Consider the following 55,740-nt stretch of genomic DNA (forward strand, 5'->3'; position numbering starts at 1 on the left):
GGGGGGGGGGGGTGGGGGGGTGCGGGTTGGCCCCCCCCCCCCCTCCTTTTTTTCTCTCCCCCCCCCCCCCCCCCCCCCCCCCCCCCCCCACGACAGCGTCAGCCTCGGGTCCACTTCTGGGCCGCGCTCTGGTTGCAGTCGTAGATCTGCAGCTGGGTCCCGTCCGTCGTGGTGCTGCCCGGGTCGTCCAGGCACCGCCCGGACTGCGGGTTCACCAGCGCGCCGGCCGTGCCCGGCTGCCACGTCTGGGCGCCCGAGCCGTTGCACTGCCACAGCTGGACCTTCGTGCCGTTCGCCGTCCCGCTGTTGCTGACGTCCAGGCAGCCGCCCTGGGCCTGCAGGGTTGCGTCGGGGCCGGAGAACCACTTCTGCGCTCCGGTGCTGTTGCACGTGTAGAGCTGCACGTGCGTCCCGTTCGCCGTGCCGCTGGTGGCCACGTCCGCGCACTTGCCCGCGACCCCCGAGGTCAACGGACCCAGGTGCGGCAACGTCCCGTCGTACGACGGCGGCGGGTTCGACGCCGCCCAGCCCGTGTTCGCCGCAGTGCCGAGGACGAACGACAACGTCCCGCCCGAGGTGAGGGCCGACGTCGGCGCGTACGCGTTGTTCCACACCGAGCCGTTCCACGACGCGCTCTGGACGTACGGGGCGTTGTCGGCCGCCGCCGGGGCGTTCAGCGTCAGCGTGTTGCCGCTCGGGAGCGTCACCACCGCCTGCGTGAACAACGGGCTGCCCAGCGCCAGATCCGCCGTTCCCGGCGTCATCGGGTAGAAACCCAGCGCCGAGAACACGTACCACGCGCTCATCGCGCCGAGGTCGTCGTTGCCCGCCAGCCCACCGGGCGCGTCGGTCCAGATCTGGTCCTGCACCTGCCGCACGACCTTCTGCGTCTTGTACGGCTGCCCGACGTAGTCGTACTCCCACGGCAGCTCCAAGCTCGGCTCGTTGCCGAGGTCGGCCTGCGACCCGCCGGCGCCGTGGAACCCGGCCAGCACACTGTCGAGGTAGCTGACCAGCGACGCGTTGCCGCCGCGGGCCGCGGCCAGGCCGGCCACGTTGAACGGCACCATGCCGGTGTACTGCCACGACGTGCCCTCGACGAAGTTCGAGCCGCTCGCCGGGTTGAAGCCGCCGGTCCAGCCGCCGCCCGCGTCGCGCGGCTGCATGAAACCGCTCGCCGGGTTGAACGTGTTCTTCCAGTTCTGCGCGCGGCCGGCGTAGAACTGCTGGTTCGCCGTGTCCCCCAGCGCCCCAGCGAACGCCGAGAGCGCGAAGTCCGCCGTGTTGTACTCCAGCTGCGTCGAGACCGGGCCGTAGAAGTTGCAGCACTGGTAAGTGCCGTTCGCCGGCAGGTACCCCGGCGCGTTCAGCGCGTTCAGCCCCGGCCGGACGTTGTTCAGCACGCTCGCTTCCTTCAGCATCGCCTGCAAGGCCGCCGACGTGTCGAAGTTCCGCGCCCCGAAGGCGTAGTAGCTCGCCAGGATCGCCGTACCCGGGTCGCCGACCATCACGTACGTCTCGCCGTTGTTCTGCGACCACTTGGGCAGCCCGCCGCCCTGCGCGTAGTCGGCGATCATCGACTGCGCGATGTCGCCCGTCTGCGCGGGGGCCACCAACGCCGACAGCTGCGCCTGCGTGCGGTAGATGTCCCAGCCGGAGAAGTTGGCGTAGTGCGCCGAGTGTCCACTCGCGACGGTGTGCACCTGGTTGTCGAACCCGATGTACTGGCCGTTGCGGTCGGAGAAGACGTTGGGGTGCAGCAGCGAGTGGTACAGCGCGGTGTAGAAGACCCGCTGCTGCGCCGCCGTGCCGCCCGCGACCTGGATCCGGCCGAGCAGGGAGTTCCAGCTGTCGTGCGCGGCCTGCTTGGTCGCGGCGAAGTCGAACGCCGGGATGTCCGCGGCCCGGTTCGCGACCGCGTTGGACACCGAGACGTAGGAGATGCCGACCTTCGCCTGCACGGTCCGGTTGGTGGTCGTGTCGAACCGGACGTACGCGCTGCCCGGTCCCGCGGCTGGTGCCGCCGCCGAAGCCGCCTCCCCGTGCAGTTTCCCGGGGGACGCCTTGGGGGTCACGGCCGCCGCGGCCGCGGTGCCGCTGGAGCTGAACGGCCGGTCGAACACGACGTCGAAGTAGAGCGTGTAGGTGAAGCCCGCGCCGCAGAAGTGCCCGGAGGTGACCGAACCGGACACCTCCGTCGGGCTGACCACCGTCCACGTCTGGTTCGACGTGCCGTTCTGGCTGCCGTTGAGCTTGAACTGCAGGTTCGCCTGGGACGTCGAGGGGAAGGTGAACCGGCCGATGCCGGACCGCAGCGCGGCGGTCAGCTCGGTGTTCACGCCGTTGCCGAGGTTCACCGAGTACGCGCCCGGGCTCGCGGATTCGTTGCCGTGGCTGAAGGGCACGGTCGCGCCGGTGTTCACCGCGCCGACCGTCGGCAGGATCGGGACGTCGCCGTCGGCGCCGCAGCCCGGACCGGACAGGTGGGTCAGGCTGAACCCGGTGATGGAGGAATCCTTGTACTCGTAGCCGCCGCCGTCGGGGCGGCTGGGCGTGTCGGGGCTCCACTGGAGCATGCCGAACGGGACGTCCGCGCCGGGGAAGTCGTCGGCGGCGTTTGAGGTGCCGATGAAGGGGTTGACCAGCGACGCCGGGTCGGTGACCAGCGGCGCGGCCGACGCGGGAACGGGGGTCAGCCCGGCCAGAGCCAGGACGGTCACGGCGGTCAGCCGCGTGAGGGAACGCAAGACCATGTCACTTGTCCTTCGCCGTTGAGCACAAGTTCAGCCGATGCGAATCGGAACGGTCCTCGTGGCCTGACACCGTTGTCAACGGTCAGTGGTGAACCTGTCGCGTTCCGGACACGACCGGGTGAAGCCGATGAGTTTTCCCGGCCCCCGCCGTCAGTACTGAAGTCCGCGAACCGCCCCAAAGGAGACATCATGGCAAAACTGCTCTACGGCTTCAGCTGCTCGGTCGACGGCTTCGTCGCCGGTCCCGGCGGCGACATGTCCTGGCTGACCCCGTACCTGGGCCCGGACCCGCTGGTCGACGAGCTGATCCCGGAGATCGGCTCGCTGCTCGTCGGCCGCCGGACCTACGGCGGGGACGACCCGCACCGCGGCACCGAAGGCGAGGGCAAGGCGTTCGGCGGTGGCTGGGAGGGGCCGCAGTTCGTGCTCACCCACCGCCCGGCCGCCCCGGCGCCCGGCGTCACGTTCGTCGACAACCTTGTCGACGCGGTCGCGGCGGCCAAAGAGGCAGCCGGCCCGAAGTACGTCAACGTCCTCGGCGCCGACATCGCCCGGCAGTGCCTCGAAGCCGGGGTCCTCGACGAGATCCTCGCGATGCCCGTCCCGGTGCTGCTCGGCGACGGCGTCCGGATGTTCGACCACCCCGGCGGCAAACCGGTCGGGCTGGAGCCGCTGCGGCCGAACTGGTACCGCGTGCTTTAAGGCCGCATCCCGAACGACGGGCGGCCGAGCAGCTTCGGCAGCACGGCGTAGGCGTCGCCGACCCAGTCGCACAGCCGCGCCCGGGTTTCGCGCGGGTCGATGACGTCCTCGACGGAAAACCGTTCCGCGGTGCGGAAAGGCGAGCGCACGGCGTCCAGGCGCGCGCGGATCTCCTCGATCCGCGCCGCCCGGTCGCCGGCCGCGTCGAGCTCCGCGCGGTACGCCGCTTCGATGCCGCCTTCGACCGGCAGCGAACCCCAGTCGCCCGAGGGCCACGCCCAGCGGCGGACCAGCCGGTGCCGGTTGACCTGGCCCGCGCCGCCGACGCCGAACACGCGCCGGACGATCACCTCGGCCATCGGCACCCGCGCCTGGTACACGGCGGTGACCGCGCGGGCGCCGTGGCGGATCGCGCCGGCGCGCTCGGCCGCGGCGCCGATCACCATGCCCGCCTGGTCGGTCAGCGACACCAGCGGCAGGTGGAACGTCTCGCACAGGTCGACCAGGCGGGTCATGACGTCGGCGCCTTCGGGTGTCAGCGTCGCGCCGCGGTACGGGTCGGTGGCGAGCACCCCGACCGGGTGGCCGTTCAGCCGTGCGAGTCCCGCGTAGGCCGAGCCGCCCGACACGGCGTAGTCGAACACCGAACCTTCGTCGAAGACGCCGTCGAGCAGCGGCCGCAGCCGGTAGGGGTGCCGCCGGTTGCGCGGCACCAGGGAGAGCAGTGTCTCTTCGCGCCGGTCGGCCGGGTCCGAAGTGGACCCGACCGGCGGCAGCGAGTCCACAGAGGATGGAAGATACGACAGGAACTGCTTCAGGACCGCGAAAGCCTCGGCCTCCGAAGCGACGATGCGGTCGACCGCGCCGCTGCGGCGGTGGACGTCCGCGCCGCCGAGCTCCTCCTTGGTGAGGTCCTCCCCCGTCGCGTGCTTCACCACCGGCGGCCCGGCGACGAACAGCTGCCCGACGTCTTCGACCAGGACGTTGAGGTGCGCCATCACCGCCCGCGCGGCGCCGAGCCCGGCGACCGGGCCGAGGCACAGCGCCACCACCGGCACCGTCGAGAGGTTGTCCACCACCAGGTCCCAGCCCGGGTTGACCGGGACGTAGGTGAACCCGTGCTGCTCCAGCATCTTGACACTGCCGCCGCCCCCGGTGCCTTCGATCAGGCGCACCATCGGCAGGCCGAGCTCGTTCGCGAGCCGTTCGGCGTAGACCTGCTTCTCCATGATCGCGGCGTCGGCGGCGCCGCCGCGCACGGTGAAGTCGTCCCCGCCGATCGCGACGCGGCGGCCGTCGAGCTTCGCGGTCCCGACGATGAAGTTGGCCGGGGTGAACGACTCCAGCGAGCCGTCCACATAGGACGCCGTGCCGGCGAGCGCGCCGATCTCGTCGAAGCTGCCGGGGTCGGCGAGCGCCTCGATCCGCTCGCGGACCGTCGAGCGCCCGGCGGCGTGCTGGCGGGCGACCTTGTCCGGGCCGCCCATGCGTTCGGCCAGCGCCCGCCGCCGGGCGATCTCGTCGACCTCCGGCTGCCAGGTCATTCCGCCTCGAACGCCGCTTCGACCTTGCGCTGCAGCTTGTTCATCCCGCCGAGCCAGCGGTCGGTGTCGGTCGCCCGCGCCGCGTAGTACCCCGCGACCTCGGGGTGCGGCAGCACCAGGAACCGCTTCTCCTCGATGGCCGTGAACAGCGCGTCCGCGACCTGCTCCGGCTCGATCGCCGACGCGCCCATCAGCAGCCGGCCCGCGGCGCCGGTGCTCTCCAGCATCGCGGTCCGCACGCCCTGCGGGCAGATGGCCTGGACGGTGATCCCGCAGTGCTTGTAGGTGGCGGCCAGGTATTCGGCGAAGGCCAGCGCGCCGTGCTTGGTCACCGAGTACGGCGCCGAGCCGAGGCTGGTCAGCAGGCCGGCGGCGGAGACCGTGGCGATGAAGTGGCCCTTCCCGCGCTCGAGCCACGCGGGCAGCAGCAGGTTGGCCGCGCGGACGTGGGCCATGACGTTGACGTCCCAGGTGCGCGCCCAGACCTCTTCGGGGCTTTCCGCGCCGCCGAAGGGCGCGATGCCCGCGTTGGCGCAGAAGACGTCGATCTCGCCGAGGGTCTCGCGGGCGCTCTCGACCAGCTTCGCGACGCCGTCGACGCTCGCGACGTCACCGACGAACGCCGTCCCGCCGACCTCCTTGGCGATCTCCGAGGCCTTGTCGCCGTCGAGATCGGCGACGAGCACCTTCGCGCCGTCGGCGGCGAAGCGGCGGGCCAGCGCGGCGCCGATGCCGCCGCCACCCCCGGTGACGACCACGCCGGTCACAGGCCACCACCCAGGGTCACGCCGCCGTCGAGCACCATGGTCTGGCCGGTGATCCAGCCCGCGTCGTCGGAGAGCAGGAAGGCGACCGCGCCCGCGATGTCGGAGGGCAGGCCGAGCCGCTTCATCGGGTAGGCGGAGGCGACCTCCTCCTCGCGGCCCTCGTAGAGCGCGGTGGCGAACTTCGTCTTGACGACGGCGGGCGCGACGGCGTTGACGCGGATCTTCGGCCCCAGCTCGGCGCCGAGCTCGACGGTCAGCCGGATCAGGGCGGCCTTGCTGACGCCGTAGAGCCCGATGCCGGGCGAAGCGCCGAGGCCGGCGACGGAAGCGACGTTGACGACGGCGCCGCCGTGCTCCCCCATCCACGCGTCCCGGGCGCGTTTGGTCCAGCCGAGCGGCGCGAGCACGTTCACCCCGAGGATCTTGGCCGCGGCGCCGGGGTCGATGTCCAGCGTCGGGCCGTAGACCGGGTTGATGCCGGTGTTGTTGACCAGGTAGTCGAGCCGGCCGAAGGTCTCGACCGTCTTCGCGACGGCCTCGTCCTGGTGGTCGGTGTCGTCGGCCTTGCCGGGCACGAACATGGCGACGTCCGGGCCGCCGAGGGTGTTGACGGCCTCTTCGAGGGCCTCGGGCTTGCGCGCGGTGATGCACACCTTCGCCCCGCGCTCGACCAGCGTCTTCGCGATCCCGAGCCCGATGCCCCGGCTCGCCCCGGTGACGATCGCGACGCGATCCTTGAACGAGTTCACGACAGTGTGTCTCCTTCGCTGTGGTGCGCGGCACATACCAAGCAGTCGCTTACCCGGCCCATTATGCGCGATGAGGCCATCCTCTCAAGGCCGACCTCCGTCACACCGGATCGCCACCCTGTGTGCTCAGTCGCTTGCGCCCGGTCGGCCCTGCCGAACAGGCCCTGGCGTCCGGAGAAGCGGATCACTCAGTGGTTCGCGCGGCTGCGCGGGTCAGGGCCACCGCAGCCACAATGGTCCACACCATACAAAGGACCCGGCCCACCGGCAGAAGCATGCTGGCGTAATAGAAAAACAGTGACAGCAGGGACAGGACCGCCAGCCCACCCGCCACACAGCCGAACGTCCGAGCCGGCTTCCGCAGCCACGCCGTGGCCAGCACGGCGAGGAGAACAAACGCTCCCAGCGTGACGACGTTGACCACGCCACCGGAGTAAAAACTCGCCATCCGGAGCGCCACGACCGTCCGCGGCGCCGCCGCGGGAGCCGCGATCACCACGGCGCAGGTGAGCGCGGACGACACGAGCATGGCCCCCACTGAAACCATTCCCACGACGTTCAGCCGCCGCGCGGCGGCAGGATCGCCGGCTGCCCTACCCACCGTGCGGGCGAACAAAGCGAACCCGAGGACGGAGATCACCTGCAAACCGGCGGCCACCAAAGCCGCAGCCGGATCGGCGGTGTAGTACGCGACGACGTCGGCCGTGGGCGCATCGGGCAACGGCAATGGGCGATCGCTGAGCAACCCGTCGACAAAACTGACGGAGAGAAACGCGACCAAGAAGCCGATCGACCCCACGACCGCCCGGCGTGGCACGACCCAGGCGGGAACGGCGGCTGGTCCGGTGGAAAGCGGTGTCATGGGAACTCCTTGTCGGCCGGAAACCCGGAATCGGGATTTCCCGAGCGTTCCGGACAGCCCCGCGATCCGCGTCGGCTCGGAAGCGACACCCGGCTACGCGATTCGACGTACGGCCGGCGGGCCGCCGTTGGCGTATCGTCCCGACGATGGCACGAGTGCTCGTTGTCGGTCTCGACCCCGCGAAGCTCGAAGGCTGGGACCCGGCACCGGTCCTGGCCGCGATAGCGCGCGGTCAGGACCGCTTCGCCGATCACCGCATCGAGGCCGACTACTGCCTCGTGTCGCTCGATGAGCGCCCCGAGCAGACCATCGCGGAGGCGTTGACCGGCACCAGTTACGACTGTGTCGTGATCGGCGGCGGCCTCCGCACCGACGAGCCGTTGCTCGAGCTGTTCGAGCGGGTGGTCAACCTGGTCCGGCAGCACGCCCCGGCCGCGGCCATCGCGTTCAACAGCAGCCCCGAGGACTGCGTCGACGCGGCCTTGCGCTGGTTGCGCTGACCGGAGATATTGCCTTGCCGTGCCACGAGGGCGGTGTCTACGTTCCGGTCATGCCTTCGCGACTCCTGGCAGTGACGTTCGAGGCGGACACCCCGGCTGAACCGGCACGCTTCTGGGCCGGACTCCTCGACCGAGAGATCATCGAAGACGCCGACGGCGTCCTGCTACCGGGCGACGACACCCAGCTCGGCCTCCGCTTCGTACCGGGCCGCGACGGCCGCCTCGGCGCGAACCGGATGCACCTGCACCTCACCAGCGCCGACCTCGACGACCAGCGGCACACCGTGGACACGGCGATAAGACTCGGCGGCCGTCACGTCGACGTCGGGCAGCGGCCCGAGGAGACACACGTTGTCCTGGCCGACCCGGCGGGCTACGAGTTCTGTGTGATCGAGCCCGGCAACGGCTACCTCGCCGGGTGCGGCCCGCTCGGCGAGCTCACCTGTGCCGGCTCCCGGCAGGTCGGCTCGTTCTGGAGCCGGGCGCTGGGCTGGCCCCTGGTGTGGGACCGCGGCGAGCAGACCGCGATCCAGTCCCCGCGCGGCGGCACGAAAATCGCCTGGGACAACTGGGATGGCACGCCCGAGGCGCCGCCCCGGCAGCGCTTCGAACTGCTCCCGGACGGCGACCAGAAGGACGCGGTCGATGCGCTGATCTCCCTCGGCGCCGCTCGGGTCGCCGCGCGCGACGACGGCATCGTCGTGCTGGCGGATCCGGATGGCACCGAGTTCTCCGTCTGGCCACCGAAGAAGGCGTTGCGGCGCACCAAAAACGCCACCTGAATCACGAGTGGCCGAGGTCGGCGTCACTCAGCGCCTGGACGACGCCGGCTCGTCGTTCGGGCGATTCCCGCACCGCTCGGCTCATCTCCACGTGCAAGAACACCGTGTCGTCCGCCGCCGCCAGTTTGCCCTGGACGTTCTTCGTCCCTTCGAGCGCTCCGCAGCGTTCCTCCCAGGCCCGGCACACCGCGAACCCGTTCGCCTCCAGGCGCGTCGCCGTGCGGCGAACCGCGTCGCCCGCTGCCGAGGCCCCCGAGGACAGCACGATGTCCTTCGACGGCAGGTTTTCGTCGTGGAAGCCGTGCAGCTGGACCTGCGTGAGCTTTCGCGCGGCCAGCACCGAAGCCACGACGTGGAACACCGAGTCCTCTTCGTGTGCGACGTCGGCCTTGCTGTCGTCGGCCTTCCGGTGCGCGCCGGCCACCATCAGCACCGCACCCGGGGTGCGGCGGAACAGGTCGACGCCGAACAGCTCCGTTCGCAGGTCGAACGCCGGGTGCGGCACCTCCACCGCCAGCGACGGCGGCGCCGACCGGTCGATGACGTACAGGCCCCACGCCCGCTCGGTGCCGGGCTCGTTGACCACGATCGTGTAAGGCCGCCCGGTCGCCGGGTCGACGCCGTCGTGCACCGAAAAACCGAGCTTTCCGAGATCCGCGGTCCCCCGGCGGTCCAGGACCGCCGCGAACCCCGCGGACGCGGTCCGACGTTCGTCGGATTTCGGTGAGCGGTACACCTGGTCGGCCGACAACTTGGCCGTGAAGCCGGTCACCAGGGAGTCCAGGGGCTCCGGACCGGCTTCCGGGGCGGACGTCGGAGGAGCGTCGTCACCGAGGGTCAGCACCAAGGTCAGCGCCAACGCCAGAGCGACGGCCACGCCGGCCACGCTGAGCAACATCCGCGGTCGGGTGATCACAACCCGGAGTGTACCGATATCACCCGATAGTTAGACTTAGCCGTCGTTTGTCCCCCGATGGGGCTAGCTGTAACGTCACCGACGACGTCATTGATACCGTCATGTAACCCGAACGGGTGGGTTCTTTGCTAGCGGCCGCGGCGGCCGGTGGTCCATCGGGACATGTGACTGGAAGGGCCTGGGGAGACCCTCTTGAAACAGCACGAAGAGCGAACGGCGCGGTTGCGCGCGCAGATTCCGGAGGCGGGCTTCCCCCGCGGCGCCGGTGTCGCCTCGGCGACCGCGTTGGTCCTGCTGTTGGTCATCGCCGCCTTCACCGCCCTGTACCTGTCCACCGCGGGCCCGCTGTCCCTGATCCGCGCGAACGACGCCGCCGGCCGTGTCCCCGACGAGGTGACCGCCGGCCAGCAGCGCACGACCGCCGGCCTTGCCCAAAGCGTCGCCACCTCGGCGACGGCCGCCGCGGGCGACCTCCAGGTCGCGGCCGGCTCCGGGGTGTTCGACGTCGCCGACGACACCGCCCTGCTCGCCCGGCTGGGCGAGACCTACGAAGACTGGCGCGGGGTCGCCGTCTACGACCCGGCCGCGCAGAAGGTCCTGGCCACCCGTGGTGAGCCGGTGCCGGTCGAGACGCTGCGCGGGGTCGCCGTCGCGAACCTCACGGTCCGCCCGGTCGCCCGTCCCGGTGACACCCCGCTCGTGCTGACCGCCCTCCCGCTCTCCGGCGCGCGCGCCGGCAAGCTCCTCGTCGTCTCGACGGCGCTGCGCACCACCGCCGGCGACCTCGACAAGGACACCCAGCAGCAGGTCCGCCTGGTCACCGCGGACGGCGCCGTGCTGCACACGCACGGCTCCGACGTCGCCGCGACCGACACGCCCGCGCAGCAGCTGCTCGCCCAGGCCGCCACCGCGGCCGCCGCCGGGCAGTCCGGTGTGCTCACCGGCTCGGCGGTCACGGAGAAGGGCAAGCAGCGCGCCCCGGTCGTCTCCTACGCCCCGGTGTCCCCCACCAGCATCGGCGGCAGCCTCGGCCTGTCGGTCGTGGCGTTCAGCCGCTTCCCGGTCGAGGCCGTGCCGGCCCGCTGGCCCGGCCTGATCCCCGCCGCCGCCCTGCTCGTGCTGGCCGCCGCGGGCTTCTTCCTGCTGCGGCGCACGGTCGTCGCGCCGATCCGCAGGCTGCGCGCCGACGCCCTCGCCGTCGCCGCCGGCGTGCTCGGCAAGCCGGTCCGGCAGTCACGGATCCGCGAGGTCAACCGGGTCACCGCCGCCCTCGAGCGGTCGCGTTCGAAGCTGCGGCGCCGCAAGCCCGCACCCGGTGTACGCGCCTTGCTCTCCGCGCAGCTCATCATCGCGGCGGTCGCGCTGACCCTGCTCGGCTGGTCGGGCGTGGTCGCCGCGACGCTCGGCCGGCAGCACGCCGAGGTCTCCCCGACCATGCTCAGCGAGCACGGGGTCCGCGTCACGCGCTCCGCCGACACCCTGCGCCGCAGCCTCACCGAAGGCCTCACCGACCTGAAGTCGGTCGCCCAGCTGGGCAAGGGCAAGGAACCCGAGCAGCTGCGGGGCATGCTGGACCGGCTCGCGGGAACCGAAAGCCGGTTCCGCAGCATCTACGTCGCCGACGCCCAGGGCGCGGTCCGGCTGCTGGCCGGGCGCGACTCCCTGCGTGAACCCGGCAAACTGCCCGACGGCGAAGGCCTGCGCCAGCACAACACCAGCGGCCGCGTCCCGGTCGTCTACGCCTTCACGCCGTTGCCGGACTCGAAGAACGTCCTGGTCGGCGAGTACGACGTGCCGCGCATGGCCGAGCTGCTCGGCGCGGCGGGCGGCCGCGTCCGCGTGGTCGACGAGGGCAAGCGCACGATCGCCGACACGCAGGGGTACCTCGCGTTCTCCTCGCTCACCGACGCGACGCTGATCAAGAACGTCGACGCGGCGCAGTCGGGCAAAGACGCCCGCGAGACGACGCCGGCGGCGCTCGTCGCGGCCCAGCGCCTGGCCGACAAGGGCACCGCGGCGTCGCTGAAGTGGGTCGTCGTCGCCGAGCAGCCGATCGGGTCGCTCGGGGTCGCGGACAACACCGTGCGGTCGGGCGCACGGGTCGCCGCGCTGCTCACCGCCGTCGTCGCGGTGATGCTGTTCGCCTGGCACTTCCTGGTGGTCGTCCGGCCGCTGCGGCGGGTCGGCGAGGAGGCGCGGCGGATCGCGGCCGGCCACACCGGCGCCGTCGTCTACCCGCAGCGCCAGGACGAGATCGGCACCATCGCCTCCTGCGTCGAGATCTGCCGCCAGGCCCTGCTCGACGGCCGCGACCGGCTCGGCGAGGTCCGGCGCCCGACCGGCGCGGCGACCGACGAGACCGAGCTGCTCCAGAAGATCGTCGACGAGCCCGAACCCCGGGTCGAACGCCAGCCCCCGGCCGCGCAACGGAAACCGGCGGGCCGGCCGCGGCCGCAGACCCCACCGCGGATCCCGGCCCGGACGCCCGAAGAGAAGGCCAAGAGCGACTACCTGAGCTGGCTGGACGGGGCCGGGGTCTGACGTGACGTTCCTCTACGTCGTGCTGGTCCTGGCGTCGGCGACGATGCTGGTCGCCGGCATCACCGAACAGCGCCGGCACTACCGGCACCTGCACAGCATCCCCACCCGGGTGCTGGTCAACGGCATCCGCGGCAAGTCTTCGATCACCCGCCTCTGCGCGGGCGCCCTGCGCGGCGGCGGGCTCGTCACCACCGCCAAGACCACCGGCACCGCGGCCCGCTTCATCCACCCCGACGGCAGCGAGGAACCCGTCTACCGCAAGTTCGGCATCGCCAACGTCGTCGAGCAGATCGGGATCGTCCGCCGGGCCGCCGCCTACCGGCCCGACGCGCTCGTCATCGAGTGCATGGCCGTGATGCCGGACCTGCAGGAGATCAACCAGAGCAAGCTGATCCGCTCGACCATCGGCGTCCTGTGCAACGTCCGTGAGGACCACCTCGCCGAGATGGGCCCGACGCTCGACGACGTCGCGCGGTCGCTGTCGCGGTCGATGCCGGTCGGCGGGATCTGCCTCACGGCTGAGCGAGACCGGCTGCACATCCTCCAGCAGGAGGCCGGCAAGCGGGACTGCGAGCTGATCGCGGTCGACCCCGAAACGGTCACCGACGAGGAGATGCGCGGCTTCGGCTGGATCACGTTCAAGGAGAACGTCGCGATCGCGCTGGCCGTCGCGGACCTGCTGAACGTCAACCGGCAGCTGGCGCTGGAAGGCATGTGGGCCGCGCCGCCGGACCCGGGGGTGCTGCAGGTCCACCAGTACCGCGCCGGCCGCCGTCACCTGCGCTTCGCCAACGTCTTCGCGGCGAACGACCCCGAATCGACGTTGATGAACATCGACCAGCTCCGCGCGCAAGGCGCGATCACCGACCCGCTGCACGTCATCATCAACTGCCGCCCGGACCGCGTCGAGCGCAACGGCCAGATGGGCGCGCTGATCCCCCGCATCGCGCCGGAACGCGTGGTGCTCATCGGCGACCCGACACGCAGCGCCCGGGCCGCCATCCCGAGCGAGTGGCACGACCGCGTCGTCGACCTCGGCGGCTCGCGGTCCCCGCGTGAGCTGCTGCGCGGGATCGTCGGCGGGGTCGAGCGGCACGCGTCGCTGATCGCCATCGGCAACATCCACGGCCAGGGGGAACTGCTCATCGAGGAACTCGCGAAACTGGAACCGGTCGCCTGATGCTCACCACGTCCCTGGCCCCCGAGGTCGCCACCGTCGGGCTCGCCATCGGCCTGCTGCTGTCGCTGGTCTGCTACCTGACCACGAACCTGTCCCCCGGCGGCATGATCACGCCCGGCTGGATCGCGCTGACCATGGTCGAGGACTACCGCCGCGCGGCGATCATCGCGGCGATGACCGCGCTGACCTTCGGCGGCACGAAGCTGTTGCAGCGCATGGTGATCCTGTACGGCAAGCGGCTGTTCGCCGCGGTCGTGCTGCTGGGTGTCGTGCTGCAGACGACGTTGCTGCTCGTCCTGCAGGCCGACTTCCCGCTGCTGTTCGTGCACCAGACGCTCGGGTTCGTCGTGCCCGGCCTGGTCGCCTACCAGCTCGTCCGGCAGAAGCCGGTGGCCACGATGCTCGCCACCGGCGGGGTCAGCCTGGCCAGCTACGCGGTCCTGATCAGCGGGGTGCTGATCGGGCTCGTCCCGACCGTATGAGGTGACTGAGGAGATGGCACTGCGCAGGGCGATCCGCATCGGCGTGCTGGCCGCGGTCATCGGCGTGTCCGGAGCGGCCGCGCTGTACTTCGCACAAGACCGGGAACAGGAGATCACGGCGATCTCGGCGTCGGCCGCCCCGTCCGGCGCGGCCGTCACCGGCGGGTACACCTACGAACGGCTGGAAAGCCCGGCCCGGACCGTGGTCCGCGACGCGGCGGGCGCGCAGCTGGCGTCCTTCACCGACGGCTCCCGCACGGTCATGATCACCGGGCGCTCGCGAACCTTCACCGAGCCGAAGTTCACCAAGGTCAGCATCACGTCGACGGCGTGGATCCGGCTCGCGCCCGAAGTGTGGCAGGCGGGTGGGGAAAAGCAGCAGTGGTTCACCGGCTGGCTGCCCAAGGCCGTCGGCGACACCGACCCGGACGTCCTCGCGATCGCCCTGCAGTACACCGACGGCGCGGCCGACCAGATCGCCAAGAAGCTGCGGATCGGCGGGGACGCCAACTTCGGCCCGGACAGCGCCGAGGGCCGGCTGGAGAAGTCGGACTTCTACGACTACCTGGGCATCGGCTGGGACTTCCCGGGCGGCGTCCACGAGGCCGCGGAGCCGGCGCGGGCGCGGTCGCTGGACTGTTCCGGTTTCGTGCGGATGGTGTACGGCTACCGGTCGGGCTACCCGCTGCTCGGGACGAACACGAAGGGCCCGGGCCTGCCGCGCCGGGCGTGGGCGCTCTCGGAGCTCGGGCCGGGCACCGAAGTCGTCCACGACGCGAAGAAGCAGGCAACGGACTTCAGCACGCTCCAGCCGGGCGACGTGCTGTTCTTCAACCTCGAGCCGCAGCTCGGCTCGCAGGTCTCCCACACCGGCATCTACCTGGGCATCGACAGCGACGGTCACCACCGCGTGCTGTCCAGCCGGAAGGTCGCCAACGGACCGACCTTCGGCGACGCGGGCGGCGTGTCGCTGATCGACGGGTCCGGCACCTACGCCAAGGCGTTCCGCGCGGCCAAACGCATCTGACGCGTCGCGCCGCAGCTGGTTCGCCGTCGAACGGGAGTTCCAGTACCGTCCGCTGGGCGGGAGGTACCGATGACGAACGAGGAACCGGCGCCGGCACGGCTGGGCCGGCGGGTCTGGGCGTTGTTCACCCCCTACCGGGCGGCGCTGGTCGCGACGGTGCTGGCGGTGCTGGTGTCCAGCGGGCTCGGGATCCTGACCCCGTTCCTGACCCAGGCCACGTTCGACCGCGCCCTGTTCCCCACCGACGGCAGCGGCGTCCACGTGCGGCTGCTGGTCCTCCTGGTCGCCGGGATGATCGCGATCCCCCTCGTGAGCGCGTTGATCGGCGTGTTCCAGACCTGGCAGACCACGCTGCTGGGCAACCGCGTCATGGCCGATCTCCGCACCCGGCTGTTCGCCCACCTCCAGCGCATGGACCTGGCGTTCTTCACCGCGACCCGCACCGGGGCGATCCAGTCGCGGCTGGCCAACGACGTCGGCGGGGTGCAGACCGTGCTGTCGGAGACGGCCACCTCGATCCTGGGCAACGTCGTCACCGTCGTCGCCGCGCTGGTGGCGATGGTGCTGCTGTCGTGGCAGCTGACGATCGTCGCGGTCGCGCTGGTGCCGCTGTTCGTGCTGCTGCAGGTGCGGGTCGGCCGGGTCCGCCGCCGGCTGGCCGGGCGCACCCAGGAGTCGCTGTCGGACATGACCGCGATCACCGAGGAGTCGCTGTCGGTGTCCGGGGTGCTGCTGGCCAAGGTGTTCAACCGGCAGGCCGACGAAGTCACCCGCTACACCGCCGAAAACGCCCGGCAGGTCGACCTGCAGGTGCGCCAGGCGATGACCGGCCAGTCGTTCTTCGCGGTGGTGCAGACGTTCCTGGGCATCACGCCGGCCCTGGTCTACCTCGTGGCCGGGCTGCTGATCGCCAACGCGAGCGGCGCCGCGGTCACCGCCGGCACGATCGTCGCGTTCACCACCCTGCAGACCCGGCTGCTGTTCCCGACCGTCAACCTGCTGCGGGTGGCGCTCGACGTCCAGACCTCGCTGGCGCTGTTCGGGCGGATCTTCGCCTACCTCGACCTGAACCCGCGCATCGTCGACGCGCCGGACGCCCGCACCCTGGGCGACCCGACGGGACGGGTCGAGTTCGACCAGGTCTGGTTCGCCTACCCGGCTTCCGACGAAACCGACGAAACCACCGACACCGAAACCCGCCGCTGGGCGTTGCAGGACGTCTCGGCCGTCGTCGAACCCGGGCAGCTCGTCGCCGTCGTGGGACCGAGCGGCTCGGGCAAGACCACACTGTCCTACCTGGTCCCCCGCCTGTACGACACCACCCGCGGCCGGGTCCTGCTCGACGGGCAGGACGTCCGTGAGCTCACCCAGACCTCGGTCGCCGACGCGATCGGAATGGTCACCCAGGACACCTACCTGCTGCACGCGACCGTCGCGGCCAACCTCCGTTACGCCAAACCCGAGGCCACGGACGCCGAACTCGAGGAGGCGGCCCGCGCCGCCAACATCCACGACCGGATCATGAGCTTCGCCGACGGGTACGAAACCCTCGTCGGCGAGCGCGGCTACCGCCTCTCCGGCGGGGAGAAACAGCGGCTGGCGATCGCCCGCGTCCTGCTCAAGGACCCGCGCATCCTCATCCTCGACGAGGCGACCAGCGCCCTCGACACCACCAGCGAGCGGCTCGTCCAGCAGGCGCTCGAGGCGGCCACCCACCGCCGCACGACCATCGCGATCGCCCACCGGCTCTCGACGATCCTGGGCGCCGACCTGATCCTCGCCGTCGCGGACGGCCGGATCGTCGAACGCGGCACCCACGCGGAGCTTCTCGCCCAGGACGGCCTGTACGCGCAGCTCTACACCGAGCAGTTCGCCGGCGGCAAGATCGAAGTCCGCTGTGCCGACGGTGTCCGCTTCCGCGACGGCAGCACCCTGCACCGCTCCCCCGCCGCCTGACCAAGCTCCCCCCGGCTGTGCCTCGAACGTTCCGTGAAGAGGCGGCCCGGACCTCGCTGCTGAAAGTCGTTCGCCTTTTTCCGGTAGGACAGCCGAAGCAGGGACAGGTCCATGGAAGAGTTGCTCGAACGGGTGGCCGGTGGCGACCGGTCCGCCTTCGAGCTGCTGTACCGCGAGTTCTTCGGGCTCGTCTTCCACACCGTCTTCGCGGTGGTGCAGGACCACGCACAGTCCGAAGAGGTCACTCAGGAGACGTTTCTCGAGCTCTGGGCGACGGCCGCCCGCTTCGACGGAACGCACGGCACGGGCGCCCGGTGGGTCACGATGATCGCGCGGCGCCGGGCGGTCGACCGGGTCCGGTCGGCCCAGGCCGCCCGCGAGCGTGACACCCTGATCGCGCGGCAAGCACTGATCCCGACCGAACCCGACCCCGGCGAGCACGTCCTGGACGGGGTCGAGGCCGGCCGGATCCGGGCGGCGCTGGCCCAGCTGCCGCCGGAGCAGCGGACTCTGCTGACCCAGGCCTACGTCGACGAGGTGACCTACCGCGAAATCGCCGCCACACTGGGAGTTTCGGTCAACACGGTGAAGTCGCGCGTCCGGCTCGCCGCGGCCAAGCTCCGCGGCCTGATCACGCGCTAGGCCAGGATCCCCGCGACGTTCGCGCGGTCCGCGCCGAGGCTGACGTACACACTCGCCCACGCCCGGTCGGCGTCCGACGGCGCGGCGCGGTCGCAGTAGGCCTTGCGGCCGTTGGCGGTGTAATACCGAAGCAGCGGCAGGGTTTCGTCCGTCCGGACCTGCGCCGGGTCGCGGTAGCGAGCGCCCGGGGCGGCCGGCTGGTGCTTCATGCAGCCGACCGCCTGGTTGCCCTCGTTGTCGAACACCGGCCCGGGATCCGGCGGGGCGGCCGAGCAGGAGACGACCAGGAGACAGCAGGCCAGGGCGAGGGTCGTGCGCATCGTCATCCGTTTCCCGTCGCGGCGCGGACGGCCAGGCCGAGCCCGACCACCAGCACCAGTGTCGCGGTGAGCACCGGCAGCCAGCCCGACAGCCGGGCCGCCCGGGCCCGCAGGCGGTCCATGCGGCGCATCGTTTCCAGGCGGTCGCGCAGCCGGACCAGGAGCAGGCCGACGGCGGTCAGCGTCGCCGCCATGCCGAAGCCGTAGCCCAGGACCAGCAGGACACCGAACCAGGTGCGGCCGAGCGCGACCGCGCCCAGCAAGACGACGAGGGCCGACGGGCTCGGGACCAGCCCACCGGCGACGCCCATCCCGATCAGCCCGCCACGCCCGAAGCCGTGTCCGTGTCCGTGCCCATGCCCATGCCCGTGTCCATGGCCGTGCCCGTGGTTGTGCCCATGCCCGTGTCCGTGCGCTTCCGCCACGGCTCCGGCAGTGACCAGCACCGGCTCCTCGACGACCCATTTCGCGCGGTTGCGCACCGCGGACACCAGCAGCCAGCCGCCGATGCCCGTCACCAGCAGTCCACTTGCGACACCGAGCCAGCTCAGCACGCTCTCCCCCGCGAGCGCGCTCGACCCGCTGATGAGCAACCCCAGCACCAGCACCCCGGCCGTGTGGGTCACCGTCACCGTGGCGCCGACCACGAGCGCGTCACGCGTCGAACCCCGCTTGCCCGCGAGGTACGCGGCGATCAGCGTCTTGCCGTGCCCGGGCAGCGCGGCGTGCGACGCGCCCAGCACCAGCGACAGCAGCACGGCCAGCAGGCCGACGGCCGGGGTCAGGTCGTCGGCGCCGACGAGGTCGGTGAACGTCCGGGTGACCGTGCCGACCACCGCGTCCAGCGGGCCGAGGTGCGGGGCGACGTCGGCCGCGGCACCACCACCAACCCCGGGTTCGACGCGCAGGGTGGCCTCGCGGACGTTCAGCGGGTTGGCCAGCAGGTCGTCGGGGTAGGCACGCAGCTCGTTGCTGACACTCGCGGTCGGCAGCCCGTCGGCCGGGAGCCGGACGCCGTCGCCGACTGCGGTCATCTCGCGCCAGCCGATCCGGTCGGTGCGGAAGTCGTCGCGGATCACCAGTGTCGCGGCGCGGTCCAGCCCTGCGGACGCCGACATCGCGCAGGTGAGCCGGCTTGTCGGGAGCCCCGCCTGCCCCGGCGGGAACTCGAGGGTGCTGGACCGCAATGTCAACGGCACGGGCTGACCGTCGACCGTGACGGGTGTGGCCGACAGCAGGGCCGCGCAGTCAGCGGCCGCGCGGGTACCGGCTTCGGCGGCACTGACGATTCCGTCGTGGTCGGTGTCGATGGACGGCTTGTCCTGCACGGTCGGGATCTCGGCACTGTCCACAACGGACAGCAGGTCGACCCCGCCGGGACGCAGGGTCAGGCCGTCGTAGTGGTTGACCGTGAAGTTCCCGAGCGGGTGGGCCTCCGCGGCCGGCGCGGCGAGCAACCCGAGCGCCAGCAGTCCGAACAGGACGGCCACGAGCCGTTTCATCGTGCCGCCTTGAGCTTTTCGAGCGCCTGCCGCGCGTCCGGCGCGCCGACTGGAGAGAAGTACGGATTGATGGCGAGAGCGTCCGACAGTGCCGCGACGGCGTCGTTCGTGCGTCCCAGGCCCGCGAGGGTCAAACCACGGTGGTAGGCGACGGCGGCGGTGCGTCCGCCGAGGGAGGCGGCGCGGTCGAGATAGGGCAACGCCTCGGCGTCGCGGCCGTTGAGGTGCAGGGCCCAGCCGAGCGCGTCGGCGACGAGCACGTTCTGCCGACGTCCCCATTCGGCCTGCGCGTGGGTCAGCGCCCCGGCGTTGTCCCCGCGGCTCGCGGCGACGGCGGACGCGGTCAGGTCGTCGGTCACGCCGGCCGCGGCGAACAGCTGCTGCTGGCTGTCGAGCACCGCGTACTGCTGCTCGGCCTCGGGTTTGCGCCCGGCCGCGACGAGCAGGTCGGTGTATTCCTGCAGGTACTGCGGCAGCGGCACCCGGGCGACGATGTCGCGGTAGCCCGCGAGCGCCTCGTCGACCCGGCCGCGCGCGGCGGCGACCTTGGCTTTGCCTTCCAGCAGCGAGACGTTCTGCGCGTCGACCGCCAGCCCCTGGTCGTACTCGCTCGCGGCGTCGTCGAGCTTGCCGGAGTTGAAGGCGAGCTCGCCGAGGTAGTAGCGGCAGAAGGCGACGTCGCTCGGGCTGGTGGCGTCGGCGACCGCGCGCTGCAGGGCCGCCCGAGCGTCGTCGATCCGGCCGTGCAGCTCCAGGTCGTAGGACGCGCGGGTGAAGGACGAGACACCGGGCTTGTGGTCGAGCATCCGCTGGATCGTGTCGGTGGCCGCGTCGGCCTCGCCGAGCTGGGTCAGGGCGTCGGCGAGCACGCCGTAGGACTCGGCGGTGTCGGGTAACGCGGCTTCCGCGCGTTGGCCCCAGGTCTTCGCGGCGGCGAAGTCGTGCCGGGCGTTGGCGAGCGCGCCCATCCCGATCAGCGCGGCGCCGTTCGCGTCGGGTTGCTGCTGCAAGGACTTCTCGAGCGCGCCCTGGGCCTTCGGGTAGTAGGCGGGGTCCGCGGTGATCCGGGCTTGTTCGACGTAGGCCGTGCCGAGCTGGGCCCAGGTGAGCGGGTCCTGCGGCGCCCGGCGGAGCTTGTCCTGGGCGACGCTGATGCTGTGGGTGAGCGTGTCCTGGGCGACCGGGGCCGGCGCGGGGCCGGTGGCGGGCGCGGACTGCCCGGCCGAGACGCTGGCGACGAGCGTCACCGCACCGGCGACCAGGACGACGACCGCCAGGATCCGGCGTGGGCGGGTGGAGCGTTCGGACATGCGGAGACCTCACAGCCGGACGCCGGTGGCGGGGAGCACCCGCCACCGGCGTCGGTGGACTTATTCGGCCGCGGTCCCGGGACGACGGCGCAGCAGCCACACACCCGACCCGAGCAGCACCGCGGCGGCCAGGCCGCCGAGGGCGGGCTTGACCGGGAAGGTCGTGCCGGCAGCGGGACCGGCGGCTCCTCCTGACGCGGCACTCCCCCCGACGGCCCCGCCTCCGCCGCCACCGCCCGCGTTCACCGCGGAGTTGTGCGGCAGCGCGACGTACGGGAAGGCGCTCCCGAACGGCACGTCGTTGGCGTTGACCTTGTCCCCGGTCGCGAGCGCCGGGACGATCACGCCGGTCTGGGCGGCGCCTTCGAGGGCCTGGACCTCGATGTCGACGACGTCGTCGGTGAGCCGGCGGCCGTTCGGGAAGCCCTGCAGGTCACCGGCGAGCACCCCGAGCCGGTTCGGGTTCGCCGCGACCGGCACCGCGGTGTTGAGCCGCAGCATCTCCGACGGCGTGAACCTCTTGGCGTTGACGTCGGCGTTGTTCAGCTGCGAGTTGAGATCGGCCTTGATCGGGCCACCGGCCTTGGTGGTGACGCCGGTCAGGAAGATCTCCGCGAGGTCGTTGCGTGGGGTCGCGGGGGCCGGGATCCCGTAGATGGCCTGGATCAGCTTCGGCACCTCGGGGTCGGTGACCCGGCTGACCAGGTCCGGGACGTTGTGGTCCTGGTCCGGGGTGAGCGCGTTGAACTTGTCCTTGAGCCCGGCGGGCACGACGACCTCGTTGACCAGCGGGTTGCCCAGGCGCGAGACCTGGACGTACGGGCCGGCCTGGGTGTCCTTGCCCGGCGTCTTGATACTCAGCGACTGCCGTTCGGTGTCGCTCCACACGCCGATCACCGGGTTGCGGGTGGCGTTGCCGTTCAGCGCCAGCGCGGACTTCGGGACCTGCAGCGCGATGGTGTTGACGTTGTAGCCGCGCAGCGTGTCCTGGCCGACCTCGGACAGGTTGCCGCCGTAGAGCAGGTCGAACACGCGCAGGTCGAGGAAGAAGGAGTCGTCGGCCTGGCCGGCGAAGCTCTTGCCGCCGCCGGGCAGGTTCGTCACGGCCTGGTCGCGCAGCGCGCCGTAGTTCGGCATCGACGCGGCACCGGTGTTCGACGGCGCGGTCTTGCCCGAGCGCACCAGGCTCTTCGAGCGGCCGTACTTGTCGATGACGTCGAGGTTGTAGCTCTGCCGGAACAGCAGGTTCTCGTCGTCGAGGGAGGTCACCTGGCCGTTGTTGTAGAGGAAGGTCGACTTGCCGCGGCGGTCGTCGGTCTTGAACGTCCAGCGGTAGGTCAGGTCGGGCTTGGCGTCGCCGTCGCTGTCGATGTTGATGTCGTAGTGGGCGTCGGTGGCCCAGGGGTAGAAGTTCGGGCCGCCGTTGGGCTCCTCGAACGGGTACCAGTTGGCGACCAGCGTGACGGTGTCCGGCTTGTCCGGGCTGACGAAGGCGTAGACGTCGGTGTTGTCGACCGGCGGGTCGCCGGCGATGAGCGGCGCTTCGCGGTGGCTCGAGGCGGCGGCGAGATCGGTTCCCAGGCCGACCAGCGCGCTCGTGAGCACCACACTCCCCACCGCGAGCAGGGAGAGGCCCACACGCCGGGTCCGGCGGGACGGGAGCTGTACTGGCATGCAGCAGACCTTTCGCAGACGGCGCCGTCGCCGACGCCGTTTCGGGTCGCTCCCGCCCGATGCGGAAACAGAGCCCTCGCTCTCCCGTTTTCCGGGCGAGCACGAACCATTCGGAGACGTCCGCGCTCCGGTTCACCACCGAACAGGTGAAGCCGGAAAGGCATTGCTTTCAGCCTGTTCATCTGTCTAGGGTCGCAGATATTCCGCTCACCAACTCCCCGGACGCGAGGCGGCCATGAACACCATCCCCAGCGCCTCCCCCACCGGCGGCCGCACGCTGTCCCGCCGCGACTGGCGGTCCATCGCCGGCATGGCCACGGTCATCCTGGCGCTCAACCTGGTCGGCTGGGGTGTGCTCGGACTCGTGGTCGCGCCACAGCACTACGCACTGGGCTCCACCGGCGTGTTCGGCGTGGGTCTGGGGGTCACCGCGTTCACGCTCGGCATGCGGCACGCCTTCGACGCCGACCACATCGCCGCGATCGACAACACCACCCGCAAGCTGCTCGCCGAGGGAAAACGGCCGCTTTCGGTCGGTTTCTGGTTCTCCCTCGGGCATTCGACCGTCGTCTTCCTGCTGTGCCTGTTGCTGTCACTGGGAATCCGGGCGCTCGCGGGTCAGGTGACCGACGACGGATCGGCGTTGCACCAGGCGACGACGCTGATCGGCACCTCGACGTCCGGCGTGTTCCTGTACCTGATCGCGATCCTCAACCTCGTTGTCCTGGTGCGGATCCTGCGGGTCTTCCGCGACATGCGCGGCGGTGATTTCGACGAGGCCACACTGGAGCGTCAGCTGAACAAGCGCGGCTTCATGAACCGAATCCTCGGTGGTGTCACCAAAGCCGTCCGCAAACCCTGGCACATCTATCCCGTCGGTGTCCTCTTCGGACTCGGGTTCGACACCGCCACCGAGATCGGCCTGCTCGTCCTCGCGGCAGGCGCCGCGGCGTTTTCCCTGCCCTGGTACGCGATCCTGGTGCTGCCGATCCTGTTCGCGGCCGGCATGACCCTCTTCGACGCGGCCGACGGGTGCTTCATGAACTTCGCTTACGAATGGGCGTTCGCTAAGCCGGTGCGCAAGATCTTCTACAACATCACCATCACCGCGCTGTCTGTGGCGATCGCCCTGATCATCGGCACGATCGAGCTGCTGTCCATCCTCGTGCCCAAGCTCGGCATCACGACCGGCCCGCTCGCGGCCGTCGCCGAGGTGGACCTGGACCACGTCGGTTTTGTGATCGTCGGGGTCTTCGTCGTCACCTGGCTGGCGGCGCTCGCGATCTGGCGTTTCTGGCACGTCGAGGAAAAGTGGTCACGCCCCGCGACGAGGCCGGAAAGCTGACCGGCGGCAGGTGAGGGCGGCCGGCTCGAGGCCCGCTTGTCCCCCGGTCAGACCGCCTCGCCCAGCAGGCCGTGCAGCATCGTCGCGATCGTGCGGCGATCGGTGACGCCGAGCTTGCCGCGGATGCGTGCCATGTGGTGCTCGACGGTCTTGCCCGAGATGTGGAGCCGTTCCCCGATCTCGCGGTAGGTGTGCCCCTCGACGACCAGGCGCCCGATGTCGCGTTCACGCGGGGTCAGCGCAGGCAAGGCGGACGGGCCCGGTGTGGCCGGCCGGCTGGTGACGCCGGAGGAGAACCGTTTGGCGGCCCGCAGCAACGTCACCATCGCGGTCCGGTCGGTCGCGCGGATCGCCGCCTGCCCGGCCAGCCTCGCGGCGTCCCACCGGAGCCCGGCGCGGTGCAAGCGCTCGGCGCCGGCCAGCACGGCGCCGGGGTCGACCGCGCCCTCGACGACGGCGAGCCACTCGGCACCGGCCGCGGCCAGGGCCGGCGCCGGACGTCCGGTCGCCGCGGCGAGAGGGCGCAGAGCGTCGCGGGCGGTCTGGTGGTCACCGGCCAGGACCGCGGCGTGGAACATCGACCAGTTGAGCCACGTCGACCACAGCGGCGGCGAGCCGAGCCGGTCCAGCAGCGCGACGGCACGAGCCCGGTGCGCCGTGACGCGGGCGCTCTCGTCCACCCGCGCCGCCGCGACGAGCAGCTCACCGAGGGGCAGCAGCGTGAACAGGTCGACCGGCTGGCGCATCATCGCGTCGTAGGCCGCGGGCCAGACCGTGCGGACGGCGTCCGGGGTTTCGCCACGCCGGGCCAGCCCGAGCTCGAGGGTGCGCAGGAAGAGCTCGTCGCGAGGAGCCAGCTCGACGTCCAGGCCGAGCACGGCCGCCCGGTGGGCTTCCGCGGCGGCGAGGTCGCCACGGAGCATCGCCGTCCAGCCGAGCAGGAGCGTGTGCCGTTCGCCGCCGGTGGCGCGGGTGAGGACGCCGTGCGCCAGGTCGAACTCGGCCGTCTGCAACGCCACCAGGGCGGCTAGCGCGGCGGGCGAGTCCGGCAGGAGGTGCCCGCCGCCGGCGGCCGCCGCGGAGTCGGCCGCGGCCAGCAGGGTGGCCAGCGCGGCCTCGGACCGGCCCGTCACGGACTCCCGGATCCCGTCCAGCAGCTGCCCGGCGAGATGGCCGTGGGCCGGGAGCGGCGTCCCGGTCTCCGGCGGGCCGGGTCGGTCCTCGCCGAGCGCGAGGCCGGCGAGGTCCGCCAGCCGGCTCGCCCCGGGCTCGCCCGACCAGCGCAGGAGCTCGGCGCCCCGGGCCAGGTCGCCGCGGCGCGCGATGACGGTCCCCGCGACGACCGCGCCGCGAGTCCGTTCTTCGGGAATCTCCGAGGTCAGGAGCTCGTCGGCGAGCCGCAGCGCCGTGCCGGGCCGCCCCGACCGCACCGCGGCCTCGGCCCAGCCCGCGGCCAGCCGCGTCCGGGAACTGCCGCCCCGCGCCGCGGCCGCGTAGAGGTCGGCGGCGAGCGCCGGCTCGCCGGTGAGCACTTCCGCGGCCGCCGCCTCGAGCCCGGCGCGGACGGTCTCGCCGGCGGCCCCCAGCCGCAGCAGCTCACGGGCGACCGGCAGCACCGGCCGGCCGGCGGCCAGCAGGACGTCGAGCATCCGGACCAGGACAGTGAGCGCGCGGTCCACGCCGACGTGGTCCCGGACCGCCCGCGCCGTCACCGGCGGCACGGTGTCGTCGGCGGCCAGGAACCCGGCGGCACGGACCTGGGCGACCACCGCGGAGACGTCGTCGCGGTCCTGGTCCAGGGCCGCCGCGAGGACCTCGAGATCCCGGCTGCCCCCGGCGCCGGCCGCCACCAGGTAGGTCAGTCCCGGCTCGCCGAGCAGGTCCAGCCGCGCGCGCAGCTCGTCGACCAGTTCGGCGGGACCCGACGCGCGCAGCCAGCGGGTCACCAGCCGCGGCACTCCCGCCGTCGCCCGGTGCAGGGAGGCGGCCTGCTCGGGCGGGACCGCACGACCGAGCACCCCCTGCGCGAACCGGGTGATGTCGGCGACGGTCCACGAGGTGAGCCGGATGTGCCGGACCCCGGGGCCGACCAGCCCCGCGGCCAGGGACCCGCTCGCCCCGGGCGTGTGCGTGAGCACCAGCCGTGGCGTGCGCCCGGCCAGGCCGGCGAGGGTTTCCCGGGCGGCGCCGGTGAGGGTGTCGGCGTCGTCGAGCAGGATCGCCGCACCGGCCGCGGAGGTGTCCCCGGCGAGCTCGTCACGGCCGATCACGGGCACGCCGGCTGCGCGGTAGTGCCGGGCGATCGCGCCCAGCAGCGTCGACTTCCCGTGTCCGGGCGGGCCGGCGAGGACCACCCGGACCGGGTCGCCGGGACGGGTGTCGACCCCGGTCACCAGGTCGTGCAGCTGCGCGGGCAGCAGCTCCTTCATGACGGCCGGCACCTCCGAACACGGTGATCCGCTCTGGTCACCCGTACGGGTTCGAGTCCACGCGGCGCCGCAGATGGGGGTTCGGGCCCCCGTTCTCGGGAAGAGACCCACGCCACACTCGGGATCAATCCCCTAACGGGTGATGCTTCCCCCTCAGGGATGACCAAGATCGTGGCTAGGCGTCAACCCCGATGTCGCCCGGCCGCGACCGCCCTAACGTCGGGGAGGTCGGTGATCGCCGACGTCCCCCACAGAAAGCCTGATCCATGAACCCGGCGCAGTCGCTGTACGAATTCACGCTCAACCTGCTCAACGACCCGTCCGCCCGCGGCGCCTTCGGTAGCGACCCGCAGCAGACGCTGAACGACGCGGGCCTCGGCGACATCTCCGGCGCCGACCTGCACGACATCCTCCCGCTCGTGCTCGACTTCGCCCACGTCGGCAACCTGGGCGGCGAGAACGGCCTGAACCTCGACTCGATCACCACCGGCCAGGCCGGCGCCATCGAGCAGCTCCAGGCCCTCACCCAGAACCTCGCGCTCGGCGACGCCACCTCCGAGAACAACGTGCTCGGCGCGGTCAGCGGGATGACCGCCCTCACCCAGAACATCACCGACCCGTTCAGCGCCGCGGGCGACCTCACCAGCGGCATCGACCACGTCGGTGGCGGCCAGCTCGACCCGGTCACCACGGTCACCGGCGCAGTCGGCGACGTCACCGGTGGCGACACCACCGGCGCCCTCGACCTCACGTCCGGCCTGGAGCACGTCTCCGGCGTCACCTCGGCCGTCGACGGCGCCCAGGGTGTCGGCTCGACGATCGGCGACCTCACCGGTTCGCTGGGCGTGGGCACCGGCCTCGAGCACACGATCGGCGACGTCACCGCGCACGGCGTCGGCGACATCGCGAGCCACGCGACCGGCGTGACCACGCACCTCGGCGACATCTCGCACAACGGCACCCTCGGCGACGTCACCAGCCACGTCGGCGACATCGCCTCGCACACCAGTGGTGTCTCCGACGTCCACGACGTCGTCGGCAACATCGGCGAAGGCGCCCTCAGCGGCAACATCGGCGCCGACCTGAGCCACCTGTCCATCGGCTCCGGCAACGACGTCCACCTCCCCCACTGATCCGGCGTGGGCCTCCCGGTTCGCCGGGAGGCCCACCGTCCGCTGAGGCATGCTGAAGACCATGGTTACCGAACGGTTCGAAGTGCAGCGCCGGATCGCGGCGACACCGGCGAAGATCTTCGGGGTGCTTTGTGATCCCCGGGGCCACGTCGCGATCGACAGCTCGGGCATGCTCCAGTCCGCCGACGGAGAGCCGGTCCGGGCGGCCGGCGACGAGTTCGTCGTCCACATGGACCGCGAAGCCCTCAACGACTTCCCGATGGGCAAGTACGACGTCACGGTGATCATCACCCGCTTCGAGCAGGACGCCCTGATCGAGTGGACGATCTCCGGAACCATCCAGCCCCCGATCAAGCACCTCTACGGCTACCGGCTCGAAGCCGACGGCGCGGGCACCCTGCTCACGTCGTACTACGACTGGAGCGAGATCGACCAGCGCTACCGCGAGAAGGACATCTTCCCGGTCATTCCCGAAGCCGCGCTCCGGGCCACGCTCGGCATCCTCGCCCGAACCGTCGAATCCGGCACGACGTGCTTCTAGGGGCAAGTCACGACCTGACCGGCCCAGGACAGCCCACCACCGAAAGCGAACAACAGCACCGGTTCCCCGGACGGCAGCTCCCCACGAGACACCATTTTGGACAGTGCAAGCGGCACGGACGCCGCCGAGGTGTTGCCCGAGTCGACGACGTCTCGCCCGATCACCACGTCGTCACGTAGCTCGAGGCGGCTGGTCAGGACCTCGATGATCCGCAGGTTGGCCTGATGGGTGACGACTCCCGCCAGATCCGTCGTCGCGATGCCCGCGCGGCGGCAAGCTTCCGCCGCGACGGCGGGCAGTTCCTGCGTCGCCCAGCGGAACACCGACTGGCCGTCCTGGGCGAAGGACGGCCGCCACTCGTCGACCAAGCGGACCAGGTGTCCGCGCGCCGGGTCGGAGCCCCAGACGACCGGGCCCACCGCCGCGGTCTCGGCCGCGCTGACGACCGCCGCGCCCGCTCCGTCGCCGAGCAGGACGCACGTGCCGCGGTCGGTCCAGTCGGTGACGTCCGACATCTTCTCCGCACCGATGACCAGCGCGTGCCGCGCGGCGCCGGCCTGGACGGCGTGGTCGGCGGTGGCCAGCGCGGTGCAGAAGCCGGCGCAGCCGTTGTTGAGGTCGAAGCAGACCGGGGCGGGGATGCCCAGCCGGCCCGCGACCTGGGCGGCGATCGACGGGCAGCGGTCGATCGCACTGCACGTGGCGACGACGACCATGCCGATCTCGCCCGGCTCCAGCCCGGCCGCGGCCAGCGCCTTCGCCGCGGCCTCGGCGGCCAGGTCGGTCACCGAGCCGTCCGCGATGTGCCGCGTGACGATGCCGGTGCGGCGGCGGATCCACTCGTCGGAGGTGTCGACCAGGTCTTCCAGGTCGGCGTTGGTCAGCACACGGCCGGGCTGGTGGTGGCCGAGCGCGGTCAAACGGGAGCCGGGCATCTGTCCCTCCTCGGGGTCGGCGGCCAATATAGCAACCGATCGTTCGGAATCTAAACGACACCCTCAGGAATCCATCCCGCACCGGAGGTCCCGACTCCGTATTCTCGTGCCATGGCCGGAGCCGACCCGTCGACCGTCACCGACCTGCTGCTGGCCCGGGCGGCCGACGACCACCCCGGCCTGCGGTTCGAAGACGAAACCTGGTCCTGGCGCGCCCACGTCCGGACCTCGGCCGCCTACGCGGCGGCCTTCACGGCGTTGCGGCGGCCCGGAGTCCCGTTCCACATCGGCGTCCTGGCCGACAACCTGCCGGAGTTCTCTTTCGCCCTCGGCGGAGCGGCGCTGGCCGGCGCGGTCCTGGTCGGGCTGAACCCGACCCGGCGCGGGGCGGCGCTGGCCCGGGACGTCCGGCTGGCCGACTGCCGGCTCGTCCTCACCGAGCCCCGGCACGCGGGCCTGCTGGCCGGCCTGGAGCTCGGTCTCGGCCCCGAGCGGGTCTTCGACCTGCACTCCCCCGCCTGGCACGACCTCGTCGCCGCGCACGCGGACGCGCCGCTCGCGCCCGTGCCGGCCACACCGGACGACCTGCTGATGCTGATCTTCACCTCCGGCACCAGCGGCGACCCCAAGGCCGTCCGCTGCACCCACGGGAAGATCGCCTTCCCCGGCCGGATGCTCGCGGACCGGTTTGGACTGTCCACATCGGACACCGTCTACCTCGCGATGCCGATGTTCCACTCCAACGCGATCATGGCCGGCTGGTCGGTCGGCCTCGCCGCCGGCGCGACGCTCGCCCTGCGCCGCCGGTTCTCCGCGTCCGGCTTCCTGCCCGACGTGCGCGCGTTCGGCGCCACCTACGCCAACTACGTCGGCCGCCCGCTGTCCTACGTGCTCGCCACCCCGCCACGCGCGGACGACGCGGACAACCCCCTGCGTTTCGTCTACGGCAACGAGGGCGCCGAGGCGGACCTGACCCGGTTCGCCGAGCGGTTCGGCTGCCGGGTCGTCGACGGCTTCGGCTCGACCGAAGGCGGCGTGTCGATCGCCCGGAGCGCGGACACCCCGCCGGGCGCGCTCGGCAAGCTCACCGACGGCACCGTGGTGCTCGACCCGGACACCGGAAAACCCTGTCCCCCGGCCGAGTTCGGCCCGGACGGCCGGCTGAGCAACGCCCGGGAGGCCGTCGGCGAGCTGGTGAACACCGCCGGGGCGGGCTGGTTCGCCGGTTACTACGGCGACGAGCAGGCGAACGCGTCCCGGCTGCGCAACGGCTGGTACCACAGCGGCGACCTCGGGTACGTCGACCAGGACGGCTACTGCTACTTCGCCGGCCGCACCGGCGACTGGCTGCGCGTCGACGGCGAGAACCTCGGCACCGCGCCGATCGAGCGGATCCTCATCCGGCACCCGGACGTCGCCGAGGTCGCCGTGTACGGGGTGCCCGACCCGGCCGTGGGTGACCAGGTGATGGCCGCCGTGGTGCCCCGGGCCGGGGCGACGCTCGACCCGGCCGGCTTCGCGGCGTTCCTCGCCGAGCAGCCCGACCTCGGCCCCAAGCAGCTCCCCCGTTACGTCCGGATCACCGAGACCCTGCCGCGCACCGCGACGTACAAGGTCCTCAAGCGCACCCTCGCCGCGCAGGGACTCGAGGGCGCCGATCCCGTCTGGCACCGGCCGGGCCCGGACGTCCATTACCGAACCCGAACACAACGCTGATCGGGCTCTGTCGTGCCGGCCTTAGCGTGCGGGGCATGTCCTCTCGTGCCCGTCTGCTCCTGACCGCGGCCCTGGCTGTGGCCGTCGCCTCGACCGCCGTCGCCTGCACGGCCGACGCCCCGGCGTCCCCGCAGGCCGCGGGCGGCAAGCCGAACATCGTCCTCGTCCTCACCGACGACCTCTCGACGAACCTGCTGCCGTACCTGCCTCACGTGCAGGACATGGCCAAGACCGGCACCACGTTCGCCAACTACACGGTGACCGACTCGCTGTGCTGCCCGTCGCGCTCGTCGCTATTCACCGGCATGCTGCCGCACAACACGGGCGTGTTCACCAATGGCGGCGCGGACGGCGGCTACGGCGCGTTCCACGGCCGCGGCGACGACAAGTCGACTTACGCGACGTCGCTGCAGCAGGCCGGCTACCGCACCGCGATGCTGGGCAAGTACCTCAACGGCTACGACCCGAAGGCCGACGGGGTACCCCCGGGCTGGAGCGAGTGGGACGTCGCCGGGAACGGCTACGGCGAGTTCGACTACGACCTCAACGAAAACGGCACGGTGAAGCACTACGGGAAGACGCCCCAGGACTACCTGGTCGACGTGATGGCCGGTAAGGCGGCGCAGTTCGTCACCACCTCGGCGGCCGCGCACACGCCGTTCGCGATCGAGCTCGCGACGTTCGCCCCGCATGGCCCGTTCACCCCGGCGCCCCGCGACGCCGACGCCTTCCCCGGCCTCACCGCGCCGCGCGGACCGGCGTTCGACACCCTGCCCTCGTCGGCGCCGCCGTGGCTCGCCTCCCGCACCCCGTTGACGGACAAGGAAAAGAAGACCATCGACCACGACTTCCGCAAGCGCGCACAAGCCGTGCAGTCGGTGGACAAGATGATCGGCACCGTGCAGGAGGCGCTCGACAAGGCGGGCGTGCGCGGGAACACCGACATCGTGTTCACCTCCGACAACGGCTTCCACATGGGCGAATACCGGCTCACCCCCGGCAAGCAGACGGCCTTCGACACCGACGTGCACGTGCCGCTGGTGGTCACCGGGCCCGGCGTCAAGGCCGGCGCGACCGTGAACCAGCCGGTGGAGAACATCGACCTGCGCCCGACGTTCGAAGCGCTGGCCGGCGCCCGGACCCCGCCGGAGGTGGACGGCGAGAACCTGGTGCCGCTGCTGAGCGGCGCGACCCCGCCGGCGTGGCGCGAGGTCGGGCTGGTCGAGCACCACGGCCCGGACTTCGACCGGGCCGACCCGGACAAACCGAAGAAGAACAGCGGCAACCCCGTCACCTACGAGGCGATCCGCAGCACGACCTACACCTACGTCGAGTACACCGACGGCGCGAAGGAGTACTACGACCGCACGAAGGACCCGCTGCAGCTGCACAACACCGCGGCCGAGCTGCCCCCGGACACCGCGAAGAAGCTGCACGACACCCTGCAGGCCATGATCTCCTGCCACGGGACGGCTTCTTGCCGGCACTGAGGACCTGGTCCGCGGTCACTTCCGGAGCGTGAAACCGAGTTCTCCACCCCGGGCCCGAAGCTCTTCCCGCGCGTCGGGATGCGCGACGTGGTCCACGATCTGCTGGGCCTGCTCACCCGCGTCGTGCCCCCACACCGCCGCGACGCCGTGCTCGCTGACGATGAAGCTGTGCTGGAACGACGTGACCGGCCCCGCCAGCCGCGGCACCACGGTCGAGACGTCCGCCTTCGGGTGCCACGACGGCAGCGCGATGACCGCCCGGCCGCCGGGTGAGTGCAGGGCGCCCACCACGAAGTCGCTCTGCCCGCCGAAACCCGAGTAGATCTCCCCGCGCACCCGGCTGGCGTTGGCCTGGGCGAACAGGTCGACCTCCAGGGCGCTGTTCACCGAAACCAGGCCGCGCTGCCGGGCGATCACGGCCGGGTCGTTCGTCTTCTCCGTGCGCAGCAGGCGGACCCGGGGGTTGCGGTCCACCCACCGGTACAGCTCGGCGCTGCCGAACACGAACGACGCCGTCACCGGCACCGCCGGGTCGAGCGCGCCGGCCCGGTCGAGGGTGAGCACACCGTCGCTGAACATCTCCGACCACACCGCGAGCCCGTGGCGGCCGGTGACCGCGGCCAGCGTCGCGTCCGGGATGCCGCCGATCCCCAGCTGCAGCGTCGCGCCGTCGGTGACCAGCTCGGCCACTCGCGCGCCGATCGTGCGGGCCGTGTCGCCGAGGAACCGCGGCTCGGGGGACGGCAGCGGCTCGTCGGCCTCCAGTGCGTAGTCGATCTCTTCGACCGGCAGCAGGCCGTCGCCGTGGGTGAAGGGCATCTGCGCGTTGACCTGCGCGACGACCAGACCGCCCCGCGCCCGGACCGCTTCGACCGCCGCGGGCAGGATGTTCACCTCCGTGCCCAGCGAAACCACGCCGTCCACGGGCGGCGACGTGTGCACCACGACGACGTCCGGCGGCAGTGACTCCTTGAGCAGCTGCGGGACGAGTGACAGCCGGGCCGGGAAGTACCGGAGCCCGGCGCGCCCGCGCATGCCCGGGCCGACGAACGGCGTTTCCAGCAGGACGCCGTCGCGGTCGGGCATCCCGGCCTGCGCGTTCAGGGCGAACAGGCGGTACTCCGCCAGCGCCGCGTCCAGGACGGCGAGCGCCCGCCGGGGAGTGGCGAAGTTCCCGCTGACGACCACCCGGGGCCGCGGGGCCGGCATCCCGGCCAGCACTGCGCCCAGCTGCGCCTCCGACAGGACGCGCATCACCACCCCACGGCAGGGTCGTCGTCGCCGAGGGCGTGGTCGAGCAGCTCACCCAGCTGGTCGACCTGGGCCGGGGACAGGTTCCGGAACGAGGACTCGATGACGTCGTCCACGAGCGACTGCCCTTCGGCGCGCAGCCGCGCGCCTTCGCCGGTGAGCCGGTGCCGCACGGCCCGGCCCGGCCCCGGGACCCGCTCGATCAGCCCGCGGTCGGCCATCCGGGTGGCCAGCGAGCCGAAGGACTGGTCGGTCTGGAAGGTCAGCACCGCCAGCTCGTGCAGGGACGCGTCGGGCTCGCGGTGCAGGTGCCGCAGCGTGTCCCACTGCACGAGCGAAAGCCCCAGCGGCGCGAGCGCCCGGCTCAGCGCGCGGTGGTGGCGGTACTGCAGGCGTTTGACGGCCAGGCCGACGTCACCGGGGCGGTACTTCATGCGGCTCACCTTAGCTCATCGAAGACAGGTTGCTTATCTAAAGAAGTTTATATAAGGTTCCTTAGGTAGGTCTCCGCCGATCCCGAGAAGGAACCATGACGACCCTCCCCGCCGCCGGCTCGCTCCGGCCCACCCGCACCGAAACCCACACCCTCGGCCCGGTCGAGGTGACCGTCCAGGACCGCGACCGCACCCGCCCGTTCCTGCTCCTGCACGGCGGTGGCGGCGTCGCGACGATGGCCGGCTTCGCCGACCTGCTCGCCGAGCGCACCCACTCCCGCGTGCTGCTGCCCACCCACCCCGGGTTCGGCGGCACCCCGAAGCCCGACAGCCTGAACAGCGTCGCCGACCTGGCCGGGGTGTACGTCGACCTGCTGGAGCGGCTCGACCTCACCGACGTGACCGTGCTCGGCAACTCCTTCGGCGGCTGGCTGGCCGCCGAAATCGCCCTCCGGAAGAGCCCGCGGGTCAGCGGCGCGGTCCTCGTCGACGGCATCGGCATCGAGGTCGAGGGCCAGCCGATCACCGACGTCAGCGGCCTTTCCCCGGCCGAGCTGCGGGCGTTCTCCTTCCACGACCCGAGCAAGGCGCCGGTCCCGCCGGGCGGGGGCACCGGCCCGAGCCCCGACGTGCGCGCGCTGATCGGCTACACCGGGCCGGCGATGGCCGACCCGACGCTCGCCAAGCGGCTCGGCGACATCGACATCCCGGTCCACGTGCTGTGGGGCGAAAGCGACGGCATCGCCGGCCCGGGGTACGGCCGGGCCTTCGCCGACGCCATCCCGCTGGCGAAGTTCACCCTGCTGCCCCGCACCGGTCACCTGCCGCAGGTGGAGACACCCGAAGAGCTGCTCGGCGCGTTGCTCGACCTCTGACCATTCCCGAAGGAGAACCCCGTGAGCACTCCCTTGAGCGTGACCCGGATCGGGCACGCCTGCCAGCTGATCGACGTCGGCGGGATCCGCGTCCTGACCGACCCGTGGTTCACCGAGACCGCCACCTACCACCAGGGCGAGCCGGTGGCCTCGACCGTGGAGTCCCTCGGCGGGGTCGACGCGGTCGTGGTCAGCCACGAGCACTACGACCACTGCGACCTCGACGCGCTCGTCGCCGGCGGCTTCGACCTCGGCACGCCCCTGGTCGGGCCGGGCACGGTCGCGGCCATCGCACGGGACAAGGGCTTCCGCGACGTCCGCGCCATCGAAGCGTGGGAGGCGACGACGGTCGGCGACCTGACCGTGACGGCGGCGCCGGGCAAGCACGGCGTCCACGAGGTCACGTTCGTCATCCAGGCCCACGGCCGCACGGTCTTCTTCGGCGGCGACTCGCTGCGGGTGCCCGAACTGGACACCATCCCCGACCGGTTCGGGCCGGTCGACCTGGCCATCCTGCCCACCAACGGCCTGTGCGTCCGGCCGCTGGACCTGCGTCAGGTGGTCATGGACGCCGAGGAGGCAGCGGGGCTGACGGCCGCGCTGAAGCCGGCGCTGGCGGTGCCGCACCACTACGCGTTCCACAGTGGACGGCTGGGCGACCGGATGCTCACGAAGGCGGACCAGGACCCACGCCACTACGCGGACGCGGTGGCGCGCCTCGCCCCGGAGATCGAGGTCCGGCTGGTGTTGCCCGGAACCGTGGTGACGGTCCCGTGAGTGAGGGTCGGTTCACCCCGGAGATCATCTCGCGCGGTTCTTCGGGAAGTCGGCGCAGCACAGTTACCGATCCCTTGCGGGCGCCCCGGCGAGAGCCGACAAGGACATCCCCAGCGCCACACCGATCATCGTGAGCACACCCCGCGGCCAGAAGATGTGACTGTCGAGAAAGGACACGCTCGCGACCAGGAGAACCACGCCACCCGGCACCGCCGCCCACCACCCCGCGCGCACGACGACCGCGGCCACGACAAACCCGTTGGCGACGAGAAAACACCCCGCCCCGATGAGCCCGAGCAGGTCGCCGATCTCGAACAGGGCGCCGACGACCGGGGTCGCGCCGTGCTGGGCGTGGACCACCGTGCCCGCCGCGATGCCCGCGACCGCGTCGAGCGCGCCGTAGAACGCCGCGTACCCGTACGCCGCCAGGCGGCCGGGCCACCGGAGCCACCGGGGCGCCGGAGCCAGCAGGACCCATTGCGCCACCGCCAGGAGCGGGAAGACCGGGAGCAGGATGACGTGCAGCGTCACCCACCAGGGCGCGGTGGCCGCGTCGAGCACCCCGGGGTGGACCGCGCCGAAAGCCGCGAGCAGGAGCCCCGGCACCGCGAAGAGAACACTGCGTGACTTGACCACCGGGTGACCCTAACCCCGGCGCTCCGGCAGCTGACGGCGTTCGCGCAGGCGGGCGAGGTCCTCACGCATGTCCGTGGGCAGGAGCTCGGCCATCTGCTCGGGCCGCAGCGGCAGGTCGAGCAGGCTGAGCTTGACGCGGCTGCGCTGCGCGTGCCGGCCGGGGTCCAGGCGCACCACCTGGGCCGCGTCCGGGCGCAGCGTCGCCGTCAGCGGCGTGGCGGCTTCGAGCGGCCGCCACGCGTTCCCGTCGACGCGCAGCATCGGCGCGGCGCTGCGGGCCACCCCGCGCAGCGTGACGACGTCGCGGGCGGGCAGCACGATCGAGCGGCTGACCCCGGACATCGACGCGACCGGGGTCACCGCGAGCACCTCCGCCGCCGGGGAGATCACCGGCCCGCCGGCCGCGTAGTTGTACGCCGTGGAGCCGGTCGGGGTGCTCAGGATCAGCGCGTCACAGCGGTAGTAGCCGAACTGCGCCCCGTCGACGAGCAGGTCGACCTCGACCGTCGCCCCGGGGGTGGCCCCGCCGACGACCACGTCGTTGAACGCGACCGCCGTCGCGTCCCCTTCCGCCAGCACGATGCAGCTGTGCGGCTCGACTTCGAAGTCCCCGGCGTGCACCCGCTCCAGCGCCCCGGCGAGCTCAGGGGGCGAGATCTCGACGAGGAAGCCGACGTTGCCGTAGTTCACCCCGAGCACCGGCACCGGCCGCTCGACGGCCAGCCGCATCGCGCCCAGCATCGTGCCGTCCCCGCCCAGGCTGACCACGGCGTCCACCCCGGCCGCGAACTCGGCGTCGGACACCACCGGCACGCCGGCTCCGACCTGCGCGGCGTCCGTCTCCCGCGCCAGCAGCCCGACCCCGTGCCGCTCGGCGAACGAGACCAGCACCTCGACCGAATCCCGCACCGGCTTCCGCGGGTGCGCCACCACCCCGACGCGGCCGATCCCGAAGTCTCCCATGAGGCCATTCTGGCCGGTCGGAGCCCGGAGCGCTCCCCCGCCCACCCGCACGGGCGTCCTCTGTGGACGACTTTCGCCGCAGGCCAACGGGTTTCCCGGCGTTAGGCCGTCCGGCGCAACCGGCCGCCCGCCTACGGAGCCGCTTAGCCCGGCGGCGGCGTGGGTATTCCTCCCGGTATGGGAACTTGGGGCAAGCGGCTCGTCGTTCTGGCTGTGGCGGTGGTGGTTTTGGCGGCGGCGGCACTCGTCGCGTCGGCCGTGCACCTGTTGCCCCAGCTGCGCAACCCGTTCGCCGAAAAGACCGAGGAGCACTCAGGACCGGTGCTGCTGCAGTCGATCGTGGAGCTCTCTCGCTACGAGGCGGCGAGCGGTTCGTTCCAGGTGGTTGTCGACATCTCGACCAGCTCGGTCCTGCCCAGCTTCCTGGTGGGCAGCGACACGCTGTTCATCGGCGTCGGCACGGACAACGCCTTTGTCGACTTCTCCAAGCTGAAGGGTGACGCGGTCAAGGTTTCCGACGACCGCCAGTCCGCCACGGTCACCCTCGGACACGCGCAGCTGGAGCCGGCCACGCTGGACGTCCACCAATCGCACGTGTACGCGGAGCGGCAGGGCCTGTTCACCAAGATCAACGACTTCCTCAGCGGGAACCCGAACTCCCAGCAGGCCTTGTACGAGCTCGCCCAGAAGCAGATCCAGGGCGCGGCCGCGAAGAGCACGCTGGTGGCCGACGCCGAGCGGAACACGAAGACGATGCTCACCGGGCTGCTGCAGTCCCTGGGGTTCAAGAACATCACGGTGAACTACGCCGAGAACCCCAGCGGCTGACCCCGCGTCGCCGGTCCGGCGGGCGCCGCCCACCGGACCGGCCGCGGTGCTAGTGCGGCTGTTGCTGCTGTTCCTTCTTGTCCTCTTCGGCCCACGCGGCCTCGGCCTGCATCTGGATGTCGGTGAGCCCGCGGTCGACCTGGACGATGTCCTTGCCCGCCCAGCCGACGAAGTTCTTCGAGCTCTTGGCGTCGGAGAGGGACTTCAGCATCGGGTAGTAGTCCGGGTGCTTGGCCTTCAGCCAGTCGTCGACGAACTTCATCTTCTTGTAGCTGTCGCCGAACTTCGTCTTCAGCCAGTCCTCGTGCTTCTTGATCGTCGAGACGTCGTGGTCGCTCAGGTGCGACTTCGGCGGCGTCGGCTTGGGCGGCTCCGGCGGCTTCGGCAGCGGCCGCGAGAAGTTCGGCGTGGTGCCGTCACCCGGCGGCCGGGTGCTCGGCGTGCCGCCGCCGGTGGTCGGCGGGCCGTCGTGCGTGACCGCGGTGCCCGGCGGCGGCAGCGGCCGCGAGAAGTTCGGGGTCGTGCCGTCACCCGGGGGCCGGGTGCTGGGCGTGGCACCGCCGGTGGTGGGCGGGCCGTTGTGGGTGATCGCGGTGCCCGGCGGCGGCATCGGCGTCATCTCGTGACCCGCGCCCGAGGAGCCCGGCTTCCCCTTGACCAGCTTCGACAGCCCGGTGAGCCGGGCCAGCGTGCGACCGGCGTAGGAGATGACCTTGGCGAGCTTCGCCATCATCGCCGCGACCTGCACCGAGACCGTCGCGACGCACTTGGTCACGCCGACCGCGATCGACGCGCCGAACGTCGGGATGGCGAGCGCGAGGGCGATGAGCATCGTGGAGATGATGTCGCCGAGGATGGTCGTGATGATGTCGCGCAGCAGCGAGCGGACCGCGCCGATCAGGGCCCCGGTGGTCTCGACCATGTAGCCGGCGACGTCGGCCGCCTTGGCGTTGGCGTCGATCCAGCCCTTCCGGTCGTTGATCGACTTCAGGAAGCTGTCGTAGCCCTTGCCCTGCCACTGGGTGATCGTCGACTTGAGGGTCTCGTCGAGCTCGGTGCCGGTGTGGCGCAGCGACTCGCCGATCTTGTGCAGCTCGTTGGCGACCTTCGTGACCTCGGCCGGGTTGCCCGCGACCTGGTCCAGCGGCCACTTCAGGAAGGAGACGTGCTCGATCAGCCAGCCCAGCCCGGCCGCGATCAGCTTGGCCAGGGGGTCCATGGCGAACGCGACGGTGTCGAGCACGGCGCTGATGACGTTGATGCCCAGCTCGACGCTGACGGCCGCGAGGTCACCGCCGTGCTCGGTCTGGACCTTGCCGATCGAGTCGCCGACCTGCTTCCAGCTGTCGAAGACGCCGGCGCCGGTCGTCGAGTTCGATGCCGTGATGGGAACGGTCACTTGCCCAGCTCCGTCTCGAAGGTGCTCAAACCCTTGGCGGTGTTCGAGTCGTGGGTCGCGTACGTGTCGGCGGCCTTCTTGACGTCGTCGGCGGACTTGCCGATGTCCCCGACGAGCTTGCCGATCTCCCCGGCGATCACGCCCATGGTGATGCGCGAAGGCACGGCGAGCACCTGCGCGAGCAGGATGCCGAACGCGGCGTTGTCGAACCCGTTCGCCGCCTGCATCCGGTTCGCGGCCTCCTGCACCGCCGGCTGTGTGGTGCCCGACAGGAACTGGCTGAACTTCTGCAGCTCGTTCGGGTCGACCGTGAAACCGTCTCCGGAAACCACTGGTTCTCCTCCTCCTACCAGGGGTTGCTCTCGCCGTCGTCCTCCGGCTCGGGCCGGGGACGGCGGCGCGGCTGACCACGCTGCGGTTGCGGTGGGCTCGGCGGCTGCGGACGCGAGGGCGGCGGCGGGCGGTCCCCGCCCTCCGGCATGAACTTGGCGTTGGCGTCCGGCGGTGTTCCCTCGTCCGGCTCGGGCGCCGGCAGGAACTCCGACAGCAGCTCGCGCGCCGCGGAGCTCTCGCCGACCATGCCGTCGAACGCGTCGGCGACCTGGGCCGAGACCTTCTGCTGCGCGCGGCCGATCAGCTGCATCACCAGGCCGGACAGGGCTTGCGGGGACCGCTCGTACGCGCGGGGGCCGAACCGGAGGTCCTGCAGGACCCCGCTCGGGCCGACGGTCACCTGGACCGCCCCGTCCGGCGCCTGCACGGTGGCGACGGCGGACTGGAGCCGTTCCTGGGCCGCCGCGGCCTTGGCCTGAATCTGCTCGAGCTCGGCGTTGAACGCGGCCAGCGGGTCGCCATCACCGCCGCCGGGGGGCACTGACTGTGTCAATTTGTCCTCGTCGCGAGAAAGATCTGGAGTGCTGAGAAGTCAATCAGCGCCGTTCTAACTCGAGATGACACGCACAGAGCCGCCGGCTGAACGGGGCGTGGATCGGCGTGGTTTTCCTCGGGAACGGCCGGCGATACCGGACAAAACACCGGCGGCTCCCGAAGGCCGCGACCAGCCGCCTCAGTGACAGATCGCGACACGGCGACGGCTTTCCGCGCAGGTGCCGGTCGAAGAACGCCCCGACGTAGGCCCGGGTGATGGCCTGGACGCGTTCCGCGGTGGTGGTCGCGGGGAGGCCGCCCCGGCCGGCGAACGGCGCGACATCGGTGAACGACGGTGCACCGTGCCCGCTACCTCGACCCAGCGTCGCACTTCCGACCGCATGGCGACCGGTCGGCTCGGGCAGGTGGAGTGCCGGGACCGCGGCGGCGGGCGCCGCGGAGGCGAACGCCCCCAGCGGGAAGCTTCGCAGGTCGTCGCGCGCGGCTCACTGGTGCAAGCAGGTGCACGGCCGGCCCACCCGCCCGCTGACTCGCACTGCGGATTGAGTGCACGCATGTACACTCAACAAGCATGGTGCACACCGAGGTCGTGACCACCCGTCCCGGACGGGGTGACGCCTGATGGCCGAAGTGGGGATGCGGCCGCCGGCGTCGCCGCTGCGGCGGCGGGCCCTGCGCGCGCTGCGCTGGCTGTTCACGCCGTTGCGGCCGGACGACTACCTGGAACTGATCAACCCCCTGTGGTCGACCCGGGAGCTGCGCGGGCGGATCGAGCACGTCCGGCCCGAACGCGGCGGCGCGGCGACCGTGCTGATCCGCCCCGGGTTCGACTGGGTCGGGCACGAGCCCGGGCAGTACGTGCGGCTCGGCGTGGTCATCAACGGCGTCCACCACTGGCGCGCGTACTCGCTGACGTCGAGCCCGGACCGCGCGGACGGGCTCATCTCCGTCACCCCCAAGAAGGTCGACGGCGGTGTCGTCTCGCCGTACCTGGTCGAGCGGGCGCACCCCGGCGAGGTCGTGCGGCTCGGTGAGGTCGAAGGCTCCTTCACCCTGCCGGAGCGCCTCGACCGCGGGCTGCTGTTCGTCACCGCGGGCAGCGGCATCACGCCGGTCATGAGCATGCTGCGGCACCTCGACCCGGGCCCCGGCCTGCGGGACGTCGTCCACGTGCACTCGGCGCGGGACGCCGACGGGGTCATCTTCGGCGAAGAGCTGGCCGCGCTGGAGAACCGGCACGACGGCTTCCGGCTCGAACTGCGCATCACCAGCCGGGACGGCCGGTTCTCCCCCGCCGAGCTCGACACGCTGTGCCCGGACTGGCGCGAGCGGGAAACCTACGGCTGCGGGCCCGGCGAGCTCCTGGATTCCCTGCAGGCGCACTGGAAGAGCCACGGCGACGTCGACCGGCTCCACCACGAGCGGTTCCAGCCGATCGTCGGCGGCGAAACCGCCGACGGGACGGGCGGCACCGTGCGGTTCGCGCACCGGAACCTCGACGCGGACTGCCCGCCCGGCACCCCGATCCTCGTCGCGGGCGAGAACGCGGGAGTCGAGATGCCGTTCGGCTGCCGGGTCGGGGTCTGCCACACCTGCGTGCTGCCGATCCGGGAGGGCCGGATCCGCGACCTGCGCACCAACGCCGTCAGCGAGAAGCACAACGAGATCGTGCGCACCTGCGTGCACGGCGCCGAAGGCCGGGTCACGGTCGAACTCTGAGCGGAGAAGGGAACCCATGTCCTCGACGACGACAACGCTGCCCCCGAAGAGCGCACACCCGTTCGCCCACCTGAGCGCGGACCAGCTGGCCGAGCTCGCCCGCGAGTTCGACGCCATCCACGACCGGGTGCGCGCCGACCTGGGTGACCGCGACCGCCGGTACATCAAGGGCGTCATCCGGCTGCACCGGCAGATCGCGGTGGCCGGCCGGGCGCTGCTGCTCGGCTCCCGGTCCAAGGTGGCCTGGACGGCGGGCACCGGCTGCCTGGCGGTCGCGAAGATCCTGGAGAACATGGAGATCGGGCACAACGTGCTGCACGGCCAGTGGGACTGGATGAACGACCCGGACATCCATTCGTCCACTTGGGACTGGGACACGGCTTCGACCGCGACGGCGTGGAAGCATTCGCACAACTACATCCACCACACGTACACGAACATCCGCGGCAAGGACAAGGATCTCGGCTACGAGATCATGCGCATCGACCCGCACCAGAAGTGGCACCCGGCGTACCTGGCGCAGCCGCTGTACAACCTGCTGCTGATGGCGTTCTTCGAGTGGGGCGTCGCGGTGCACGACCTGGACGTCGAAGCCATCCGCGCCGGCGAGAAGCCGATGAAGGACGTCTGGCACGACCTCAAGGGCATCTCCGGCAAGGCCCGCGACCAGGTCCTCAAGGACTACGTCGGCTGGCCGCTCGTCAGCGCGCTCGCCGCGCTCGCCGTGGGCCGGCTCCGGAAGGGCGCGCCGCGGGGCGAGCTCGACGCCGCCCGCGCGGAAGGCGGCGGGACGTTCGCCGCGACCTTCCGGGCGAACTTCACCGCGAACATCATCCGCAACCTCTGGGCGCACTCGATCATCTTCTGCGGCCACTTCCCCGACCAGACCTACACGTTCAGCCAGGACGAGGTGCGCGACGAAACCCGCGGCGGCTGGTACGTCCGGCAGCTCGTCGGCGCGGCGAACATCACCGGGTCACCGTTGTTCCACCTGCTGAGCGGAAACCTCGGCTACCAGGTCGAACACCACCTGTTCCCCGACATGCCCAGCAGCCGCTACGCCGAGATCGCCCCGCAGGTGCGGGACATCTGCCGCCGGTACGGCCTGCCGTACAACACCGGGCCGCTGTCCCGGCAGCTCGGCACGGTGCACCGAACGATCCTGCGGCTGGCCTTCCCGGGCGGGCGGCCGCGGCCGAAGCCCGGCCCTTACGAAGGCGGCTGAGCGTCCCGCACCAGGGGCAGGAAGAGCTCGTCGACGATCGAGCGGATCCGCGCGGGCTTCAGCGGTTCGAGGTTCATCAGCAGGTCGTGGCGCACGAGGTCGAACGGCATGGCGAGGACCGCCGCCGGAACACGGCCGAGGTCGAGCTCGCCGCGGTCGTGGGCCCGCCGGTAGAGGGCGCGCAGCGGGGGAAGCCGGTCCTGGGCCAGGACCTTGTCGCGGGCCTGGGCGGGCGTGAGACCGGTGTCGGCCAGCAGTCCGGAGAAGGCGGCGGCCGCGGCGACGGCGAAGAAGCCGGCCAAGGCGTCACTCAACGCCGTCAGCTGGGCGAGCAGGTCGCCGCGCAGTGAGCCGGTGTCGGCGACCTCGACCGGGTGCGTGCTCCGGTGGTGCTCGATCGAGGCGAGCACCACTTCGTCCTTGTTGGCCCAGCGGCGGTAGAGGACCGGCTCGCTGGTGCGGGCGCGCACGGCCACCGACTCCATCGTCAGGCGGGCGTACCCGGCCTCGACCAGCTCTTCCCAGCCGGCGGCCAGCAGCTCCGCCTCGAGCTGCTTGCCGTGCCGGCGGCGGCGGGCGGGTTCGGTGACCATCCTCGGCACGATAGAAAGGTTTGCCTTTCTCCGCAACCGCGGCTACCGTCGTTAGAAAGTGATTCCTTTCTTGACGGGAGTGCATGATGACCGAGGTCCTGATCGCCGGCGCCGGGCCCACCGGGCTGACGCTGGCGTGCGAGCTCGCCCGGCTCGGTGTCCCGTTCCGGCTGGTCGAGGCCGCGCCCGGCCCGCAGCCCGGCTCGCGCGGCAAGGGTGTCCAGCCGCGGACGCTGGAGGTGTTCGAGGACCTGGGGGTCGTCGACCGCGTGCTCGCGAACGGCCGGCCGGCGATGCCGATCCGGGCGACCGCGCTCGACGGCCGGGTGACGCTGACCGGCGCCGAGCCGTCGCGGCCCGGCGTCCCCTACCGGGCCGGCCTGATCACGCCCGAATGGCGGGTCGAAGAGGCACTCCGGCTACGGCTGGAGGAGCTCGGCGGGAAGGTCGAGTTCGGCGCCGAGCTCACCGGCTTCGAGCAGTCGGACGACTCCGTGACGGCGACGGTCTCGACGGGAACCATCACCGCACGCTGGCTGGTCGGCTGCGACGGCGGCCACAGCGTCGTCCGCAAACAGGCCGGGATCGGCTTCGAGGGTGAGACCCGCGAGGAGGTGCGGATGATCGTCGCCGACCTCGCCGTCGACGGCCTCGACCGCGACGCGTGGCACCTGTGGCAGCACGAGGAAGGCATGGTCGGCCTGTGTCCGTTGCCCTCGACCGGCGTCTTCCAGTACCAGGCCGTCCTCGCGCCGGGCCAAGATCCGGAGCTCGGCCTCGCGAACCTGCAGGCGATCCTCGAGCGCCGCACCGGCCGCACCGACCTCCGGCTGCACAGCCCGGAGTGGAAGTCGTTGTGGCGGGCCAACATCCGCCTGGCCGACCGTTACCGCGAAGGCCGGGTGTTCCTCGCGGGCGACGCGGCGCACATCCACTCCCCCGCCGGCGGCCAGGGGATGAACACCGGCATCCAGGACGCGCACAACCTCGCCTGGAAGCTCGCGAGGGGCACACCCGCCCTGCTCGACAGTTACGGCGCCGAGCGCCGGCCGATCGCGGAGGGTGTGCTCGCGCTGTCGAACGCGCGGCTGGCGCAGGCCATCGAGGAGAAGGGAATCCCGCTCCGCCGCGACGCGGAGACCATGCAGCTTTCCCTCGGTTACCGGGGCTCGGCGTTGGCTCGCGACGACCGTGAGGAGACGGCGCCGCTCCGCGCCGGTGACCGCGCTCCGGACGCGACAGGCTTGCGGACGGCGGAGGGCGACCGGCGGCTGTTCGAGCTGACCCGCGGCGGGCAGTTCACCCTGGTGGACTTCGGCTCCGCGGCGGCGATCGAGGTGAAGACCGTGCGTGTCGTCGGCACGCCTTCCGGGCCTGGTGAAGTCACCGACACCGAGGGGCAGCTGGCGGCCGCGTACGGTGCGACGGAGCGAAGTCTTGTGCTGATCCGGCCCGACGGTTACGTCGGGCTGATCTCGGACGCCGGTGATGCCTCGGCGGTGACGGACTACCTCGCCGCGGTCGGCTGACTCGCATCGCGGCAGGCTCGAACCTGGCACCGGCAGCCCCACCCGAGGACCGATTAGGTTTCCGCGCCGCGCTCGTCTGTACCTACGAGACCCACTCACGAGAGGCTGGCAGCATGCGGAAACTGATCTTCGGGATGAACGTGACCGTCGACGGCTACATCGCCGCGCCCGGAGACGACATCGGGTGGAGCGGGCAGCCGAGCGAGGAGCTCTTCCGGTTCTGGCTCGAGCAGGAACTGGCGATCGACGTCTCCCTCTACGGGCGCAAGCTGTGGGAGGCGATGAGCTCCTACTGGCCGACCGGCGACCAGCAGCCCGGCGCCACCCCGGCGGAGATCGCCTTCGCGCGCAACTGGCGGGACACGCCCAAGGTCGTGTTCTCCTCGACCGTCGACAAGGTCGACTGGAACACCCGCCTGGTCACCGGTGACGCGGTCGCCGAGATCACCCGGCTCAAGGCCGAGGACGGCGGCCCGATGAGCGTCGGCGGTGCGACGCTCGCCGGGGCCGCCCTGCGCGCCGGGCTCGTCGACGAGTACACGATCGTCACCCATCCGGTCCTGGTCGGCGGCGGCACGCCGTTCTTCACCGCGCTGGACAGCTGGGCGAACCTGAACCTCGTCGAGACGCGGGCCTTTCCCGGCGGCGCGGTGCTGACCCGGTACGAGACGAGGCGATGAGCGCCCTGCCCCCGATCACAGGGTCGGGGGCAGGCCCAGCCATGGTTTGTCCGTGGCGTCGAACCCGGTGAGCTCGGCGATCTGCCCGTCGGCGATGTGCAGGACCGCGACGTTCAGCAGGCGGTGCTCCGCGTCGCCGGCGGTGCGGACGTACAGCCCGGCCGCCGGCATGCGGTTGACCGTCGTGATGATCCCGCGCCAGTCGTCGTAGCCGGGCTGGAAGAGCCCGCCCGAGACCCAGCCGTCCGCCGCATCCTTGGCCCCTCTGACCACGGTGCCCGGATCGGGCAGCATCGCGAAACGCAGGTCGGCGCGCAGCAGGGACATCAACGCGTCGAGGTCGTTCCGCTCGTGGGCGTCGATGTAGGACTTCACCACGCCGCGCTCGTCGTCCGACAGCTCGCGCGTCGCCGGGCTCCGCCAGTCGAGGCGGCGGCCCGGTAGTTGCTCCCGCATCGTCACCCGCGCCCGCTGCAGCGCGCTGGTCACCGACGCGACCGTCAGCTCGAGCGCGTCGGCCGCCTTCGGCGCCGGCCAGCCGAGGACGTCACGCAGCACCAGCACCGCCCGCTGCCGCGGCGGCAGGTGCTGGACGGCGACGATGAACGCCAGCTCGATCGTCTCCCGCGCCACCACCGACTCCTGCGGGTCCTCGGGGAGCATCCGGTCGGGGTAGGGCTGCAGGTACAGCAGCTCGGAGCCGGGTTCCGACAGCCCGGCCGGCACCGGGGTCCGGTCGTCGCGCTTCTCCAGGAAGTCGAGGCAGGCGTTCGTCGCGATCCGGTACAGCCAGGTCCGCAGCGCGGCGTCGCCCTTGAACGACTCCCGCTTGTGCCACGCCCGCAGGAACGTCTCCTGCGTGACGTCCTGGGCGTCGTCGTAGTTGGCGAGCATCCGGTAGCAGTGCATCTGCAGCTCACGCCGGTGGCGCTCGGTGACCAGCGCGAAGCCCGCCGTGTCGCCGGAACGGGCCGCCGCGATGAACGTGGCCTCGTCGGCACCCGGCGGTCTGGCGTCGGTCATGGACCGCATCCTTCCACCGGCGCCCCGGACTAGCCCAGTTCCGTGCTCTTGCTCAGGTCTTCCCAACGGGTGAAGTCGCGCTGGAGGGCGTCCAGCTTGCCGCGGGCCACCTTCAGCGCGGCCGTGCCGAGGAGCAGGCGCAACGGCGGCTCGTCGGCTTCCAGCACCGTGACGATCGCTTCGGCGGCGCGGGCCGGGTCACCCGGCTGGCTGCCGTAGGTGGCCAGCGTCGCCGCACGGCGTTGGCCCGCCGTCTCGGCGTAGTCGTCGATGTGGTTCGGCGACTGCTTCATCGACGGGCCGGACCAGTTCGTGCGGAAGGCGCCGGGCTCCACAATGGTCACTCCGATGCCCAGCGGGACGACTTCGGCGGCCAGCGACTCGGACAAGCCTTCCACGGCGAACTTCGTCGCGTGGTAGTAGCCGGTCGCGCCGAACCCGGCCAGGCCGCCGAGCGAAGAGATGTTGACCACGTGCCCGGACCGCCGGGCGCGCATGCCCGGCAGCACGGCCTTGGTCACCTCGGCGAGCCCGAAGACGTTGGTGTCGAACAGCGCGCGCACCTCGGCGTCGTCCCCCTCCTCGACGGCGGCCAGGTAGCCGTACCCGGCGTTGTTGACCAGGACGTCGATCCGGCCGAACGCCGCTTCGGCCCGCTTGACCGCTTCGGCGACCTGCGCGGGATCCGTGACGTCGAGGGGCAGCGCCACCGCCCGGTCGCCGTGGCGGGCGACCAGGTCGGCGACCGTCTCCGGGTCGCGGGCGGTGACGGCGGCGCGCCAGCCGCGGTCCAGGACGTGCGTCGCGAGGGCGCGGCCGAGGCCGGTGGAACACCCGGTGATGAACCAGACGGGGGCGGTGGTGAGTGTCATGAGGACTCCTCGGTGTCGGTTTCCGCTTGCCCGGCCCACGTTCGCGCCGGGCGGCGGCGACTGCCAGCCGTCCCGTCTTCCTGGGACCGGCGGTACCAGGCAGCGCCGGTCCCGGCCGGGCACACTGGACGGCATGGTGGACACCGAATTCGGGCAGGCGGTGCGGCGCTGGCGGGACCGGGTTTCGCCGGACGCCGTGGGCCTGCCCGCCCGCGGGCAGCGGCGCGCGGCCGGGCTGCGGCGAGAGGAACTGGCCCTGCTCGCCGGGATCTCGGTCGACTACGTCACGCGGCTCGAGCAGGGCCGGGCGTCGCACCCGTCGGTCCAGATCGTCGAGACCCTCGCCCGGGCCCTGCGGCTGTCCCGGATCGAGCGTGAGCACCTGTTCCACCTGGCCGAGCTGGCCCCGCCCGGGCCGGACACGGTGCCCGCCTACCTCACCCCGAGCGTCCAGCGCCTGCTCGACCGGCTGACCGGCACCCCCGTCGCGGTGTTCGACGCGTGCTGGACGCTGCTGGTCGCCAACCCGCCGTACGCGGCCCTGATGGGCGACCCGACCGGGTGGCGCGCGCACGAACGCAACGCCGTGTGGCGCAACCTGGTCGGCCCGGGCACCCGGGTCCGGCACACGCCGGAGTCGCGGCGGGCGATGGAACGCAGCCTGGTCGCCGACCTGCGGTCCGCCGCGGGCCGGTATCCAGCCGACCGGCAGCTGCGGCGGCTGGTCGCCGAGCTGCGCGCGCACAGCGACCGGTTCGGCGAGCTCTGGGACTCGGGCGCGGTGGAGCACTACGAGAGCGCGCGCAAGACCGTCGACCACCCCGAGGTGGGGGCGCTGCTGCTGGACTGCGACATGCTCACCGTCGCGGGCAGCGACCAGCGGATCATGGTCTACACCGCCGAGCCCGGATCCGACGACGCCGAGCGCCTCGCGCTGCTGTCCGTGCTGGGCACCCAGGCGATCACGCCGGGCTGAACACCCGCACTACCGCTCGAGCGGAATCGCGATGCCACCGCCGTAACGCCGCTGCTCGGCCTCGTCAAGCATCGCCGCCGCCACCGTCGCCCGGCTCACCCGCGCCGGGAAAAACCGCCGCGGCGCGGAAGCCAGCGGCACCGTGCGCCTCGCCGGGCTGAGCTCGCCGGTGGACAACGGCCCGGCGTGGAAGACCGTGCCGCCGGCGGCGCGCACGATCGTGTCCGCCGTGGTGCGGTCGTCCATCTCCTTCTTCATGAACGTCTTCAGCAGCCCGCGGGTGAAGGCGCCGGCCTGTGATGCCGACTCGCCGGTGCCGAAGGCCGCGAGCCAGACGATGAACTCGGGGTCGGCTTCGACGGCCGCCCGGGCTCCCGCGGTCAGCGCGCCGGGCGCGTCCTTGCCGCTGATCCCGAGTCCGGAAAGGACGACCCGTGCGCCTTTGAGCGCCCGGCCGATGGAGTCCGGGTCGAGGACGTCGCCGGCCACCCGGGTCACCGGCAGCGTGATGCGGTCCGGGTTGCGGGCGACGGCCGTGACGCTGTGCCCGCGTTCCAGCGCCTGGCGCGTCAGTTCGGCTCCGGTGGCGCCACTGGCGCCGAGAATCGTGATTTCCATGGTCTTCCCCGGTCAGTTCACTGTGGACAGAACGCCGAGCGCGGCGGTGTGCAGCGCGGGCGGGGCGGCGAGGATGCCGGTGCTGCCGGGGTGCCACGGCGCGCCGGCGAGGTCGGTCACGGTCCCGCCGGCCTCGGTGATGAGCAGGGCGCCGGCGGCGACCCCGGGCAGCGTCGGCTCGTACTGCCAGAAGACGTCGGCGTGCCCGGCGGCCACGAGCAGCATCGGGAAGGTCGACGGCACGGTCGCGCGGACCAGCAGGGTGTTGCCCAGCATCGCCGTGATCGACTCGCCGATCCGGCGGTAGGTCTCGCTCTGACCGGCTTCGGCCTGCCCGGTGGTGGCGATGGCGACACTGAGGTCGGTCTTGGCGGAGACGCTCAGCCGCCGCCCGTTCACGAACGCTCCGCCGCCGCGGACGGCGGTGTGCAGCACGTCGCCGACCGGCTGGTACACGGCCGCCAGCACCGGGACGCCGTCGCGGAGCAGGGTCGCGCTGACGCACCACTCCGGCAGCCCGTGCACGTGGTTGACGTTGCCCTCGACCGCGTCCACCGACCACCACTCCCCCGGCGGCAGCTCGGTGGTCTCCAGCTCGTCGGTCACCCAGCTCGCTTCCGGCCGGGCCCGCGCGAGGGCGGGCTGCAGGTCCTCACCCGAGGCCTTTTCGTTCGCCTCGCCCGCGGCGACCAGCCCGGCCCAGTCGGCCGGACGCGCGTCGGTGGAGTAGCGGGCGCGCAGCCGGCGGCCGGCGGCCCGCACCGCTTCGACCGCACCCGCGAGCACGGCGGCGTCGTCGGTTCCGGTCTGCGGGAAAGGAGTGGTGGCGGTCATGGTGTGCCCCGTTCGTCGAAGGAAAAGCTGATGTCTTCGACGGTAGGCAGAAATGCCGTTGACTTCAAATGCATCTTTTGCACTTGATGATTTACCCAGACGCACTTGAAGGTAGGATCCCTGGCATGCACCTGGACCTGAACCTCCTGACAGCACTGGACGCACTGCTGGAGGAGACCAGCGTGGCCGCGGCCGCGGACCGCCTGCACCTGTCGTCGCCCGCGATGAGCCGGACGCTCGGGCGGATCCGCAAAGTCACCGGCGACCAGATCCTCGTCCGGACGGGCCGCACGATGACCCCGACGCCGTACGCGCTCGAAATCCGCGCGCAGGTCCGGGATCTGGTGCAGCAGGCGGAAAGCGTGCTAGCGCCGGCGCGCGAGCTGGACCTCGCCGCGCTCGACCGCGTCTTCACCCTGATCTGCCACGACGCGATCAGCACCGCGCTGGGCCCCGGCTTGATCACGGCGGTGCACCGCGAAGCACCGAACGCCCGGGTGCGACTGCTCGCGGAAGGCCGCGCGGAGACCCACGAGCTGCGCCGCGGCCAGGTCGACCTCGAGCTCGGCAGCGCGGCGCCGGAGTCCCCCGAGATCCACTCGGAGACGTTCTTCGAGGACCGGCTGGTGCTCGCCGTGGCCGCGGACCATCCGTTCGCCCGGCGGAAGCCGAGCATGCGCCGCTACGCCGAGGCGACCCACGTGCGCGTCACCCGGCACGGGCAGCTCCGCGATCCGCTGGACGACGTCCTGGCCGAGCACGGGCTCGAACGCCGGATGGTCGCGACGACGCCGACGACCACGGCGGCGCTCGGGGTCGTCCGGCTCGGCGAGTTCGTCACCGTGGTGCCCGAGCGGATGTGCGGCGGGATGGTCGAGGCGCTGGGCCTGGTGACCGTGCCGCTGCCGCTGCCCGCGCCGCCGGCGCCGCTCGTGGTCCGCTGGCACCAGCGGTACGAAAACGACAAAGCGCACCGGTGGCTGCGGAACCGGGTCCGGGCCGCGGTTCAGGAGCTCGGCTGACCGGCTTCCGCCAGCTGACGCGCGTGTTCCCGCGTCTCGTCGTTCATCGGGAAGAAGCACTCGATGCGCAGCTCCTGCAGGGTCACGTCCTGCGGGGTGCCGAGCGTCGTCACGGTCGAGAAGTAGTCGAACCGCCGGTCGCCGGACGCGTAACGGATCGGCACGATCGGCAGCACCGGGACCGCCGCGTCGAGCGAGCGCAGTGACGACGGCACGCCCGGGTAGTCCAGCACCTCGTCGAGGACGCGCTGGGCGCGTTCGTCGGTGACACCGCCGAGCGCCTCCCGGCGCACGCGCCGGACCAGGGCCTCGGTGACCTCCGGCCAGTTCGTCACGTGCCGGCGGACGCCGTCCGGGTGGAACATCCGGCGCAGCACGTTCGCCGGGCCGGGCGCGGCCGCCGCCTGCCCGTCCTGGAGGTAGGCGAAGAACCGGCGGGCGGCGGTGTTGGTGTGCCGGATGTCCCAGCTCCGGTCCATCACCAGCGCGGGAAACGGTTCCTGCTGCGCGAGAATCGTGTCGAGCGCGTCGCGGACGGCGGCCAGCGAAGGTTCGTCCAATGCGGACTCCGGGTACTCCGGCGCGAACCCGGCCTTGAGCAGCAGGGTGTTCCGCTCGCGCAACGGCACGTCGAGCACCTCCGCGAGCTTCAGCACCATCGCGCGGCTGGGGTTCGCGCGCCCGGTTTCGAGGAAACACAGGTGGCGGATCGAGACGGCGGCCTCGGCGGCCAGAGCCAGCTGGCTCAGCCGCCGAGCACTCCGCCAGTGCTTGAGCAACGGGCCGACGTCAGACACCGCTCAAGTATCCCGCGCGCCACGCGTGCGGCCGCACCGCCGCCTCCAACGGCGGCCGGGCGACGTTCGCCGCGTAGTTCGTCATCACCGAGATCGCCACGCCGGTGACCACCTCGAACAGCTGCTGCGTCGTGAAGCCCGCCGCCGTCAAGGCCGTCACGGCCGCCTCGTCGAGGTGCCCGCGGTGCTCGATGAACGCGCGGGTCAGCGCCGACAGGGCCGCCATCCGCGGGTCGTCCGGCCGCTCGCCGCGGCGAATGGCCTCGACGACGGCCGGCTCGACACCGTCGGCGAGCGCCTCCAGCGTGTGGAACGCGACCGCCCACTCGCAGCCGTTCGCGACGGCGTTGGACAGCAGCAGGACCTGGCGCTCCGCGGGGGTGAAGGTGCCACCGCCCCGGAAGTGCCCGAACGCGGCGAAGAACGTGTTCAGCAACGCCGGGGAGTTCGCCATCAGGCCGGCCCCCTGCGGGACAAAACCGAACGCCTCCTGAAGGACGGAGAGCGGCTCCTTCACGGCGTCGGGCGCGGTGTTGACAGTGTGGATCGGGTACTGGGTCATGGCGACGAGTCTGCGGCGGCCGCGGCGGCGAACCAATTCCCCCGGAGGTAAATGCTGCTGCATTCGGCGGCTGACATGTCTTGTGGACAACGTTGACAGTGGTGGTTCCGGCTCGGGCGTGGACGAGGAGTGCGCGTGTTCCGATCAAAGTCGTCGAAGACGCTGGTGGCCCTCTTGACGGGCCTGGTCACGATCACCGGAACCGCCGCCGCGAAGGCCCCGCCGGCCCCGCGCGCGGACCAGGCTGTCGTCCAGGACGGCCACGCGCGGTTCGAGGTCCTGACCCCGACGCTGATCCGGCTCGAGTACGCCGGTGACGACCGTTTCCAGGACCAGACCACCTTCACCGCCGTCAACCGGTCGCAGCCGGCGCCGGCCTACACGACCACCGTGACCGGCGGCGTCCGCGAGATCCGGACCGCGAACCTCACCCTGCGGTACCGGCAGAACAGCGGCCCGTTCACCCGGGACAACACGTCGGTGCAGCTCACGACGACGAACGTCACCGCGGCTCCCCTGTTCCCGTCGTACTGCGCCTTCGGCACCGCCTGCGAGGCCGAGAACGGCGTGCCGACCGGGTCGACGTCGACCGCCTACGACCACGGCGGGTACACCGGTTCGGGTTTCCTCGCCGGGTTCGGCGCGACCGGGTCGGCCCTCGCCCAGGAGGTCTCCGCGGTGCCGGCGGCCGGGCAGTACCGGCTCACCGTCCGGTACGCGAACGCACAGGGCAGCGACGGCCAGAACACCACGCGCACCCTGTCGACCACCGTCAACGGCGCGCCCGGACCGCGGTTCACCCTGCCGACGACCGGATCCTGGGACACCTGGGCGACCGCTTCGGTGACGATCCCGCTCAACGCCGGGACGAACTCCGTCCGCGTCGAGCGGAAGTCCGGCGACTCGGGCAACGTCAACGTCGACAGCGTCGCCGTCACCACGGCCTCGGCGGGCTTTCCCGCCGCCGACACCTCGCTGCTGACCACGGCGTACGGCGCCGGCCCGAAGTCCGTGCTCGGCGGCTGGGACCGTTCGCTGGACAACCCCGAGGCCGTCCCGACACCGCAGCACCCCGGCCTGCTCGACCGCGACGGCTGGTACCTGCTCGACGACACCCGCGCGGCGCTGCTCAACGCCGACCGCACGGTCACCGACCGGCCTTCGCACGGCGCGCAGCCCTATCAGGACGGTTACTTCTTCGGCTACGGCAAGGACTTCAAGCAGGGCCTGGCCGACCTCAACTCGCTGACCGGCGGGACGGCGCTGCTCCCCCGGTCCGCCTACGGCGTCTGGTTCTCCCGCTACTTCGCCTATTCGGACAACGACTACCGCACGTCGCTGCTGCCGAAGTTCCGCTCGACGTTCACCCCGATCGACTGGCTGGTCGTCGACACCGACTGGAAGTCACCGTCGCAGTGGAACGGCTGGAACTGGAACACCGGGCTCTTCCCGGACCCACAGGGCTTCCTGAACTGGACCAAACAGCAGAACCTGGCCGTGTCGTTGAACATCCACACCTCGATCGCGGGCAACGACCCGCGGTTCGCGGCCGCGAACACCACGGCGGGCGGGCTGGTCCCCGACGGCGGGAACTACGTCTGGGACTGGTCGAACCCGGCCCACCTGCGGTCGTACTTCGACCTGCACAAGCCGTTCGACGCCCAGGGTGTCCGGACGTGGTGGCTGGACTACTGCACCGGCTGCGGCCGCTCGACGGCGTCCGATCCGGGGATCGCGCCGGACAACTTCATCAACCAGGCCTACGCCGACCACGCGGCGGCGCAGGGCCTGCGTGGGTTCTCCTTCGGCCGCATCGGCGGCGCGGAGCAGGGCGGCATCCACAGCAGTTACCCGCTCGGCCCGTGGTCGGAGCGGCGCAACACGCTCCAGTTCACCGGTGACACGCCGCTGAGCTGGGACATGCTCGCCTACGAAGCCCGCTTCACGCCGGACGAGGCCGCCGCCGGGCTCAGCAACGTCAGCCACGACATCGGCAGCTTCCACGGCGGCCACCTGCCCGACGAGCTCTACGCGCGGTGGCTGCAGCTCGGGACGTTCCAGCCGGTCGACCGGCTGCACTCCGACCACGGCGACCGCCTGCCCTGGGACTACCCCGGCGCGGCGGGCGACAGCGCGGAGAAGTTCCTGCGGCTGCGCGAATCGCTGGTGCCCTACACCTACACGCTGGCCAAGCAGGCGAACCAGACCGGTGTGCCGATCACCCGGCCGCTCTACCTGAACTACCCGGACCAGGACGCGGCCTACACGCACCCGCAGGAGTACCTCTACGGTGACAACGTCCTGGTCGCGCCGATCACCGCGGCCGGCGGCTCGGTGTCGGCGTGGATCCCGCCGGGGACCTGGACGGACTACTTCACCGGCACTGTCTACACGGGACCGTCGACCGCGACGATCACCAAGCCGCTGTCGGAGATGCCGGTGCTCGTCAAATCCGGCGGCATCGTCCCGCTGCGCACCAACTACGTCGACAACACGACCGCGCCGCTCGACCAGCTCACGCTGACCGTGACGGCGGGCGCCGACGGCAGCTTCTCGCTCTACGACGACGCCGGTGAAGGCTCCGGGGCGTCGACGACCACCCGGTTCGGCTGGCAGGACGCGGCGAAGACCCTGACCGTCGACCCGTCGTCCGGCCCGGCCCGCGCCTACACGCTCCGGCTGGCCAATTCCGCCGCACCCACCGCGGTGTCGGTCGACGGCCAGCGGCTGCCCGAGACGGCGTGGGCGTACAACGCCCATTCCCGCACGGTCACGGTGACCACGACGAGCCTGCCGTCGAACGCTCGCCACACGGTCACCCTGACCGGCAGCGCCGCCGACAATCCGTTGGCGGGCCAGGTGAACGGCCGCGACGGGCTCTGCCTGGCCGTCCACAACGGACAGACGGCCGACGGCACACCGCTGGAGCTGGCCGCGTGTGACCACTCGGCGGGCCAGCAGTTCACCCCGCCGACCGCGGGCGCGGTGCACGTCCTCGGCAAGTGCCTCGACGTCGCGGGCGGCTCGACGGCCGCGGGCACGCCGGTCCAGCTCTACACGTGCAACGGCACGGCTGCGCAGGCGTGGCGCCTGACCACCGCGGGCACGCTGGTCAACTCCGGTCGCTGCCTGGCGGCCGGGGACGGGCTGCGCCTGGCCGACTGCGCCGGGACCGCGGACCAGACGTGGCGCTTCCCCCCGGCGCCGGTCACCGGCCCGGCCGGGCTGTGCGCCGACGTCGTCGACGGCTATCCGGCGTCGGGTTCTGCGGTGCAGCTCTACGGCTGCAACGGCACCGACGCGCAGCGCTGGTCCGCGCCGGGTGACACTTCACTGCGGACGCTGGGGAAGTGCCTCGACGTCGTCAACGGCGCGACGGCGAACAACACACCTGTGCAGCTGTGGGACTGCAACGGAACCGCGGCGCAGCAGTGGGTTTCG

Annotated in this window: 50 protein-coding genes (1 of these 50 running past the window's edge); 24 read left to right on the forward strand and 26 right to left on the reverse strand. The window is 71.7% G+C overall.

Annotation, left to right across the window (positions count from 1 at the left end; genetic code table 11):
* Nucleotides 1-98: 98 nt before the first annotated feature.
* Nucleotides 99-2,753 carry a lectin gene (locus ACZ63E_RS05180; RefSeq protein WP_465334466.1) on the reverse strand — a complete coding sequence of 885 codons (2,655 nt, stop codon included), beginning with the start codon at nt 2,751-2,753 and terminating at the stop codon, nt 99-101.
* Nucleotides 2,754-2,942: 189 nt separating this feature from the next.
* Between ACZ63E_RS05180 and ACZ63E_RS05185 the strand changes: the two genes are divergently transcribed.
* Nucleotides 2,943-3,455, forward strand: a complete 513-nt coding sequence (locus tag ACZ63E_RS05185) for a dihydrofolate reductase family protein (protein WP_465334467.1) — start codon at nt 2,943-2,945, stop codon at nt 3,453-3,455.
* On the opposite strand, the gene ACZ63E_RS05190 is transcribed toward ACZ63E_RS05185, so the two are convergent.
* The 4 genes from ACZ63E_RS05190 to ACZ63E_RS05205 all read right to left on the reverse strand — a co-directional run bounded on the left by ACZ63E_RS05190 (nt 3,452) and on the right by ACZ63E_RS05205 (nt 7,377).
* Nucleotides 3,452-4,999 carry an acyl-CoA carboxylase subunit beta gene (locus ACZ63E_RS05190; protein ID WP_465334468.1) on the reverse strand — a complete coding sequence of 516 codons (1,548 nt, stop codon included), beginning with the start codon at nt 4,997-4,999 and terminating at the stop codon, nt 3,452-3,454. The genes ACZ63E_RS05185 and ACZ63E_RS05190 overlap by 4 nt on opposite strands.
* Nucleotides 4,996-5,766, reverse strand: coding sequence for an SDR family oxidoreductase (locus ACZ63E_RS05195; RefSeq protein WP_465334470.1), 771 nt, complete (start codon nt 5,764-5,766; stop codon nt 4,996-4,998). Before ACZ63E_RS05195 ends, ACZ63E_RS05190 begins: the two co-directional genes overlap by 4 nt.
* Nucleotides 5,763-6,515 carry an SDR family oxidoreductase gene (locus ACZ63E_RS05200; RefSeq protein ID WP_465334472.1) on the reverse strand — a complete coding sequence of 251 codons (753 nt, stop codon included), beginning with the start codon at nt 6,513-6,515 and terminating at the stop codon, nt 5,763-5,765. The genes ACZ63E_RS05195 and ACZ63E_RS05200 overlap by 4 nt, the downstream gene beginning before the upstream one ends.
* 184 nt (nt 6,516-6,699) lie before the next feature.
* A complete protein-coding gene (locus ACZ63E_RS05205) occupies nt 6,700-7,377 on the reverse strand; it encodes a hypothetical protein (RefSeq protein ID WP_465334473.1) in 678 nt (225 codons plus the stop codon).
* 146 nt (nt 7,378-7,523) lie between these two features.
* Between ACZ63E_RS05205 and ACZ63E_RS05210 the strand changes: the two genes are divergently transcribed.
* Together ACZ63E_RS05210 and ACZ63E_RS05215 are read left to right on the forward strand one after the other, a co-directional pair.
* Nucleotides 7,524-7,877 carry a hypothetical protein gene (locus ACZ63E_RS05210; protein ID WP_465334474.1) on the forward strand — a complete coding sequence of 118 codons (354 nt, stop codon included), beginning with the start codon at nt 7,524-7,526 and terminating at the stop codon, nt 7,875-7,877.
* A 50-nt stretch (nt 7,878-7,927) separates the two neighbouring features.
* On the forward strand, nt 7,928-8,659 hold the full coding sequence (locus ACZ63E_RS05215) for a VOC family protein (RefSeq protein WP_465334476.1): 732 nt from the start codon (nt 7,928-7,930) through the stop codon (nt 8,657-8,659).
* A gap of 1 nt (nt 8,660) precedes the next feature.
* Here the strand turns inward: ACZ63E_RS05215 and ACZ63E_RS05220 are convergent, their stop codons facing one another.
* Nucleotides 8,661-9,575, reverse strand: a complete 915-nt coding sequence (locus tag ACZ63E_RS05220) for a hypothetical protein (RefSeq protein ID WP_465334477.1) — start codon at nt 9,573-9,575, stop codon at nt 8,661-8,663.
* A gap of 192 nt (nt 9,576-9,767) precedes the next feature.
* On the opposite strand from ACZ63E_RS05220, the gene ACZ63E_RS05225 reads away from it, so the two are divergent.
* The 6 genes from ACZ63E_RS05225 (at nt 9,768) to ACZ63E_RS05250 (ending at nt 17,403) form a co-directional block, all read left to right on the forward strand.
* Nucleotides 9,768-12,116, forward strand: a complete 2,349-nt coding sequence (locus ACZ63E_RS05225) for a HAMP domain-containing protein (RefSeq protein ID WP_465334478.1) — start codon at nt 9,768-9,770, stop codon at nt 12,114-12,116.
* Nucleotide 12,117: 1 nt separating this feature from the next.
* The gene (pgsB, locus tag ACZ63E_RS05230) at nt 12,118-13,296 is read left to right on the forward strand and encodes a poly-gamma-glutamate synthase PgsB (protein WP_465334479.1); all 1,179 of its coding nucleotides are present in this window, start codon (nt 12,118-12,120) and stop codon (nt 13,294-13,296) included.
* Nucleotides 13,296-13,778, forward strand: coding sequence for a poly-gamma-glutamate biosynthesis protein PgsC/CapC (locus tag ACZ63E_RS05235; protein ID WP_465313317.1), 483 nt, complete (start codon nt 13,296-13,298; stop codon nt 13,776-13,778). The genes pgsB and ACZ63E_RS05235 overlap by 1 nt, the downstream gene beginning before the upstream one ends.
* 13 nt (nt 13,779-13,791) lie before the next feature.
* Complete coding sequence (locus ACZ63E_RS05240; RefSeq protein WP_465334481.1) at nt 13,792-14,805, forward strand: NlpC/P60 family protein; 1,014 nt, start codon at nt 13,792-13,794, stop codon at nt 14,803-14,805.
* A 69-nt stretch (nt 14,806-14,874) separates the two neighbouring features.
* Nucleotides 14,875-16,761 carry an ABC transporter ATP-binding protein gene (locus ACZ63E_RS05245; protein WP_465334482.1) on the forward strand — a complete coding sequence of 629 codons (1,887 nt, stop codon included), beginning with the start codon at nt 14,875-14,877 and terminating at the stop codon, nt 16,759-16,761.
* Between the two features lie 111 nt (nt 16,762-16,872).
* On the forward strand, nt 16,873-17,403 hold the full coding sequence (locus tag ACZ63E_RS05250; protein WP_465334483.1) for a sigma-70 family RNA polymerase sigma factor: 531 nt from the start codon (nt 16,873-16,875) through the stop codon (nt 17,401-17,403).
* Here ACZ63E_RS05250 and ACZ63E_RS05255 read toward each other — a convergent pair.
* From ACZ63E_RS05255 to ACZ63E_RS05270, 4 genes are read right to left on the reverse strand one after another with little or no spacing between them, the layout of a single operon-like run.
* A complete protein-coding gene (locus ACZ63E_RS05255; RefSeq protein ID WP_465334484.1) occupies nt 17,400-17,723 on the reverse strand; it encodes a hypothetical protein in 324 nt (107 codons plus the stop codon). The two genes, ACZ63E_RS05250 and ACZ63E_RS05255, sit on opposite strands and share 4 nt — an antisense overlap.
* A gap of 2 nt (nt 17,724-17,725) precedes the next feature.
* Nucleotides 17,726-19,225 carry a nickel/cobalt transporter gene (locus ACZ63E_RS05260; protein ID WP_465334485.1) on the reverse strand — a complete coding sequence of 500 codons (1,500 nt, stop codon included), beginning with the start codon at nt 19,223-19,225 and terminating at the stop codon, nt 17,726-17,728.
* Entirely contained in the window at nt 19,222-20,535 is a 1,314-nt protein-coding gene (locus tag ACZ63E_RS05265; RefSeq protein WP_465334486.1) for a tetratricopeptide repeat protein, read from the reverse strand. Before ACZ63E_RS05265 ends, ACZ63E_RS05260 begins: the two co-directional genes overlap by 4 nt.
* Before the next feature lie 60 nt (nt 20,536-20,595).
* The gene (locus ACZ63E_RS05270; RefSeq protein ID WP_465334487.1) at nt 20,596-22,209 is read right to left on the reverse strand and encodes a DUF4331 domain-containing protein; all 1,614 of its coding nucleotides are present in this window, start codon (nt 22,207-22,209) and stop codon (nt 20,596-20,598) included.
* 235 nt (nt 22,210-22,444) lie between these two features.
* On the opposite strand from ACZ63E_RS05270, the gene nicT reads away from it, so the two are divergent.
* Complete coding sequence (gene nicT / locus ACZ63E_RS05275) at nt 22,445-23,554, forward strand: Nickel transporter NicT (protein ID WP_465334488.1); 1,110 nt, start codon at nt 22,445-22,447, stop codon at nt 23,552-23,554.
* Between the two features lie 47 nt (nt 23,555-23,601).
* Here nicT and ACZ63E_RS05280 read toward each other — a convergent pair whose 3' ends face one another.
* The gene (locus ACZ63E_RS05280; protein ID WP_465334489.1) at nt 23,602-25,983 is read right to left on the reverse strand and encodes a helix-turn-helix transcriptional regulator; all 2,382 of its coding nucleotides are present in this window, start codon (nt 25,981-25,983) and stop codon (nt 23,602-23,604) included.
* A gap of 266 nt (nt 25,984-26,249) precedes the next feature.
* Here ACZ63E_RS05280 and ACZ63E_RS05285 point away from each other — a divergent pair, with 266 nt between their 5' ends.
* Together ACZ63E_RS05285 and ACZ63E_RS05290 are read left to right on the forward strand one after the other, a co-directional pair.
* Complete coding sequence (locus ACZ63E_RS05285) at nt 26,250-27,116, forward strand: IniB N-terminal domain-containing protein (RefSeq protein ID WP_465334491.1); 867 nt, start codon at nt 26,250-26,252, stop codon at nt 27,114-27,116.
* Between the two features lie 61 nt (nt 27,117-27,177).
* Nucleotides 27,178-27,657, forward strand: a complete 480-nt coding sequence (locus ACZ63E_RS05290) for an SRPBCC family protein (RefSeq protein WP_465334493.1) — start codon at nt 27,178-27,180, stop codon at nt 27,655-27,657.
* Here ACZ63E_RS05290 and ACZ63E_RS05295 read toward each other — a convergent pair.
* Nucleotides 27,654-28,592, reverse strand: coding sequence for a beta-ketoacyl-ACP synthase 3 (locus ACZ63E_RS05295; RefSeq protein WP_465334495.1), 939 nt, complete (start codon nt 28,590-28,592; stop codon nt 27,654-27,656). The genes ACZ63E_RS05290 and ACZ63E_RS05295 overlap by 4 nt on opposite strands.
* 111 nt (nt 28,593-28,703) lie before the next feature.
* On the opposite strand from ACZ63E_RS05295, the gene ACZ63E_RS05300 reads away from it, so the two are divergent.
* Both ACZ63E_RS05300 and ACZ63E_RS05305 read left to right on the forward strand, forming a co-directional pair.
* Nucleotides 28,704-30,308 carry a long-chain-fatty-acid--CoA ligase gene (locus ACZ63E_RS05300; protein ID WP_465334496.1) on the forward strand — a complete coding sequence of 535 codons (1,605 nt, stop codon included), beginning with the start codon at nt 28,704-28,706 and terminating at the stop codon, nt 30,306-30,308.
* A 35-nt stretch (nt 30,309-30,343) separates the two neighbouring features.
* Nucleotides 30,344-31,798 (forward strand): sulfatase family protein, encoded by a 1,455-nt coding sequence (locus tag ACZ63E_RS05305; protein WP_465334498.1) that lies wholly within the window; start codon nt 30,344-30,346, stop codon nt 31,796-31,798.
* Between the two features lie 15 nt (nt 31,799-31,813).
* On the opposite strand, the gene ACZ63E_RS05310 is transcribed toward ACZ63E_RS05305, so the two are convergent.
* Together ACZ63E_RS05310 and ACZ63E_RS05315 are read right to left on the reverse strand one after the other, a co-directional pair.
* Nucleotides 31,814-33,052 (reverse strand): acetyl-CoA hydrolase/transferase family protein, encoded by a 1,239-nt coding sequence (locus tag ACZ63E_RS05310; RefSeq protein ID WP_465334500.1) that lies wholly within the window; start codon nt 33,050-33,052, stop codon nt 31,814-31,816.
* On the reverse strand, nt 33,052-33,483 hold the full coding sequence (locus ACZ63E_RS05315) for a MarR family winged helix-turn-helix transcriptional regulator (RefSeq protein ID WP_465334502.1): 432 nt from the start codon (nt 33,481-33,483) through the stop codon (nt 33,052-33,054). Before ACZ63E_RS05315 ends, ACZ63E_RS05310 begins: the two co-directional genes overlap by 1 nt.
* A gap of 95 nt (nt 33,484-33,578) precedes the next feature.
* On the opposite strand from ACZ63E_RS05315, the gene ACZ63E_RS05320 reads away from it, so the two are divergent.
* Nucleotides 33,579-34,358 carry an alpha/beta fold hydrolase gene (locus ACZ63E_RS05320; RefSeq protein WP_465334503.1) on the forward strand — a complete coding sequence of 260 codons (780 nt, stop codon included), beginning with the start codon at nt 33,579-33,581 and terminating at the stop codon, nt 34,356-34,358.
* Nucleotides 34,359-34,379: 21 nt separating this feature from the next.
* A complete protein-coding gene (locus tag ACZ63E_RS05325) occupies nt 34,380-35,135 on the forward strand; it encodes an MBL fold metallo-hydrolase (protein WP_465334504.1) in 756 nt (251 codons plus the stop codon).
* A gap of 63 nt (nt 35,136-35,198) precedes the next feature.
* Here ACZ63E_RS05325 and ACZ63E_RS05330 read toward each other — a convergent pair whose 3' ends face one another.
* Both ACZ63E_RS05330 and ACZ63E_RS05335 read right to left on the reverse strand, forming a co-directional pair.
* Complete coding sequence (locus tag ACZ63E_RS05330) at nt 35,199-35,771, reverse strand: hypothetical protein (protein WP_465334506.1); 573 nt, start codon at nt 35,769-35,771, stop codon at nt 35,199-35,201.
* 9 nt (nt 35,772-35,780) lie between these two features.
* Nucleotides 35,781-36,734 (reverse strand): NAD(+)/NADH kinase, encoded by a 954-nt coding sequence (locus ACZ63E_RS05335; RefSeq protein ID WP_465334508.1) that lies wholly within the window; start codon nt 36,732-36,734, stop codon nt 35,781-35,783.
* 177 nt (nt 36,735-36,911) lie between these two features.
* On the opposite strand from ACZ63E_RS05335, the gene ACZ63E_RS05340 reads away from it, so the two are divergent.
* Nucleotides 36,912-37,562, forward strand: coding sequence for a DUF4230 domain-containing protein (locus ACZ63E_RS05340; protein ID WP_465334510.1), 651 nt, complete (start codon nt 36,912-36,914; stop codon nt 37,560-37,562).
* Nucleotides 37,563-37,611: 49 nt separating this feature from the next.
* On the opposite strand, the gene ACZ63E_RS05345 is transcribed toward ACZ63E_RS05340, so the two are convergent.
* From ACZ63E_RS05345 to ACZ63E_RS05355, 3 genes are read right to left on the reverse strand one after another with little or no spacing between them, the layout of a single operon-like run.
* Nucleotides 37,612-38,961, reverse strand: a complete 1,350-nt coding sequence (locus ACZ63E_RS05345) for a hypothetical protein (protein ID WP_465334512.1) — start codon at nt 38,959-38,961, stop codon at nt 37,612-37,614.
* Nucleotides 38,958-39,293, reverse strand: a complete 336-nt coding sequence (locus ACZ63E_RS05350) for a hypothetical protein (protein ID WP_465313352.1) — start codon at nt 39,291-39,293, stop codon at nt 38,958-38,960. The genes ACZ63E_RS05345 and ACZ63E_RS05350 overlap by 4 nt, the downstream gene beginning before the upstream one ends.
* 14 nt (nt 39,294-39,307) lie before the next feature.
* Nucleotides 39,308-39,847: a YbaB/EbfC family nucleoid-associated protein gene (locus ACZ63E_RS05355; protein WP_465334514.1), complete on the reverse strand. Its 540-nt coding sequence runs from the start codon at nt 39,845-39,847 to the stop codon at nt 39,308-39,310.
* A gap of 623 nt (nt 39,848-40,470) precedes the next feature.
* Here ACZ63E_RS05355 and ACZ63E_RS05360 point away from each other — a divergent pair.
* On the forward strand, nt 40,471-41,568 hold the full coding sequence (locus tag ACZ63E_RS05360) for a ferredoxin reductase (protein WP_465334515.1): 1,098 nt from the start codon (nt 40,471-40,473) through the stop codon (nt 41,566-41,568).
* Nucleotides 41,569-41,584: 16 nt separating this feature from the next.
* Nucleotides 41,585-42,793 carry a fatty acid desaturase family protein gene (locus ACZ63E_RS05365; RefSeq protein WP_465334516.1) on the forward strand — a complete coding sequence of 403 codons (1,209 nt, stop codon included), beginning with the start codon at nt 41,585-41,587 and terminating at the stop codon, nt 42,791-42,793.
* Here ACZ63E_RS05365 and ACZ63E_RS05370 read toward each other — a convergent pair.
* Nucleotides 42,778-43,386 carry a TetR/AcrR family transcriptional regulator gene (locus ACZ63E_RS05370; protein ID WP_465334517.1) on the reverse strand — a complete coding sequence of 203 codons (609 nt, stop codon included), beginning with the start codon at nt 43,384-43,386 and terminating at the stop codon, nt 42,778-42,780. The two genes, ACZ63E_RS05365 and ACZ63E_RS05370, sit on opposite strands and share 16 nt — an antisense overlap.
* A gap of 86 nt (nt 43,387-43,472) precedes the next feature.
* On the opposite strand from ACZ63E_RS05370, the gene ACZ63E_RS05375 reads away from it, so the two are divergent.
* Both ACZ63E_RS05375 and ACZ63E_RS05380 read left to right on the forward strand, forming a co-directional pair.
* Entirely contained in the window at nt 43,473-44,915 is a 1,443-nt protein-coding gene (locus tag ACZ63E_RS05375) for an FAD-dependent oxidoreductase (protein ID WP_465334518.1), read from the forward strand.
* A gap of 113 nt (nt 44,916-45,028) precedes the next feature.
* Nucleotides 45,029-45,595, forward strand: a complete 567-nt coding sequence (locus tag ACZ63E_RS05380; RefSeq protein WP_465334520.1) for a dihydrofolate reductase family protein — start codon at nt 45,029-45,031, stop codon at nt 45,593-45,595.
* A 15-nt stretch (nt 45,596-45,610) separates the two neighbouring features.
* On the opposite strand, the gene ACZ63E_RS05385 is transcribed toward ACZ63E_RS05380, so the two are convergent.
* Nucleotides 45,611-46,618 (reverse strand): RNA polymerase subunit sigma-70, encoded by a 1,008-nt coding sequence (locus tag ACZ63E_RS05385; protein ID WP_465334522.1) that lies wholly within the window; start codon nt 46,616-46,618, stop codon nt 45,611-45,613.
* Between the two features lie 29 nt (nt 46,619-46,647).
* A complete protein-coding gene (locus ACZ63E_RS05390) occupies nt 46,648-47,490 on the reverse strand; it encodes an oxidoreductase (protein WP_465334523.1) in 843 nt (280 codons plus the stop codon).
* A gap of 133 nt (nt 47,491-47,623) precedes the next feature.
* Here ACZ63E_RS05390 and ACZ63E_RS05395 point away from each other — a divergent pair, with 133 nt between their 5' ends.
* Entirely contained in the window at nt 47,624-48,466 is an 843-nt protein-coding gene (locus ACZ63E_RS05395; RefSeq protein ID WP_465334525.1) for a helix-turn-helix transcriptional regulator, read from the forward strand.
* A 9-nt stretch (nt 48,467-48,475) separates the two neighbouring features.
* On the opposite strand, the gene ACZ63E_RS05400 is transcribed toward ACZ63E_RS05395, so the two are convergent.
* Complete coding sequence (locus ACZ63E_RS05400) at nt 48,476-49,084, reverse strand: NAD(P)-dependent oxidoreductase (RefSeq protein WP_465334526.1); 609 nt, start codon at nt 49,082-49,084, stop codon at nt 48,476-48,478.
* Between the two features lie 12 nt (nt 49,085-49,096).
* The gene (locus tag ACZ63E_RS05405; protein WP_465334527.1) at nt 49,097-49,918 is read right to left on the reverse strand and encodes an inositol monophosphatase family protein; all 822 of its coding nucleotides are present in this window, start codon (nt 49,916-49,918) and stop codon (nt 49,097-49,099) included.
* 125 nt (nt 49,919-50,043) lie between these two features.
* Here ACZ63E_RS05405 and ACZ63E_RS05410 point away from each other — a divergent pair, with 125 nt between their 5' ends.
* Nucleotides 50,044-50,940 carry a LysR family transcriptional regulator gene (locus tag ACZ63E_RS05410; protein WP_465334528.1) on the forward strand — a complete coding sequence of 299 codons (897 nt, stop codon included), beginning with the start codon at nt 50,044-50,046 and terminating at the stop codon, nt 50,938-50,940.
* On the opposite strand, the gene ACZ63E_RS05415 is transcribed toward ACZ63E_RS05410, so the two are convergent.
* Both ACZ63E_RS05415 and ACZ63E_RS05420 read right to left on the reverse strand, forming a co-directional pair.
* Nucleotides 50,925-51,737: a helix-turn-helix domain-containing protein gene (locus ACZ63E_RS05415; RefSeq protein WP_465313363.1), complete on the reverse strand. Its 813-nt coding sequence runs from the start codon at nt 51,735-51,737 to the stop codon at nt 50,925-50,927. The genes ACZ63E_RS05410 and ACZ63E_RS05415 overlap by 16 nt on opposite strands.
* A complete protein-coding gene (locus ACZ63E_RS05420) occupies nt 51,730-52,299 on the reverse strand; it encodes a carboxymuconolactone decarboxylase family protein (RefSeq protein ID WP_465334530.1) in 570 nt (189 codons plus the stop codon). Before ACZ63E_RS05420 ends, ACZ63E_RS05415 begins: the two co-directional genes overlap by 8 nt.
* A 135-nt stretch (nt 52,300-52,434) precedes the next feature.
* Here ACZ63E_RS05420 and ACZ63E_RS05425 point away from each other — a divergent pair, with 135 nt between their 5' ends.
* A protein-coding gene (locus ACZ63E_RS05425; RefSeq protein WP_465334531.1) for a ricin-type beta-trefoil lectin domain protein crosses the window boundary here: on the forward strand, nt 52,435-55,740 show its 5' portion. Its footprint extends 138 nt past the window's final position; the window shows 3,306 of its 3,444 coding nt (coding positions 1-3,306); its start codon is at nt 52,435-52,437; its stop codon lies off the right edge, out of view.

The sequence above is a fragment of the Amycolatopsis sp. NPDC104819 genome, from assembly GCF_055583145.1.

What these genes read in the sequence shown, in the direction of transcription:
- ACZ63E_RS05180 (WP_465334466.1), bottom strand. Translation starts at nt 2,753, where the DNA reads ATGGTCTTGCGTTCCCTCACGCGGCTGACCGCCGTGACCGTCCTGGCT.
- ACZ63E_RS05185 (WP_465334467.1), top strand. Translation starts at nt 2,943, where the DNA reads ATGGCAAAACTGCTCTACGGCTTCAGCTGCTCGGTCGACGGCTTCGTC.
- ACZ63E_RS05190 (WP_465334468.1), bottom strand. Translation starts at nt 4,999, where the DNA reads ATGACCTGGCAGCCGGAGGTCGACGAGATCGCCCGGCGGCGGGCGCTG.
- ACZ63E_RS05205 (WP_465334473.1), bottom strand. Translation starts at nt 7,377, where the DNA reads ATGACACCGCTTTCCACCGGACCAGCCGCCGTTCCCGCCTGGGTCGTG.
- ACZ63E_RS05210 (WP_465334474.1), top strand. Translation starts at nt 7,524, where the DNA reads ATGGCACGAGTGCTCGTTGTCGGTCTCGACCCCGCGAAGCTCGAAGGC.
- ACZ63E_RS05215 (WP_465334476.1), top strand. Translation starts at nt 7,928, where the DNA reads ATGCCTTCGCGACTCCTGGCAGTGACGTTCGAGGCGGACACCCCGGCT.
- ACZ63E_RS05235 (WP_465313317.1), top strand. Translation starts at nt 13,296, where the DNA reads ATGCTCACCACGTCCCTGGCCCCCGAGGTCGCCACCGTCGGGCTCGCC.
- ACZ63E_RS05240 (WP_465334481.1), top strand. Translation starts at nt 13,792, where the DNA reads ATGGCACTGCGCAGGGCGATCCGCATCGGCGTGCTGGCCGCGGTCATC.
- ACZ63E_RS05245 (WP_465334482.1), top strand. Translation starts at nt 14,875, where the DNA reads ATGACGAACGAGGAACCGGCGCCGGCACGGCTGGGCCGGCGGGTCTGG.
- ACZ63E_RS05250 (WP_465334483.1), top strand. Translation starts at nt 16,873, where the DNA reads ATGGAAGAGTTGCTCGAACGGGTGGCCGGTGGCGACCGGTCCGCCTTC.
- ACZ63E_RS05255 (WP_465334484.1), bottom strand. Translation starts at nt 17,723, where the DNA reads ATGCGCACGACCCTCGCCCTGGCCTGCTGTCTCCTGGTCGTCTCCTGC.
- ACZ63E_RS05260 (WP_465334485.1), bottom strand. Translation starts at nt 19,225, where the DNA reads ATGAAACGGCTCGTGGCCGTCCTGTTCGGACTGCTGGCGCTCGGGTTG.
- ACZ63E_RS05265 (WP_465334486.1), bottom strand. Translation starts at nt 20,535, where the DNA reads ATGTCCGAACGCTCCACCCGCCCACGCCGGATCCTGGCGGTCGTCGTC.
- ACZ63E_RS05270 (WP_465334487.1), bottom strand. Translation starts at nt 22,209, where the DNA reads ATGCCAGTACAGCTCCCGTCCCGCCGGACCCGGCGTGTGGGCCTCTCC.
- nicT (WP_465334488.1), top strand. Translation starts at nt 22,445, where the DNA reads ATGAACACCATCCCCAGCGCCTCCCCCACCGGCGGCCGCACGCTGTCC.
- ACZ63E_RS05280 (WP_465334489.1), bottom strand. Translation starts at nt 25,983, where the DNA reads ATGAAGGAGCTGCTGCCCGCGCAGCTGCACGACCTGGTGACCGGGGTC.
- ACZ63E_RS05285 (WP_465334491.1), top strand. Translation starts at nt 26,250, where the DNA reads ATGAACCCGGCGCAGTCGCTGTACGAATTCACGCTCAACCTGCTCAAC.
- ACZ63E_RS05290 (WP_465334493.1), top strand. Translation starts at nt 27,178, where the DNA reads ATGGTTACCGAACGGTTCGAAGTGCAGCGCCGGATCGCGGCGACACCG.
- ACZ63E_RS05295 (WP_465334495.1), bottom strand. Translation starts at nt 28,592, where the DNA reads ATGCCCGGCTCCCGTTTGACCGCGCTCGGCCACCACCAGCCCGGCCGT.
- ACZ63E_RS05300 (WP_465334496.1), top strand. Translation starts at nt 28,704, where the DNA reads ATGGCCGGAGCCGACCCGTCGACCGTCACCGACCTGCTGCTGGCCCGG.
- ACZ63E_RS05305 (WP_465334498.1), top strand. Translation starts at nt 30,344, where the DNA reads ATGTCCTCTCGTGCCCGTCTGCTCCTGACCGCGGCCCTGGCTGTGGCC.
- ACZ63E_RS05310 (WP_465334500.1), bottom strand. Translation starts at nt 33,052, where the DNA reads ATGCGCGTCCTGTCGGAGGCGCAGCTGGGCGCAGTGCTGGCCGGGATG.
- ACZ63E_RS05315 (WP_465334502.1), bottom strand. Translation starts at nt 33,483, where the DNA reads ATGAAGTACCGCCCCGGTGACGTCGGCCTGGCCGTCAAACGCCTGCAG.
- ACZ63E_RS05320 (WP_465334503.1), top strand. Translation starts at nt 33,579, where the DNA reads ATGACGACCCTCCCCGCCGCCGGCTCGCTCCGGCCCACCCGCACCGAA.
- ACZ63E_RS05335 (WP_465334508.1), bottom strand. Translation starts at nt 36,734, where the DNA reads ATGGGAGACTTCGGGATCGGCCGCGTCGGGGTGGTGGCGCACCCGCGG.
- ACZ63E_RS05340 (WP_465334510.1), top strand. Translation starts at nt 36,912, where the DNA reads ATGGGAACTTGGGGCAAGCGGCTCGTCGTTCTGGCTGTGGCGGTGGTG.
- ACZ63E_RS05360 (WP_465334515.1), top strand. Translation starts at nt 40,471, where the DNA reads ATGGCCGAAGTGGGGATGCGGCCGCCGGCGTCGCCGCTGCGGCGGCGG.
- ACZ63E_RS05365 (WP_465334516.1), top strand. Translation starts at nt 41,585, where the DNA reads ATGTCCTCGACGACGACAACGCTGCCCCCGAAGAGCGCACACCCGTTC.
- ACZ63E_RS05370 (WP_465334517.1), bottom strand. Translation starts at nt 43,386, where the DNA reads ATGGTCACCGAACCCGCCCGCCGCCGCCGGCACGGCAAGCAGCTCGAG.
- ACZ63E_RS05375 (WP_465334518.1), top strand. Translation starts at nt 43,473, where the DNA reads ATGACCGAGGTCCTGATCGCCGGCGCCGGGCCCACCGGGCTGACGCTG.
- ACZ63E_RS05380 (WP_465334520.1), top strand. Translation starts at nt 45,029, where the DNA reads ATGCGGAAACTGATCTTCGGGATGAACGTGACCGTCGACGGCTACATC.
- ACZ63E_RS05385 (WP_465334522.1), bottom strand. Translation starts at nt 46,618, where the DNA reads ATGACCGACGCCAGACCGCCGGGTGCCGACGAGGCCACGTTCATCGCG.
- ACZ63E_RS05390 (WP_465334523.1), bottom strand. Translation starts at nt 47,490, where the DNA reads ATGACACTCACCACCGCCCCCGTCTGGTTCATCACCGGGTGTTCCACC.
- ACZ63E_RS05395 (WP_465334525.1), top strand. Translation starts at nt 47,624, where the DNA reads ATGGTGGACACCGAATTCGGGCAGGCGGTGCGGCGCTGGCGGGACCGG.
- ACZ63E_RS05400 (WP_465334526.1), bottom strand. Translation starts at nt 49,084, where the DNA reads ATGGAAATCACGATTCTCGGCGCCAGTGGCGCCACCGGAGCCGAACTG.
- ACZ63E_RS05405 (WP_465334527.1), bottom strand. Translation starts at nt 49,918, where the DNA reads ATGACCGCCACCACTCCTTTCCCGCAGACCGGAACCGACGACGCCGCC.
- ACZ63E_RS05410 (WP_465334528.1), top strand. Translation starts at nt 50,044, where the DNA reads ATGCACCTGGACCTGAACCTCCTGACAGCACTGGACGCACTGCTGGAG.
- ACZ63E_RS05420 (WP_465334530.1), bottom strand. Translation starts at nt 52,299, where the DNA reads ATGACCCAGTACCCGATCCACACTGTCAACACCGCGCCCGACGCCGTG.